Source organism: Sulfurimonas crateris, assembly GCF_005217605.1.
GTDB lineage: Bacteria > Campylobacterota > Campylobacteria > Campylobacterales > Sulfurimonadaceae > Sulfurimonas > Sulfurimonas crateris.
On the sequence record NZ_SZPX01000006.1, the window covers coordinates 172,675 to 225,285 of the forward strand.

Consider the following 52,611-nt stretch of genomic DNA (forward strand, 5'->3'; position numbering starts at 1 on the left):
TGATATGAATTTTAAGAAAGTCCAAAAAGCTAAGTTTTTATCGTTCGTATTTTGCTGGATTTGAACTATAACGTTTCCAAATTTAGATAAGACATCTTCTGAAAAGTGCCAATCACTGAATAAAATATCTAAATCCATATCTCCCGTTGATGCAATACCACATTTATCACATTCACACAATGCACCAAATTTGACATTTCCACAATTAAAACATAATGCTAATGACATACATATTCCCATTTAGTATATTTTTTTGTGTTCACTGTTTTTTCTCCTTTTAAGTTATAGTCAAAGTATATTGATTAAAATAGACATATTTTGACTATTTTAAATTAAATTGGAGGTATTTTTATATTTTTTTGCGAGACATACTCATCAAACCAAGCCTTTATGATGTTTGTATCTTCTCTTGAGAGCTTTTGGTTCTGTTTTGAACTGGCTTGAACTATTTGGTTGTTTTTAACCTCGACTGCCATGTGTAAAACACCATCTTTGAAAAACCCATACACCGTGGTGCGTTTGTTTTTTATGAGTTCTCCATATCCTGAGAGGCAGTTTTGAAGAGCTACTGACCACTCGTAGAGTTCAAGTCCATTTTGTGGGAGTTGCACGCTGTATGGCTCTTTTATGACACACCCTCTTTTTTGTGCTACACTATATTCAAAGCTCACTTCAAACAGTTTTTCATGCACTAACCTTCTATGTATATATGTAATCACATCATGAAACTCCAAACACCTCGGCTTTACTTTTTCGATTTTTTGTATCATTTCATCATCAAATTGACTAAACATCTCTAATGTATCAAAAAATAGATATGCAGCTTTGCAGCTAAAATCATTCATAAGCATCTCTATTTGCTTTTGCGTATAAGTTTGCGATAGATAAGCAAAAAGCTCTTCAATACCCTCATAAGAGCGATTTTCAATCCATTCATCTTCAAATTTGAGTGTCACCATCCTTGTTGCAATATTGACATCAGATATATATTTGCACACGGAGAAAATATAATAAAAATTGTATTTTTTAATTGTACTAATCTGCTCTTTATAGTCTTGAAACACCGCTTTTTGAAGTGACTTCTCTTTTCTGTAGCTTAAAACATATTCAAGTCCTTGCTTGATAGTAAGCGGTTTGTTATCAGGAAGCAAAAGCACCTCTTGCCACGCTATAAAACCATACTCTTTAAGATGTGGATATGCAAGAAAAAATGAGATATCTTTGATGGAGGTGCAATCGTATTTTACAAGTGCCAAATCATCGCATAAAGGGTGCTTTATTAAGAGTTGTAACATCTGCTTTTTAAAAAAAGCGAGTAAGGGGTGTCTGTTTATTACTTCACTTTGAGATGGATCCTTACCATAAAAATAATGATCATCAATTAAAAAGTCCAAATCAAACTCAACCATAGGTTTTTCATTGCTTCGACCGTTTTTATCCACAAATAAAGAGTAAATAGTTTTATCGTAATATTCAACTTTTTCACTTGAGAGATCTATGAAGTTTGGAATCTGAAGGTTGAGCAAAAAAAGCAAATTGTTTTCATCTGTGCTGTGCTCTATCTCTATTTTTAGATTTTCTTGCAGCAGATCATAAAAAGGAATCTTCTCTATAGGGACATACCACGCATGATTGGAAATATAATAGAGTGCATCATAAAAAACATCATTGCCACATTCACTGCATTGGTATTGTTCTAGTTCCTTTTTTGCTTGCTTGATGATTCTCTTTTGCAAACCGCATGAGCAGATATAGAGCTCTATCTCGTAAGGTAACTTCTCATTATTGCAAGAAAAGAGATTGCGAGTGGTGTTGATATCAATGGTAGTTTTCCACGGTATGGCGGTTTTCATCTGCATATGTTGTATCGCTTTTTTTCTAATTTATCGACTAAGTTTTGATATTTTAATAAATATTTTCAAATTTCACTTTTCATACTGTATCAAACTATATAGTCATATTATGTCTAAATATATTTATTGTCAGAATGGTGGTTCTTCAAATTCATCATCAAAAGGGTTATACTCCGGTGTTTGTTCTTTAGATTTTTGTTCTGTGTTTGCTATCGCCAAGCCGCCTTGAGTAAAACGCATCTCTATATCTTTTGTTAGGTGTCCTACCATGATTACTTTGTTGTACATTTTTTTCCTTTTTTTGTTTTTTCTTTGTCATTTTAGTGAAAATGATAGTCAGATTATGTCTATGATTTATTTTTAATTTTATGCGCGCTTAGTTTACAAAAGTATCTTGCAGCCATTTTCTGCAAGCTCTTGAAGCCACTTTTGTTGTAACTCGCTCAATTGTAAATTCGGGTTTTCGCATAGACTCAGCCATCTAAGATTTTTTAATTCTATTATATTTTGCGGTAGCTCAAAGAGCTTATTACCAGATAAATACAAACTTTCTAACATTTGCAATTCGCCCATGTTTAGTGGCAAGTAGCGAAGTTGATTATCTGAGAGTATGAGAGTTTTTAAATTATGTAACTTTGTGATTGACTCAGGTATCTCTCGCAACTTATTTTCACTTATATCAAGCTCTTCAAGATTGACAAATAAAAAAATCTTTTCATCCAAGCTCTGCAAATTTGAGTTTGAGAAATTACATCTATTACTAGTGATAAACTCTAAAAGTTTATGATTGTACAATTCGTGAATCGACATTATACTTCTCCTCTATTTTTGAGGAAATTATAAAAGATTCCATGGTCACATTTTGGCTACTTTAAAAGTTTTTTATCTGTAAGTTCATTTAAAAAACTCACCAGTGCAATAACCATCAAATGTGCATCAAGTTTCTGTTTGCCGGTATCTCTATCTTCTTCATGGACGCCTCGGTTGCCTATGGTTCTAATCGTCTGCACATAGTTTGTAATCGTTTTGTCAAATACTTTTTTCTCATACGAGAGATAGCGGATTTTATCGTTAAAAGAGATAGTTCTTTCGTTTTTTTCATATTGGCTATAAATCTTAGAGGTGATAACCTCGGCAACTTTTCGTATTTTAAAGATTGCGTATTCAGGATCTGAGTTTATAGAGTCTTCTAAGATTTTCATATTCAGTATCGGTACAACATAGTTCGAATAATTGTTTAACGCATCCAATATATCGAGCTGATAACTTTTTTGAACTATTTGTATCTCGTCTCTTTTTTCTTGAACCACCTCTTCGGATATCTGTTTTACTTCAAAGATTTTTTCATATCTTGTTGTACCGTTGATGTCGGTATCTCTTGAAGCTATAAGCTCTGTATCGAAATTTTCATCGAAATAATTGAAAAATAGATCAAGCCTATTGTTAAGTTTATCGTTTCTGTTTGGACTTACACACACGAAAATAGAAGCAGTATTGCTACCTTGAGAGACTTTTTTGAAAAAGTTAGTATCAAGCGAAAAGTTTTCAACATCAAGTATATTTGAAAAAAGATGCAAAGTTTCTAAACCGTTGCTGCAATCTAACATGTCAGCGTCCAAGCAATCAAAATCACTGTTTATAGCACAGATGTTATACTCTTTTTGTTTAAGTACATCAACATGGAGCAAAGCTCTGCTAAGTGCGAGAGAAGATGGCTCTATGAGAGTGATGTTTTCTATGTTTAGCTCTATATTTCGCTCTTTAGCATAGTTTAAAAGTACAATGGTCGCCATACCTTGACCGCATGCCCAATCGACTATATTAAATTTTTCATATCGGAGTTTGTCTATGATGGCATCATACGCACTGTAAAGTTTTGCTTTATGCTTACTGCCAAAAGAGGCGAGATATTTGTAGAGTAAGACTTCATCATCTATGATAGCTTCACCCCTTATAAGTCTGTCATAGAGTTCCTGCTTATCGCCAATACTTTGGATATATTTATATGCGATACTTTTTATCTCATCAAAAGTTGGATTAACGAGACTATAGAGTTTTTGCGAGTATGGGCTATTTTCTTTAGAGACGGTTGATGGTTCAAGTATACAAAGAAGCTTTTTGTGACTGATGGAGTTTAGTATATTTGTTGTAAGAAGATAGCTATCCTCTGGATTTGTCTTGATGATTTGCTCATAAAAGTTTTTTAGCAATACATCTTGGAGAAACCCGTGCTCTGCTTTTTTCTCTAAAAGCATTTTTACAAAAAAACTAAACAACTCTTCATTGCCGACTCTTTGAAACTGAGCTATCGCTAATTGGCAAAAGTACAAAAATGTTTTGATAGCTTTAGTATTGTACTCATCGACTTTTACAGAATTATCCAGTAAACCCAAAATTGCATCATATCTACTGAAGTAATCTTTTGAAATATCATTTACTCTGAGGTAGAGCTTTGCTGCTTCAAGCCTTAGTTTTGTTGCACCATTTGGCAGATAATCAGCTATGATAGTTATAGCACCTATGAGTGAAGTTTGTAAAAACTTTTCAGCAAGGAGTATTAAAAAAGCATTAATAGTTTTGCTGTTATGGTTTTGTATAAGATTGTTATCCAATAAATTATAAAGCATATCTTCTATATCAAACTTTATTTTTTGAATCTCATCATCTGAAATATTTAGTAAGTACTCTTCAAGCTCCAGAAAACATGACTCAAGATAAGCACTAAAATCATCTTGTGTTTGTAAGCTTGCAATATCTTTTGAAAATTTATTAAAATCAAATATCATTTTTTCCTACTTCAAAAAAACTTTTTGTCTCTTTATTTTGAATTTTTCTATCGTGATATATTCCGTATCAAAATATGTCTCTCTTTTAACACCATAGTTTTTATTTTGAGTTATTTTAACAGACTTTGGTTGATTAGGGTATGGAAGATATTCATACTCGTACCCTTTTATTTTGTCTTTAAAACAATAGTCATAAATAGTTTCGATAGTGATATAATCAAGCTTACTCTCAAGTGTAAACTTCATATTAAGCTTGTCTTTTTTAAAAAGTTTTTTGAAATACTTATCTTTTATCTCTACTTTCTCTTCTGATCTTAAAATTGTATATCCAAAATATATACCCAAAATAGCAAGTGATATTTCAGCCACTTCATAAGGTATCAAGCTTTTTATATCTATTTTGAAATTGTCTTTTTTGTTGGAGTCTTTTTGCCTAAAATAGTACACTAGCCCTATAAGATAATGCTCTATATCATTTTTTTCAAGTAAACTTTTGAGTGCTTTTCTTGTGCCTGTAGGGCTTATCATCTCTAAGAAGATACTCTTAAGTTCACTATCTTCAATCTTTTGCGACTCTTTGATGATAAACTCTTTATCTATTTGAGCAGTTGAATATAATAGCTTTTTAAACTCTTCGTTTTGTTTGAGTATATTTAACTCTTCAAATATTTTATCATCTAATGGTTTTTCAAGAAGTTTTGAAAGTGTACTAAAATAGCGTTCTGAGTAGTTGGCTATTTTGCTAACATCATCACAGTAGTAAACTTCACTGTTTTTCATAAAGGCAAACATCCCCATTCTTTTATCAAAAACTCTTATTTGCTCTTCAAAATTATCTATAGCGATATCATCTTGTAGTGGCTTATATTCTCTTTGTTCAAATATAGGCTTTTTATTTTTAAGATACACAGAAAAAAGATTTTTAGGTAAAAAGCCATTTTCTCCATTTTGGATTTGTACATCTATGTGTTTTATAATCTGTTGATTTTGCACATATACTTTTTTGATACGAGTTATAGGAAGAGGAAAATCAAAATAATAAATGCCATCCACTTCTTGAAGTCTCTTTTTCTCTTCATCGGTAAAAATAAGTTCTAAAAGTATTTGATACTCATCTAGCTCTTTTATATATCCATCAGATACAACTAAAAAGTTTGGATTTTTTGATTGGGTATCTATCTCTTTGTTTTCATCAAGATACTTATCTGGTACTATTAGTCCTCGTTGGATATAGTCTTGTAGTTTGATTCTATTTATTTGAAGTAGATACATTTTAACCTCTATTATCAACGAGTTCATAACTATCTTCTTTAAAATGAGTCATTATTTGAGGTATATCGTTTATAGCTAAAAAATAGACTTGATTTTTTGCCCTTGTCGCTCCCACATAATACTCTTCAGCTCTATTCATAGCACCATCAGGAAAATATGGGATGATAACTATGTCAAACTCTATCCCTTTTGCAGATTTAAAAGTAGTGATGATGATATTATTTAGCTCACTCGGTATGACGTCCTGATTTCTATATTTGCTCACTTCATACTCATCTGAAAGATTTTTAGCAAACTCATCTACATGTAACCTTTGTTCAAAAAGTATCCCAATATTATCCGTTGGGTTTTCATCGATGATATCTCTTAGAGATTGATATACTCCATCAAGATTTTTTTCCAGATAAATATATGGCTTATCAGCACCAGAGTTTTTTCTTTTGAGTCTTTCAAGTAAGTTTTCATCATTGGCTCTTGCATTATTTGGCACAAACTGTATAGCAAAGCTGTATATCTCATAAGCACTTCTAAATATATCATCAAGCTCAAACTTCTTTAAACCTGCAAATAGTTTTAAAATCTCATTTTCATTGGTAGCTTCTTCATTATTGTTTATCTGTTGGGCATCATCGGCGCTAATTGACAGGCTTGGTGTGAGTTCTTTGAGTATTTTGTAAGTATTTAGCGACAAGTCTTGCCCCTCATCCACAAGTATCTCATCGTATGTTATCCCTTGGGCTTTAAGATGCTGTACTGTAGATATTATGTTTTCATCTTTTGTCATGATATCAAAGTATCTTCTCTGCCCATTACCTTGAGCATTCCACATCCAATTGTGAATATTATCGACCGGCATTTTAGGGTTGTTTTCAAGTTTCTCTTCTATAGTTTTTCTAAGAAGTTTTCCATAAGTAAAAATTATTCCTTTTTTGCCTTTGCTTGAAGCATATTGAAGTCGTTTGATAGATACTACAGTTTTTCCAGTACCAGGAACTCCACTTAAAAATATCGGCTCTCGTAAATCTATCGCTTGTCTTTGTATTCGTGTCAAGTTACCATCTGTTGGTAACCAAAATTGAAATCTTGGCATTTTTTATTTTCTCCTATCAAATAAATCATCATCATAAATCACATCACAATAGTTTTGATTTAGTAATTTAATCCAATTTTTTTGCTCTTTTGATAAAACTAATTTTAGGTTATTTTTCAAAGATAATGATTTTAAGTTTGTTAAATACTCCACCTCTTCTGGTAATGATATTAAATTTCTATTATTTTCAAAATGAAACACCTTTAGTCTTTTAGGATTTTTAAAGAGATCTGGTAAAGTGCTTAAACCTATATTTTTTATATGTACTTCTTCTAAATTTTCCAAGTTTTGTATGTTTTTTATTACACCATAATCATTTTTTGTGATTTCAGCTCTACTAAATGAGTTATTCGTTAGATTTATTTTTTTTATATTTCTTAATTTAAAAACATCCTCAGTTAATAATATACACTTATAACTCAAGTCTAAATTTTCAGTTTGCAATAATAAATTTCTTTTTCTGTGTATGCCATAGTGTGTCTTATGCAATTTTTTATTATGTTCTAATATTTTTTTGATTATTTTAGATGGAAATTCTAATTCAAAATGGTATGGATTTTTATTTAAATCAATTGATAAAAAAGGCAAATTAATTATAAATGTTACTGCATTTATGATATTTGTTATATTATCGGAAATAGCAGCTTCAATTCTCATCTGAATCATTAACTCATTCTTTGCACTTTCATTTTTTAAGTCACTGTTTATTTTTAATAATATCATTTTATTTATATTCTCGATAACATTATCCATATTAAAATTTATAAGTGCATCAGGAATATTTTTTTCATCCGCCCATTTTAAAAGTCTTTCAATCCATTCATTATCTTTTTTCTCAAGTATTCTATTGGTTATATTTAATAAACTTTTTGACTTACTCAAAGCCACTTTGGCATTCTGATTCGTACTAACTAAACTTTTATCCATCACAAAAATATCCCAAAAGGTATAGCTACCAAATCATCACTAAACTCAACCACCATCTCTCCATTATAAAACACTATACCCAAGCATCTCTTTTCATCATATCTATTTTGTAGGTCTATAATATGCTTGAAGTCCTCTTTTTTTACGCTACTACTTTGTTTTACTTCGATAGCCAATATCTCATTGTTAACCTCTATGATGAAGTCTATCTCTTTTTTATCATTGGTTCTATAGTGAAACATTTGTGCCGATTTTTGTAAATATGAGAGATGTTTTTGAAGTTCACAAAATATATATGTCTCGTAAATTTGTCCGCTATATGTTGAACTTAGAAGTTTTTCTTTTGAATTAATACGAAGCAAACTACAAAGTACCCCAGTATCGTTGAAAAAAACTTTTGGAGACTTTACAAACTGTTTGCCGATATTTACAAAATATGGTTTTAGAAGTGTCGCTTGATAGATACGACTTATGATAGAAAGATAGTTATCTGTAGTGATATCTTTTGTCCCTATATCATTACTTAGGCTTGATTTATTAAGTATCGTTCCACTTCTTGAAGCTAGTACATTTACAAACTTTATAAAACTATCTATATCTCTTATATCAGCTAAATCTCTCGCATCTCTTTCTATATATGTGGCGATATAAGAGGTAAACCATAAATCTTTTGACAATCCCCCAAGCTCTAAAATCTCAGGATACCCACCATCTAAAATATGCTCACATACTTCATCGGTATAATCTTTTTTGGCTAGTTTAAAATCTCTTTTAAGTAATTTTTCTATGACATTTTCATCTGATTTATCATTTTTCTCTTTTGAGCTAAGTGGATGAAGTCGTAATTCACATAGTCTTCCAGCTAAAGTATCTTTGCTCTCTTTATGATCTAATACATTTGAACTGCCTGTAAGTAAAAAATCTCCATTTACTCTTTTTGAGTCTATATGCATTTTTATATATTCTAATAGTGTAGGTACCTTTTGTATCTCATCAAGACATATAGGAAAGTCTAGGTTTTTTAAAAAACCTTTTGGATTTTCCTTTGCATAAAGTCGAAGCTCCCCATCATCAAAGGTAAGATAGTTTTGAAAATTATCAAGTGCAAGAGTTGATTTACCCACTTGTCTAGCACCGTTTAGAAGCACTACAGGAAAAGTATCAAGGGCGATTTTGAGTATAGATTCTAATGTTCTTTTTTTCATTTTATCTCTTTGATAGTATAATTTTTACCATTATACTATATAAAATTATAATTTATATACTTGGCTTTTTGCTAAAATGGTATCGCATCACTATCTATATCTATTGTAGGAGTATTGTATATTGTTTCAGATACTGTAAATACCCTCTCATATTTGTCAAACATACCAATATTGCCATTAAGTATAGACAAATCTTGTACATTCATAAAAATTTTAAAGTTTTCATACACTTCATCTACAAACTCTCTGTTTTCATTTGATACACACAAGACAAAATCTTTATCAAATATATCAAAATCTATCTCTAAAAAGTCTATAGGCATATTGTCATTTGCAAAAAGATGCAAAATAGTGTTATTTTTATTAGATTTTATTGTATCTGAAATATTATTATCATCACTTTTTATAGGAGTAAATTTTATACTCTCTTGTGCTAATGCTTCTACTTGTGCCATGGCACGGCTGAGTGATTTTGTGTCATCATCTATGAGGATTACATCAGATACTTTTATATCTAGTTGTTTTTCTTTGATATAGTCAAGTACTAGCATAGAGGCTATTCCTTGAGAACATCCCCAATCACACAATGTGATGGTTTCACCATTAAGATATTCTATAAATACTTCAAGGGAGCTATAGATAAGTGCTTTATACATCTTCCCGGTTTTACCTAACTGCTTTTGCATCTCATCGGCTTCATTTGCTTTTGAAAGATTTTCGCAATATTTTCTTATCCTTTCAAATTTGATGTTTTCAATAGAGTGGATATGTTTTGCGTATGGGCTATTCTCTTTAGTAATGGTTGCTGATTTTTCTTGTTCTTTTTGATTTTTCTTTTTAACAATCGTTACACCTGTTTTTTTAGATATTTTCTTTTCTTGTGTAGTTTCTATATCTTTCCTACTCAATAAATCTTTATCCATTTCAAAATCACAACCATTTTCTTTAAGTTTTTTTATCCATTGTATTTGTTCATTAGTTAGAATCAACGATTTATTATCACGAAGTTGTAGTTTTTTTAGTTTAAGCTGTGTTATATTTTTTGGTAATTTTATCAGGTTGTTATTTGATAAAGTCAATACCTCTAAAGAACTCATTGAGCTTATCTCTTCAGGTAATTCTACTAAATTATTTTTCCAAAGTTTTAGCTCTGCCAAATTAGATAAACTAGTAATTTCTTTTGGAATATGAGTAAGATTCTTATCGTTCAATCTAAGCCTTTTTATGTTTTCTAATTGATTTTTATGTTCTAGAATCTCATCTATATTGTTCTGTATTGCCCATTGAATCAATACATTATCTTCTATTTTCTCTTTCTCCTCCAAAACCTCTCTAGCTTCCTCTTCTAGCCTCTCTTTCTCTGCTTCCAATCCACCTCTTAACTCTTCAAAATACTCATCCCAATCATCAAGCTCTGCTATAGTTTGGTAGGTCTCATCCTCTTTTATCTCTTCTATTTCATATTTTATAGCTTCGATGTTTTTAAGGTACTCTTTAATTTTTGCTTTTAGGAGTTCTTTATCTTCTATGGTCTCACTCGATACTTCAAAGCTTGTGCCGTTTTGGAGTGAGTGGAGTATCTCTTTTACTTTTGATATATTTTTTTTGCTATAGGCATCATTGAGTTTTTGCATAAGCTCATGAGCTTTTTCTTTAAGCTCATCTGGTACTATATCTGGGTGGCATAGTCTTGCTGCTTGTTTGTAGAGTGATTTTAGCTCTTTTTTCTCTTCTTCATTGAGGGTTAGGGAGTTTTCAATAGACTCTTTTATATGCTCATACTCACTCTCAAACTCTTCATAATGGCTCTTAACCTCTTCATACTCTTGCTCTAAAGTCTCATCTTCTATAAACTCTTTTGCAAGTTCAAGCTCCTCTTTTTGAAGCTCCAGTTCATCTTCTAGCTTTTTAAGCTCTTCCTTGAGTTCGTTGTAAGCTTTGGTAAGTTCTTCATAGTTTTCATCATCTTCATCTATAGTTTCAAGTGCATCTTCTAGTTCTGCTATGGTAGATTTTAGCTCATCTATGGTCTCTTTTGACTCTTGAAAAGTTTGGATATCTTCTTGGTATTTTACTTTTTGTTTTTGCTTTTTGATGGTTTTTTTATAGAGGATCTCTTTTTTGAGCTTGAGTATCTCTTTGACAAGCTCCCCTAAGTGAAGATTGTACTCACGGTTGAACTCTTCTATATCGTTTAGGTATTCTGTCTTTTGTTCTACTAACTCTTGGAGTTTGGATTCTAAGCTTTTTAGCTCTTTTTTTAGGTTTTCTAGTTCTATATCTTTTTGAATTATTGGCTTTTTTGCTAGTTTTATTTTATTTTCTTTAATTAGCGAGTTAAGTTTTGACTTAATTGCATGAAAATATTCTAGATTTCCATTTTTATAGTGCATTAAAAATTCATTTTCTAAAATATTATTTAGTTCCTCATTATTGTTTTTTAAAAATTCAATCTTATTTTTTAAAGCATCCCATGTTAACAGTTTTTCAGAATTTATAGTTTCTTTTGATGAAGTTGATTCAGAACTATAATCTATTGTTTGATGTAATTTTTCTGAAATCTTCATGTATTCTATTTTTGGATTTAACTCATCATCTAGTAAATCAAGCAGTTCTAAAACAATTGGATTAAACTCATCTAAAATATATTGACGAAAAGTATTTAACTCTATAACTAAATTATTCATTTGCTCGATTTTTTGAGTTTTTTCATCTTCTAGTCTATCAAACTCATCTTTTGCTTGTTTGTATTCTGGATGCCTTTTGAATAATTTGTCTTTATATACACTGGCGATTAATGGATTGTTGTATTCATTTATATCATCAACCTTGGTATCAATACTTACTGTTTTTACTGCGTCTTTTGCAGTAGATAGAAAAAAAGATGCTTTTTCAAGAAAGGACTTTTCTTTATAAGACTCTCTAATAAAACTTGAGTTTATTTGTCTTAAAGAGTTAGACTCTCGACTAGGGAATATACTTTCTTTTTTTTTCGTTATAGTATTGTCGCTACACTCAGTATAATGATTAACAATTTTATTAAGAAATGTAAAATATTCCAATGTAATACCAATTGCCGGTGTGTTTATAATATGGAGAGGACTAAGTATCTTGTGTCTAATATATTGAATGTTATTATTGGTTGTTATAATCATATTAATCCTTAAAAATATTTTTTTGTGCTATTTGCTTTACGAAATTTTTATTATTTCTTTAGTTCATTTCCATTTCTTTTATTCAGGGTGTTTTTATTTTTCTTCTCATCATGTATAAAAAATATTAGTACAAGAAAGGCAATAAATCCCGTATGTGGCAATACTGCTATCAAGCACACTGGGTTAAAACATCCACCAAATAAAACTACTTGATTTAAAAATAAAATAATTCCCCAAATAATAAAAAATGATTCTAAATTTTCTTTAATTTTTTGCATTGTTTTTCCTAAAATGGGATTTCATCATCGTCGATGTCTATTTCTGGCATATCTGTATGTGGTGAATTTTTAGCATACGGATTTGCACCACCTATATAATCACTAAGCAATATCTCTTTTTTCTTTGCTTTATAGATAGGATGATTTTGTGGTACAGCTTCAAGCGTATCTTTACTATCATCTACAAAAGAGAAATATTGATAAGCCCCATTAGAGCAGTTATAGTATCCATCTGGTGTCCAAGAGAGCCACTCCCCATCTTCATATGCCGCGTAAGAGCAAAGTAGTTTACCACTGTTTATCTCCCAAAGTTTTATGGTACCATCATAGCTACCGCTTACTATATATTTCCCATCGGGAGTTATAGCTATAGAACTTACGCCAGACTTATGCCCCTCAAATGTTCGTACATCTTTGCCACTGTTTATATTCCATAGCTTGATGGTTTTATCCGCACTTCCACTGATTATATATTTCCCATCGGGAGTTATAGCTATAGAACTTACACTACGACTATGCCCCTCAAATGTTCGTACATCTTCGCCACTGTTTATATTCCACAGCTTAATGGTTTTATCCCAGCTTCCACTTACAATATATTTTCCATCGGGAGTTATTGCCATAGAGCTTACACTACGACTATGCCCAAAAAATGATCGTGCCAGCTTGCCATTGTTTATATCCCACATCCTGATGATTCCATCTGCAACATCATGATATTGATCTGCATAATCATGATAATCAACATCATCTTCTTCTCTATTAAAATAATCATCACTACTTAAAATATAATTTCCATCAGTGGTGATAGCTATAGAACTTACGCCAGACTTATGCGCATTAAATGTTAGTAGCTCTTCGCCACTGTTTATATCCCACAGCTTAATAATTCCATTTGTCAAAGGAACTCCATTGCCACTTGCGATATATTTCCCATTAGGGGCAATAGCTAAAGAGTTTACACTATCACTATGCCCATCAAATGTTCGTAACTCCTTGCCACTACTAATATCCCATAGTTTGATGGTACTACCCCAACCCCCACTTGCTAAATATTTTCCATTAGGTGTTGTGGCTATAGAAAATATTTGACTACCATGTCCCTTAAATGTTCTCAATTCCATACCACTGCTTATCTCACATAGCTTGATGGTACCGTGCAAGCTTGCTCTTACTATATATTTTCCATCATGTGTTATAGTTATACAGCTTACAGAATTACTATAGCCAAGATTTAGAGAAAATCTAAAATTTTCAAAGCTCTCAATTAGCTCTTTACTTGAACGATTTGCTAGTAAACCATTTGTAATATTAAGTAAACTTTTTGACTTGATTAGTGCTAGTTTTGCATTTTGGTTTGTGGTTGTTAGGTTGTTTTTCATTTTATCCATTTCCTTTTTTGTCTAATTCAAGCAATACTCGCCAATCTATACAATTTACCATATTATCAAAAATTTCTCTATCTATATATCTTTTATGTACAGCTGGCAAAGTTGAACAGTAATCAACCATTTCAGTAATTTTCTCAGCAATTTTCCGATTGTCGTACGAAGACTTAATAGTTATTTTGCATAGAGTATCATCTACAGGGATAAATTGTTTAGTTCGTGTTTTTGTTATCCTTTTTTTATTAATTTGATAATAAAAACAGTTAATATAGATGAAATAATCTACATCTTTATAAAATCTTAAATACCCTATTATTTCATTATATTTCCAATCACCACCGAAATCTTTAAACAAATTTTGATTTAAACTTTCTTCATATAGAGGGTCATTGTGAGGTATTTTTCTTTTTTGATAATGTTCATTTAAACTTTTATAATACTCATCTTCTGATACTCTATAAATTGGTAATTCAAATAATGTTTTCCCATCTTTTGTTAAGCCCATTACAGTTCCTTTTGAAAATCAACATCATTTATATATTCAAAAAAATCTGTTAAAGCATCTTCTAAATATTTAAAAACCAACATTGAATTTTTATATTTTTCTATAAATTTATCCACATCAATAAGTGCAACTGTGCCACTATATTCACTCTCTAAAAAACTATATTTTTGCTCTATTTCAATAGGCTTTTTATTTCCGTATCTAAATAATGTAGATTCCTCATCATATTCATCAAAAAAATCAATCAGCTCTTTGAGTTCTTTATAATATTTATCTGTATTATTTGTAATATCTTTTAGTGTTTCTCCTTGATTTTTCAAATCATATTTCTTAGCAATGGTTTGCCAATGCTGATTAAAACAATTATACAATCTGGATAGCTTGTGTCCATGTAGTTTTTCTTCTGTACACATTGAATTTGAATCAGATTTTTCACATAAATACAAGATTGTGCTTTTTAATCCAATTTCAATGGAATGTCTAATGAGATAAATAAAAGGTGCAGATATTTTATCACTTGTTGTGTTTTTATATAAAATATCAGCGGCATTAACATATTCAATCAATATGTGATACAACTCTCTTTTATTTAAAAGTTGAGTTAAATTAATTTTTTTGTTTTTCATTTTACTAAATTGCCTTCATTATTTATTTTATATTGCTTTTAATTATTTCAGACATAAATTCATCACAGTAATCGTTTATGTTTGCCCAATATCCACCACTTGTTTTATTCCCATAAGTTATATCTACTATCTTAATTTGATTTGGTTCTTTAAAGTCTAATACTCTAAATTTCCGTGTTTCATTGTATATAACAATATAGTTTTCAACTTTTTTACATTTGTACATTTAATTTATCCTTTATTTTTTCTCTCAAACCCTACCAAACCAAACACCCATATTTTGTGCAAACATTATTTTTTATCTTCAAGCTGTATATCTAGCTTTCCATCAAATGATGTCATCGCATCTTGAGTTTGTTGTAGGAGTATTTCTAAAAATTTATCATTCATTCTTTATCTTCTTTCTGTTGATTTGTTATATTATAAATCCAACTTTCATGACATAACAATAAGTTGTTTTTTACTGTACTATCAAAGCATATAGATTCTATGTTGTTAAGTTTTACAATATTTGGAGGCAACCTTTTTAATTTTGTATTGGAAACTTCTAAAACTTTTAGATTTATCAAATTATCTATATTTGTAGGCAATTCTTCAAGTGGGTTATGATCCAAATATAAATACTCCAAATTAACAAGCTTTGTAAATTCATCTGGAAGTTTTGATATTTGATTGTCATTTAGCCAAAGCTTTTTTAGATTGGTTAAGCAACCTATCTCTTTTGGTATTTCAGTTAGTTCGTAACCTGATAAATCTAATGCTTCTATTTCTAAGATTTTACTTTTATCTTTTGGAAATCCAAATGATGATTCATCCGAAAGCCTTACTAAGCCATTTTCAGTAGCCCAATCATATAGTTTATCAATCTCTTTTGTATGTTTTTGCATTTATCGTATTTCCTTTATAAATGATACTTCACTTTTTTCCATTTCCAAATCCTACCAAACCAAACACCCATATTTTGTCTAAACTATTCTATTTAATACAAAAACCCAAAAAGCCAAAGTGGGACTTTGTGCTTATGTGTTGTAGTATCTACATCTATAGCCAGATAGCTTTTTTCTATATCTTTGACTTGTGAAAAGCTTTTACCCTTTCCACCCACTTCAAAAATAATTCCATCTACTACAAAATCCCCTATATCACTATAGTAAATCTCTTTAAATGAGTTCACAAAAAAAGTCTCTCTTATGGCCCCTATATCTGTAGCTATTTTTTGGTCACTTGCTAGGGTATAGAGTATATTTGTATTTTGAAAGTAAAGTTTTTCTGGTTTTTTACTTTGTTTAGTACTTTGTTTTTTAAGAGTTCGAAAGATACCTGTCTTATCTAAAATATCAAGATAAGTATAAAGTGTCGGCTCACTCACCCCTAGCTCTTTTGCAAGTGAATCTATCTTTACACTATATGGCACTTTTGCAGATACTACTGCATATATTAGCTTCTTAAATGATATAAGATTTTCAAACTTTATCTTTTGGGTTGAGGGTATATCTTCATAGATGATTTTCTCTATAGAGTTAAAAAGTTTACTAGCAAAACTCTCTTCACTTTTACTGATGGTAAAAAAGGGATAGGCACCGTTTTTTAGATAGTTTTTAAACTCTTTATAGAGATTTGGGTATTTACAAATGAGTTCGTAAGATATTTCATTGTGATTTGATAGTATATCTTCAAAAGAAAATGAAGAGAGTGTAGCATGGTGTTTAATCTCAAAATACTCTTTGAAACTAAGTATCCCAAGCTCCTTAGTGAGTATTCTTCTACTTAAATCATGACTTTGCATCAAAATATTTAACATAGACGAACCACTTATGCGAATAGTCAGATCAGGATAAAAGTCATAAAGGTTTTTGATATGTGCTGCCCACTCTTTAAACATATGCACTTCATCTATTACTACGATTCGCCCACCTAGTTTGTAAAACTCTTCAACAATTTCAACGATACCAAACGCAGCAATGCTTATATCATCAGCACTAAAATACAGGGCTTCATCAAGTGAGTATTGCCCTAAATATTGTAGTAAAAGTGTAGTTTTTCCAACACCCCTTGCACCTATGAGAGCGATGAGTCTTTCATCGCTATTGATAAAATCAAACTCTTTTCTTAGGTAAGTGATGTTTTTGGCTATCGATACTAATTTTCTTTGTTTTTCTTGTAGTTGTTCTATCATAATACACCTTTTAATTTATAAAGTATAGTTTATCATAAATACTATAAAAGCTAAAGTGTACTTTTGTTTTATATTATACTCTCGCTATTTGGATTTTCTAAATACTTTTGGTAGTTTCTCTTTGCTAACTCTTTAGAAGCGTTTGCATAGCAGTAGTTGCACTCATGTGGGCAAGTGTTGTAAGCTCCTATGTCTTTACTCATGATACAGCCACAATCTTCTCTTTGTCCTTTGTCTTTGAGTTTTTTTGTTTTGACAACTTTGCCATCGCTAAAGAGATCCGCAGGTTCTATCTCTACGCCTAAAAACTCCATCAGCTCTTTGTCATGCGAAAAAAGATCTACCATGAGATCATCATCTATACATTTGTTGTGCGATATGCCGTAAGTATCAAGATCTATCTTTTCAGTACATGTTGCAAGCTCTAAACCCCACTTCTTATTAAGTTCGCTGAGGCGTTTGGCAAAGGTGTTCATAAGCGGTTGTGTCCACTCTATGTAGGGAACATGCTCTTTGTTTAGATTAGATTGAACTTTTTTATAGATGGAGATATCTACAAAGCTAAAAACCAACTTGGCGGTGTACTCATGCAGCTCATCGCCGATATATTTCACTCTTCTTAAAAGCTCTTCTATGTCCAACTCTTGCGTAAGTATTAGCGGGTCAAACCGCCAAACAACTCTTTTTTTACCTAGTCTTTGGGATAACTCTTTAAATGTTTTTATTCGACTCTCAACTGAAGATATTTTGCCTTCATAGCCCTCTTTGTCGTAGTCATTGAGTGAAAACTGGAAGTAGTAGTTTGGTATATGTTCGTCTAACCAATCGAGATGTTTCATCATAGCTCGTGGATTTTTACTCCAAAAGACCACACATCTTACATTTTTAAAACTTACATAAAGAGGTTGTCCATTGAAAGGATTTGTCCATTTGAGATATCCATCCTCCCATCTTTTGATAAACCATTCAGCATAAAAAGCGGGAATATCTGTCGCTCTGCTTGCAGAGATGATAACAGGGGTTTGAGCTTCTGCTTTAGTACCATCTTCTAAAATAATTGTTTCTTTTTTCCATTGCATCTGTTTTTGTCCTCTTAATTTATAATAGATATGCTCAAAATCATTTGGTTGCCATACATATTGCCTTGAATTTCTTGTAGTTATTATATCTCAAAGCTTAGACGCATCTTGTCTATTGTTAATAATGCTCAAATTTATCCTTAAAAGCGCACATACTATCTTTTTTTGGCAGAGATTTTTTAATCTGCTCTTTGGAGTTTAATTGTATTTATTAAATATTTTATTTCAATACAAAAACCCAAAAAGCCATAGCGGTATCTTATTGCCGCTTCCTATTTCTATATCATCAGATACGATATAACTCTTTGGCATATCTTTTATCTGGTTATAGCTTTTGGTTTTTCCGCCAACTTCTACTATGTAAGTATCTTCTACACTAAAATCGCCCTTTGATGATAGTGTTATATCTTTTTCATCAAACATACTCATAAAAAAGACCTCTCTAATAGTGCCGATTTCCACTTGATCACAGTAGCTATAGTGTAGATTTGTGTTGGCAAGATAGATTTTATCTGGCTTTACAAAGATAGAATCTCCTTTACTTTTGGCTCTTAAGAGATTTAAAATCTTTCCTCTTTTGAGATATTCTAGGTATTTATAGAGTGTTTGGTAGTCGCTTATGCCTATTTTTGCGGATAACTCTTTTATGTTGACTTTAAAAGGTTTCGATTGGCACACCAAACGAACAAGTTTTTTTAAGTTTATGATTTTGTCGTATTCTATGGGAAAGATGGACGGGATATCTACCTCTATAACAGTGTTTATGGTCTCTTGGAGTTTGAGCAGATAGCTTTGCTCATTTTCAAAATAAAACGGATAGTATCCATATTTTAGGTACTCTTGAAAAAACTCAAAAGGTTTAAAATCATTACCCAGTTCATAAGCTATATCGATATGGTTACTAAATATTTCTTGTGTTGTAAAAGTGGGTAGTTTTATGGACTTTTTAAGCTCTATAAACTCTCTAAAAGATAACCCTTTCATGTGGTAGAGCAATGCTCTTCTGCTTAAGTCTCCTTTTGAGTGGTCAAGCCTTATGGCACTACTACCGCTAAATATTACTTTGAGACTAAGCATGTCATATATCTTTTTTAGCTCTATTTCAAAGTTTTTATATTTGTGAATTTCGTCTATGATGAGAAGTTCTCCGCCCTCTTTGGAAAACTCAAATGCTATATCAAAGAGTGAATCCAAATCTATGGCATCTGCACTAAAATAGAGCTTTTTTGAAAGTGGTAAATCGTTTTCTCTAAGATACTGAAGTAAAAAAGTGGTTTTTCCAACCCCTCTAGCACCTATGATGCCGATGAGTTTTTGGTTGAAATCTACTACGCCGTGTATATATCTTTTGTAGTTTGTATCTAACACTCTTAGATAGCTCTGTTGATACTCTTTAAGATTTTGCAGCATTTTTGTCCTTTTATGGATGGGTATATAAAATTATAGCCAAAAATTATGGTTACAACCACAATCTACTACTTAGTGCATGTCATTAATATTTATTTATAGACTAAATATGTCTAAACAAATCCCTACAATTTCCTCAGTAAAAATAATTAGCGAGGAAATAACGATGCTAGGATTTATCTTTAGAAGCGGGACTTACTACATTTTGTGGCAGAAGTTTAAAAAGCAGATTATCACACTCTTAGTCTCTGTCGGGCTTGTTCTGATAATAATGGGTGTCTATAATGATCTCTTTAGCGTACTTAAAATATCCAACAAAGAGAGCATACTTTATCTGCTATTTTTAAAATGGTTTTTAATCGTGCTAATAGTTGGCGTCAATATCTTGATGCTAAAAAGGCTAAACACCAAAGAGTTTAAAAAGGCTATAAAAATAGAGCAAGAAAAAGAGACTAAAAAAGATAAGCCAATCTTATCTGCTCATGAGAAGCTTGTACAAAAAGAAAAGCTGCTTAATACAACCGACCTTATCTTGGCAAAGTACGCAAAGAAAAAAGATGAAGATGTGGCGAAGTGAAAAAACTTCTTTTTTTACTCTTTACAGTTGTTCTCATTGCAAAAGAGCAGCTTTTTGTACATGTGCCGAGCAGTTTACCTTCTAGTGCTACAAACACATCTTTTGGCAGAGAGCTTTTAGTGCTTATTGATGATGCTAAAGAGGAGATCAGTTTTGCTATCTATGGACTTAGAGAGCAAGATGCGGTTTTAGAGGCGCTTATAAGAGCAAAAAAAAGAGGCGTTACTATAAAAGCGGTTGTCGATAGTGATTCACATGGCAATAACTACTATACAGATACACATACACTCTATAAACATTTTAGCGTTGTGAGTGATGGTAAAAGTTACATTATGCATAACAAATTTTTTATCATCGACAGAAAAACTCTTTGGAGCGGCTCGGCAAACATAAGCGATACGGGTACGGGCGGCTACAACGCAAACAACGCCGTAACAACCGACGATAAAAGAGTTGTATCACTCTATCAAGAGGAGTTTGATGAGATGTTTGATGAAAAAAAGTTCTCCAAAAAAAAGAACAAAAGAGGTTATGAGCGCATAAAAACAGAGGATTCCATAATCTCTGTTTACTTCTCTCCAAAATCAAACACTTACGAAGAGGGGATAAAAGAGCTTATCCGGAACGCCAAAGAGTATATTTTTGTACCGATTTTTTATTTAACACACAAAGAGCTCTCTTATGAACTTATGCGAGCAAAGAAGAGAGGCGTTGATGTAAAAATCATCTTAGATGCAAGTGCCGCAGGCAATAAGTACTCCATGCATAAAAAGCTAAGAGAAGAAGGCGTAGAGGTAAAAGTTGAGAACTTTGGCGGCAAGATGCACTGCAAATCCATGGTTGTAGATGACAGCCACATCATCAGCGGCTCCATGAACTTCACAAAAGCAGGCAATAGCACAAACGATGAAAACACGCTTATCATACAAAATAGCACCTTAGCTATCAAGTATAAAAACTACTTTTTAGAGCTTTGGCAAAAAATACCTGATAAACAATAAGTGTTACTAAATAGACAAAATAAGTCCAACTAAATATCTACAATTACATAAAAAGGAGTTAAACATGCAAGAACTAGTAGAAAAACTCAAAGGTATGAAAAGTGCCACAAAAGCGCAATATGATGTGATGATTGAGAGCCATGCATATAAGGAGGTGATTAAAAACCTTAAAGAGGCAGGACTTGAAAAAGATGATTTATCTGATGAGGAGTTTGATGCACTTTTGAGTGAGCAAAAAAAGAGAGCAAACTCCTTTGCAAAAGGTGCTTTAGGTGCTTCTGGGATATTTCTCTTTTTAGAACTCTTAGGTTAATCATGTCAAAGATAGCACTACTAGATGGACTCTTAAAAGAGTATCGTAAATGGACGCTCAAGCTCAAAAGCGCTTCTCAAAATATTGAAGACAACATTTTGCAAAAAGATATAAACTCTAAACTCGAAGAGAAGGTCGCAAGCATAATTATCTCTTCCGTACTTGTTTATATCGTCATTGGGGTTGTCGGTCTCTTTGGTGTTAGTGTCGGCGGAGTATGGGGTGTAGTTGTTTTTGCTATCGGGTGGCTCCTTTCTAAAGCAATCAACAAAAAAGTGTTTGGAAGTGAGCGCCCTGTAGAGTCACTCAAAGAGGAAGAGAAGCTTCTGCTTGAGAAGTTAGAGCAACTAAACCATAGACATGAAGAGATACGAAGTCACCTACCAGCGATGCCTGTCTTTTTTACGAACTATCCATCACTCAAAAGAGAGTTTGGAGAGATGATCAACAGACTTTTGACATATGATGCTTCAAATTTGGCACTTAAATATAGATACAGACATGCATATCTGGTTAAAAAGTATCAAAATGAAGTCAATACATTTCATAAAATCTACGCAAATAAAAAGGAATCTAGCAAATGATGACCAATGCCATAACTTTAACAATCAGCATAATGATAGTAGCACTTTTTATCCAAAGCATGAAGAACAGAGGAAGAAATTTTAAAAACGAGATAGTAAGCCTTGGGATACTAGGAACTTTTATAGGTATAGCTATCGGTCTTTATCACTTTGATGTAACAAATATAAAAGAGAGTATGCCACAGCTTCTTGAAGGGCTTAAGACGGCATTTGTTACATCTGGGATGGGGATATTTTTCTCCATACTTCTCTCCATCTTTAAGCCACAAGCAACGAAGAAAGAGGAAGTTATTTACGCGCTTGAGGAAGTTGTCAAAGATTTTAACAAAAACCTAACCGAGCAGTTTGGAGACAACTTCAAGCAGTTAAATGATGCGGTAAAAAATATGATTCTCTGGCAGGATAACTATAAGAGTCATATTCAAGAGAGTGAACAAAGCATTAGCCATATTATAAAAGAGCTCAAACAGATATCACTTGCAAAAGAGAGTGAGCAGGCAAATATTCAAAAACTCATAGACAATCTTACCTCTTCAAGCGATAAGGTTAAAGTATCACTTGAAGAGACAACCGACATCGTCAAAGAAAATATGCAGTTACTGTTGCGTGAAGCAAACGGGAGACTCTAAGATGCAAGATAGTGAGAGCAACTGGATCAATATAGCAGATGTTATGTCAGCGCTTATGATGATATTTATGTTTATCTCCATCTCTTTTTTATACCAACTTCTTAGCGAAAAAGAGAACTATAAAATAGAGTTAAACAAAGCGCTCCATAAAGAGTTTGACAAAGATTTAGTGAAATGGCAGGCTCTTATTACAGAAAATAACATTATGCGATTTAACTCACCATTTGAAACAGGCGGCGCACAAGTGCCAGAAGCTTTTTATGAGATACTCCAAGATTTTTTCCCTCGCTATATAAAAGTCTTAAGCAACACTAAGTTTAAGAGCGAAATAGAAGAGATACGGGTCGAGGGACACACCTCTAATGGATGGGGAAGTATCGCTGACGCCAAAGAAGTCTATCTAAAAAACATGCATCTCTCTCAAGAAAGAGCTAGCAATGTACTCTCACTTTGCTATGGTTTGGATGATTTTTTTATTAGAAACAACATCAAGTGGCTCGAAGCAAACTTAAGAGCAAACGGGATGGCTTTTTCAAAACCGCTTTATGTTGATGGGTCTAAAACAGAGGATACTGAACGCTCCAAAAGAGTAGAATTTAAGGTTATTGCTAAAGATAAATAGGCTCATAGACAAGATGCGTCTATAGTTTTTTCTATACTTTTTTTATATTTGATTACCAAGGGGGTAAATATGTAAAAAACACTCTCATGCTATAAAAATAAAATCACAACAAAAGGAAGATACAAAATGAGAAAAATAGTTTTGCCGCTAGCGGCAGCAGCAACACTCTTGATACTGTCTGGTTGTTCATCGCACAATGTAACTATTGCACCGAAGCAGCCAAAAAAATATGAAGTTTTAGGAAAAGCAGAGGGAAGTGCGAGCGGCTCTTTGGGAGTGCTTGGCACAGCGTACTATTTTATCCCGATGGGTTTAAATTCAAGAACTGAAAGGGCATACGACAATGCACTAAAGAGTGTTCCTGGAGCTACAGGGCTTGTTAATGTAACTTATCAAGAAGATTGGCTATGGTGGATCATTGGCACAAGCAAAGATGTGACAATCAAAGGTGATGCGATAAGGGAGATAAAAGAATGAAATACATAAGAAAAATAGTTGCAATTGCTTCTTTAGGGATATTTGGTTTTTTTATCGTAGGGTGTTCCGGCACTCCAATCTATATTGAAACTCCTGATCCAAAAGCATATGAGGGCTCAAAAGACAAAGGTAGAGAGATAAGTGCTTCTGCAAGTGGATTTCAGTTGCTACTTTTTATACCCATTGACATAAATGATCGTCATGAGAAAGCTTACCAACTGCTAAAAGCTCAAGCAGGTAACGGCTACTTGACAGATGTAAAGATTAAAGAGTCCTGGACATACGCATTTGTGGGAACAGTATATAAAACAACACTGACTGCGACGGTCTATCCTAAAGAGTAAAATTTTTAAATCCCAACTTTCTTCTTTTTTATGAGAGTTGGGCGTAACTTCTTGCGGGATTTTTTACTCCCCAAGCCTCAGGACAACCCCATCTGCATCTCTAATACTTCTATACTCCTCAATCATATCTAGCAGCATATTATTCCCAATCTCAACACGGTTCACGCCCATCAAACCATCAAACACTATCCTCTCTTCATACTCTAAAAGTATCAAAGAGGCGATACAAGGCAACTCTTGAACGACCTCGGCAATAGGGTCATAAAGCCCATAAACCAGATATATCTTTTTATTTTGGACATTCCACGCAAGCACTTCGGAGTTGTTGATGCGTTCCATAATGATAAATTGGTCGTAGAGGATATTTTTAAAGTTTTTTATCGTCTTTAGTTCAAGTTCACTTAAAAAGTTTTGCTCTTTAGTTAAGTACTCATCGATAATTTTTGGATGCGAGGCAAAATAGTCTCTAATGTCGGATATCTCGCCACTCTCCATAAGATCTAAATCACAAAAATATGTTCCGTTTTCCATGAGTTGAAAAATGGAGTCTCTTTTGGGGCGTTTTTTATATTTTTTACCGCTGCCACATGGGCATGGGTCGTTTCTCTTTGCCTTTTCAAAGTTCTGCTCTTCTAAATACTCCAGTTTTCTAAGTAAATCAAGTGTTGCGTAAGTCGGTATGGCATGTTGCACAAAATAGTCTAAAAATCCATCGAGTGTTTCGCCATCTTCTGAGAGTATCTTTGTAAACTCTTTTGTGTTGCACAAAGAGAGCATCGATATCACTCCTGCAATATCTTCACTTAGCCCCTCAAACTCTTTATACTCAGCATGTATAGAGTGAATCAGATTTTTAAAGTCATCTACATCATACCCTTTAGCTTCAAAAGAGTTATAAAGAGGAGCAACGATAGAGGGAACATATCTCTCTCTGAGTGACTCATGTGTGAGTTTATCTAAAACTATTTTGCAAAGGTTTTTGCTCAGTGTTTGAATATCTCTGTTTTTAAAGTTGCCCTCCTCAAACTTCATCAGAGTAAAGCTGATATCATTGCTAAAGTTCATTATTTCGTTGATGACTTCTCTGGCTTCATCATCTGAATTAAATACGGCATTTTGAAAAAGAGTGTTAATGACATTGGTTGGTGCAAACCACTCCTCTAGTGCCATAGAGCCTAAAAGTGTAAAAAAGAGCTCAAAGGCTCCCATGGGAGAGTTGATCTTGTTTAGGGTTTTTTCAATACGCTTGAGTGTATGTGCGGTAATTTTTTTGGGTTGTTACATGTTTGAATCTTTTTTAGAGGTTATTATACGAAATTCTACTTTAAAATCTCGTTGATAAAAGAAATCATTAATTATCTTGTAATTAAATAATTAAAAGTGTATTATATTAACTTCATTTATACCCAAGGTAATAAAATGCAAATTATCATATATAATCAAAAAGGCGGCGTTGGCAAATCTATGCTTGCTACGCAGATAGCTCTTCATTTTGACACAACCATCATAGAACTTGACCCATACGGTATGCTCACAAAAACACTTGATGACAGAGTAATAAAAATCGCACTTGATGCACAAGCACCAGAGATTGAAAGTGGGGATGTCGTTTATGACTTTGGAGGGTTCGATGATATTCGTCTTGAGAGTATTGCTAAAAACGCGACTCTTATACTCCTGCCGTTTAATCCCACTATTAACTCTTTAGGAACAACCTTGCAGAGCTACAACCGTGTAAAAAATTTGGAACTTCCCGTTTTGTTTGTAGTAAATGGATATATCAAAGAGAGTGATATCGAGGATGCTGTTAGTTTTTTAGCAGAGCATACGCAAGATGAGATAGACTGTTTTGCTATTCCACATACAAGAGCACTGCAAACTGCCGAAAATGATGGAGTAAGCATTATAGAACTTGCCAAGAGCGGCGGACTCAAACAGCACACCTACAAAAAGATATCCTCTGTAATGCAAGATTTAATGAAAAAAATCGAGGAGTATAACTAATGGCTCGCGCAAAATTTGATAAACTCATTACCGATGAGACAACAACACCGACTAAAACACACCTAGATCTTCAAAAAAAACAGGGTCGCCCAAAGGGGAGCAAAGTAAAAGCAGAACAGTCCACCGCCTCCATAACCATTGCCCTCACTCCTTCTCAAAAAAAAGAGCTTGAAGCATACGCCAAAAGTGAGTTTCGCTCGGCAGGAAGTGTTATAAAGATGCTGCTTATCCAAAAAGATATCATAAAAATGAATGAATGATTCTATTTATTTCTCTTGTATTTAAAGAGAATAATGTAACTATAAGTAGTGCAAAGTAATACTCGCCCTATTATGCTTCATCTCATAACTCACCTGTTGCAGCGACTCTTCATAACCGTAGCCGGCTTGCGCATACTCAAACATCCGTCTTTTTGCAAAGTTCCATCTAAGCCCATGAGAAGCTTCAGGGGTTTCGTTTGAAAGAAGTGCTGCTTGTTTGATATCTTCATAGTAGGCTTGACGGTTGATTTTAAATTTTGGATTTTGTAATAGATAGTTTTGAAGCTCATTGTATGTATTAAGCGATACTAAAACTTCTCCCTCTTTACCACCTTTTTCTTTTGTGAAAATGATGCCCTTTTGAGTGTTGGTAATATTGTCTTGTTTAGTTCCCAAAAGTTGTTCGGTCTTTATAAGTGCCACACCCTCAATTCTGGCTCCACCCTCATGCTGAATTTTTGCTGCAAGTTGATGGAGTGGGTTTTTGAAATTATGGATTAAAAGTTCAGGTTTTCTATAAGCACGGTTATGATAGTTGTTGACAACATATTTTAAATCTCTTGCTTCATCTAAAATGGTTTGTCTGATAGAGAAATCATACTCTTTTTCAACTCCATGAATATTTTTTGCAAAACGCTTGAGTGCGATTTCAAGTTTGCCGAGTGCGGCACTTATCTTTTCTAAGTACTGTTTAGATGGATAGTACTCTATTTTGTAGTCCATGTAAGCTGCTATATGTTCGGCAGATATCTTTTCAAAGTCTTTTATGCTCCAGTGTTCTTGCAAGTAGTTAAAAAAGTTATTCCATATATTTCTATAGCTCTCCATTGTTTTAAAAGAGGCGACCTTTTGAAAATGGGGATTATTAGGATTGATTCTATCCTCTTTTTTTGCTCCGGCTTCAAAGATCTGTTTAGCTAATTGTGCACTTTGATAATAGACGCTTCCTCTAATTTTTTATCCTTTTTTTTTGTTTTAACTTTTGATAGATTTAGCCGCTATCTGAGGCAAAGTTTGTTTAGTCAATCTGCATTTGTTTTATAAAACTTGCATCTGTTTTAGCTCTTTTAGTTACGATGGTACATATACCCTTGGGCATATTGAGCTCCAACGATTAATTTCATGTGTCATAAATTTAATAACAAACTTTAGCATAGAAATTTGTTCGATTAAGGTTTTGACTTTTTCTAAGAGGTGCGAATGTTTTTTACGGTTTCCTTTTTGAAAGAGAGTGATTTTTAAATCTCCAAAAGATGGGAATTAGTGCTGTTTTAATAAAATTTGTAAAAAACACTCAAAAATACAGTTTTGAAACATCCTAAAAAACACTTTTTTTATAGTTCAATCGATGGTTTTTGCTCAAACAGTTATATTGAAGATAACTACTATTTTATATATCAAATATTAGCTATAATATCACTATAGTTTATTTGAGGTTAATATGTTATCTATAAATATAAACACACCCCAATCGGTAATGCAACACTTAGCAGAAAACTTTAAGCAAAAAAGACTTGCGTTAAACCTAACGCAAGAGGGCTTGGCAAGCAAAAGCGGAGTGAGTCTCGGGAGTCTAAAGAGGTTTGAAAACAGCTCACAGATCTCTTTAGAGTCACTCTTAAAACTCTCTGTCGTTTTAGGTTGTCTTGATGATTTTATGAATATCGCAAAAACCAAAGAGAACTCTTTTAGCTCTTTGGATGAGTTGCTTCAAACCAAAAAGAAACCTTTAAAAAAGAGAGGCAAGTTAAAATGAGCATCAAAGTTGTCAATGTTTATTTGCACACACAATCTCAAAAACTCAAAGTCGGGCGACTTGCTTTGAAAGAGAGGCAGATATATTTTGAATATGATGGTAACTTTTTAAAAACAGGAATTGAACTCTCGCCATACAAACTTCCTCTTAGTACAGGTGTAAAAGTGTGTGATGATAGAGTATTTGATGGATTGTTTGGAGTTTTTGCAGATTCATTGCCTGATGGCTGGGGAAAGCTGCTGATTGACAGACATCTTATGAGTCAAGGGGTCAATTTTGCTCAGATTTCACCGCTTGATAGACTTATGATGATAGGTGAATTTGGTACAGGGGCGCTAAGTTATGAGCCGCTTATGGAGGGTGTAAGTGCAAAAGAGACAATAAATTTGGATGAGTTAGCTCTTTCATCACAAGAGATTTTAAAAGGTGTAAGTGCCAAAAATATCGAAACTCTCATAGCAAACAACGGCTCAAGCGCAGGTGCAAGACCAAAAATCATGGTGCAGATAAATAAAGATGCTCAAATACTCCCATCAAATCAACCTCTTGTGGATGGATTTGAGCACTATATGGTCAAATTTGCAGGAAGTACAGATAGCCCACATATTGGGAAATTAGAGTATATCTACTCTCTTATGGCAAAAGATGCGGGTGTAGATATAAGCGAAACGAAACTGCTTCAAGGTAAAGAAAATAGCTATTTCGCCATCAAGAGATTCGATAGAAGCGGTGATAAGAGAGTTCACATCCACTCATTAGCAGGGTTAGTTCATAGCGATTTTAGATTGCCAAGTATTGACTATGACGACATTTTAAAACTTACTCTTAATCTTACAAAAGATATGAGCGAGGTGTTAAAGGTGTATAGATTAGCGGTATTTAATCTGCTCACACATAACCGTGATGATCATGCCAAAAACTTCTCTTATCTTTTAGATGAAAACAATAATTGGATATTTGCACCTGCGTATGATTTGACATTCTCTTTTGGTCCAGGCGGTGAACATAGCACAACGTATCTTGGAGAAGGCAAGAATCCAGGCAAAAAATATCTTGAAGAGCTTGCAAAAAAGCATGGAGTTAAAGAGTATAAAAGTATCATCGATGCAATGCGCAGTGCTGTGTCAAACTTTAAAAAATATGCGACTGATGTGCAATTACCGCAAAAATATAGTGATGAGATTTGTGGTCAGTTTGTAGAGGTTTAAAATCCTCTACAAACTCTATCAAACACCAAAATCTTTTAGTGCATAAAGAGATTTTCGAGAAGGCGTTATCGTGCTAAAGCTAGGCAATAACTTTTGCTCATGATAGTGATGTTCAACATAAGGGTACTCTTGCGCAAAGCGTTTTGCGCTCTCAAAATAAAAGTTGATAAAAGAGAACTCTTCATCATACTCTTTTATTTTTTTAATCATTTGAAACACATATTCTCTCTGCCATGTTTCGTTTTTCATAAAAGATTGTGCTACCAAGGTGCATTGTTCAACTTCATCTTTAGTTTCGTTAGTCAAATACTGCCACTGTCTCATCTTTTGCATATAGACAAAAGCCGTTGCTAAAAGAAGCGCTTGCATTGTATGTTTACCATATTTGCTTTGAGTGTCTTGAAAAAGACTCAACAATGTCCTAAAAATCAGCTCTTTTATGGAGTATACCAAATAAGCACTCCCTTTCTCACCACTGTTTCTTATCTTGAGTTTAAACTCTTGCGTACGATTACTTTTGATAAAGTCATCATTTTTATCCAAAAAAAGCAAAATATGAACAAAAGTCGTGTGAAACGGCTCCTCGATCATCGCGTACGCAACGATAATATTTTTATATAGCTCAAGAGACTCTTTTGAGTGAAATATATAAATAGGGTAAAAATAGTATTTCATGGGACTTTTATCACCAACTAAAACATAGTGTTTGTGAGGCGGAGAAGCCGCCTTGCTAGTACAAGTTTTTATAGGTGCATCCCTCTTTTTAATTGACTCAGTATCTATTTTTCTGTATTTCAAAAAGAGGTAAACAAGGAGTGCAACAAAGATAAAAATATATAAGACCATAACTATTTTCCAAGCTTTAATAAGTTGCTTTGATATAGCATATCCGTCCAACTCTCTAGCGTCTGAGTGTTTTCATACTCTAGGATCCTTGCAAACGAATATCCCTGCATCGCCATATTCCAGATATCAACAATAGCTTTTGCTTCGGATTTTGAGATATAGATTTTTTTACCATCGTCCAAAGAAAGCTCCAAGCTAATCACCTTTTTACCGTTTAACTCTCTTTGTACAACTTTAAAAAATGTGTTTTGCTCATCGCCTTTGTCAAACAGTTTTAACTCCTCTTTCAACAAAATCGTGTCTGCAAAATTATCTGTAATAACCTCATTGCCTACTATAAAAAGGACATTTCTCATATATTTTTTAGTGTTTTTGACATCAATCTCAAAGCCTCTTAGTATGCCTATTTCCATATGATTGTTAAGTGCCACAACAGTAGGCTCCGGCATATTTGTATCATCTCTTTTGATTAATTCATCCATATTAATTTTCTCCTTTAGCTTCATTTTTTATGGTTTCTAGCTCACTCCAGAATTTATAAAGCGTGGAGTGTGCGACCTCTAATTTGTGGTACTTTTTGAGGTACTGTGCAATTTGTCTAAAACTAAGATCTTGTTCTAACTTTAAAGTACGAATAACAGCCCAGTATCCGAACAGTTTGTCTCTTTTTGCTTTTTGCCTGACGCTTTTATTTTTTAGCTTGATTACATTAAGATTTACGGTATCAAGCTCTTTTAAAACATCATCAATCGCCAAAATCAAGCTAACTAACGTTAGTATTGCATTTTCAACATTGCTATAAGAACTCCTGAGCTTGTGAAAAATTGGCTTTTGTCGCTCAAGAATTTTTAGTTTTGTACTCGTGTCCACTCGTGCAAAAAGTCTAAGTTTTTGGTTTTGAACTTCTCTATTCATCTTTGTAAATTGTTCTATCAAAGACTCACTCATCCTGCACCTCAATTTCACACAATTTATCTTGATTTTCAAACATCCACTTCCAAGCTTTTTTGGCTTCATCAGGTGACAAATCTTGCATAGAATGTGTATTAAACAGATAGCCTTGTGTAGTGACTTTTATCCCTGTGCTGGTTTTAAAATCCAAAGCACCGTAACATACAATTTGATCTTTGTACGCATTCACTATAAAATTTTTGAAAAACTGAAAATCATGCAACCAGAGAGATTTATTCTCTTTTACTTTAGTCTCTTGTTGTCTATTATGTGCAACATGTGTCTCAGAACCGTTTAACATGTCTTGAACTGAGTGTAATTGACTCAATTCTAAAAGTTGTTGTTCCTGCTTTAATTTTCTTTTTTTTGCAGATATTTGCCCAGCAATCTGATTCTTCTTCTGTTTTTCAATATAAGGTACCATTAAACCATTTAATAATGGGGATACAAACATTTCTCCATCATCAGTTGTAAAAAGTTCAAAAAAACCATAACTTGTAATGACAGTTTGCAATATTGGTAAACTTATTTCAAACTCTGATGCCAACAGATCCAAATCTTTCATTGCTCGCTTCATTCTTCTTTCATTTCTTAGGTTGGCAGGATGTGGAAACCAATGTTTGTGTTTCAAATTATTGTTCATAACCTACTACCTCGTGCTCTTCGAACCACTGATCAATTTTCAATCGATCATATCTAACAAATTTCCGTCCAATTTTGCTATATGGTATTCTTTTTTCACTTCTCATTTTTTTCTGCGTTTCAACACAAATAGCAAATTCCTCTTCAAATTCAACAGGTGTTAACCATCGCTTTTGGTTCTCTTTCATCTTGTTTGTCCTTTAAGTGTTTTAAGGCGCCTTTGAATTATCAATTGATGTCGTTATTGTACCGTTCAGAGATTTTGGAGGGAATGCAGGGACGGTCAAAGTTGACTATGCTATACTTGACATTATTATTAAATTGTGCTAGAGAGTTACTTGCAAATTCAACTAAGCAGCTAGGTCAATGTCTATTTAGCCATTAGCTGTAATTTTGCAGTTCCTTTTACAAGGTGTACTTTTGTGCTAACATATCACTGCAAAAAATATTAGATTAGCTTCTCTGATTTAATAACAAAAAGTTTTTAGAAGGGTCAAAAGTGATAAATATTTTTGATAATTTTACAGAATTAGAAGCAAACGATAATACTGAAATACTGAATAAATTAGGTATCTTACAATTTACGCCTGAAACATTAGAAACAATGATTCATGTAAATGGATTATCGAGCTATGAATTACAAATACTAGATTACTTTATAGAAAAAACCCTTAAACTTTTTCCTCAATTGTTTCCTTGTATAATACTAGAGCAATCTCAATCCCAATATAATCTAACAAAGAGAAGAAACAAACATAATCATAGGATGCAAAAAAGAGCGGAGAACAAAATCACACAACGAAGACCTGCAAATGAGATTTTTAATTCTTATAATGAAAAAGAGTATTTATCATCTTGTGAGGAGGATAAATTTTTAGACCTTATTGACAAAGATTTTACTTTTAAAGATATTGAGAATGAGATATTAAAAATAGTTCAAGAAAAATTTCATCAACAATTTTTAAATGATGAACTTGCAAAGCTATCAAAAATTATCACCGCAGAAATATATCTTAGAACATTAATGCCAGAAGAATACATCAATACTGAAGATTTTAAACGATTTAAAGATGCTTACAATACTGCTATCAATCAACATACTATACAAATTATTGAAAAAGTAGAATTAATGCAGGATAAAGGAAGCAGCACAAAAGAATTATGTGAGCTACTTCAAAAAGAACTTCTTAAATAGCATGAGCATACTGAACTTTTAAGTATACTCATCTGATATTATTAATCACTTATTTTCATTAAGGCTTACTAATCTGGATAAACATCAAATCGAAATATAAATCATTCATATTTTACATTTGTTTAAACAAATTATTCTTATCTATGATGGGTCTTGCTTAAGATTCCCATCTTTTATACATTTACGTGCTTGACAGACTATATTGTTCGTAATTAACGAATGTTGAAACCTTTATTATTTATCATGATGCACCTCCTTTAATCATTAGTATTGCATCTGAAAATCTATCTAAAGATTTTGCAAGTTTTAGTAGAACTTTTCGGTCTACTTCTGAAAACTCTTTTTGTTCTAACAACAAATCAGTTTTGGCTCTTATTCTCGCCAAGATATTGTCGACTCTTTGAAACATATTGTCTAAATTCAACATGTTGTTAAAGTAACAATTTGTTCTGTTTACAAATCAGCAAAAATTTGTCTTACCAATAAAGCAATTAGGTAAGTAGCGCACTTTTTATTTTAGTTCTATGCAAACTCTTATACATATTTACTGTGAACTTTATAATTTTAGTTTGCTCGGAAACATGCATTGCAAGAGACCAACACTCAACTAATTAAAGCTTGTGTTTCCGTTTCATTTGTGTGTTTTATAACCTAACTTTTACTTCTTTTTTTTCTTTCCATGTATGCCAATTCTTTTGGCTTATTCATGAAATGAACATAATTATATAGTTTTTTTATTAAAAATGTCAATAAAGGGCAATTATTTTTTTTCAAAAGTGGGACTTAAAGTGGGACAAGTACAAAACTTAAACAATTTTTCTACTTTTTAAATTTCTTTGAAAGTTCGTTGTTGAGGGAGTTTTTTAATGGTGCGCCCGACACGATTTGAACGTGTGACCGCTGGTACCGCAAACCAGTGCTCTATCCAGCTGAGCTACGAGCGCACACCATCTCTATTAAAGAGACCGAAATTATATCACTCTTAGCTTATATAATAATAAATTTTGTCTTAAAATTCTAATTTTTTTGTGATCTCTTCTATCCTCTGCTCTTGGAGAAAAAGTTCGTGGTTTTTACGAACATAAGCCTGAAGCAATGTCTTTAGGTCGTTGTTGCCCTCTACATTGAAATCTTTTCTCATCTGCTCTTGCAAAAAAATGGCAAAACTCTCTTCAACATCAACATCAAAACGACGTCCGCCAATATTTAAACCAAGCTTTTTACTCATATTTTTAAACCATTATACTTTCTAATTTTTCTACTATAGCCTCTATCTCCAGCTCTTTTTGAGCATTCTGTTCTATCAATCTTGCTATCTCTTGATTTTTTATCTCACTCTCGGCTTTTAATTTTACAAGTTCGAGTCTAAGCGCCTCGTTCTCCTCTTTAAGAGAGTTGTGCTTCTCGACAATAGATGAGATCTTTTCGCTTAATTTTGCCAAGGTAGTTTGGTTTTGCATAAAACAGTCCTATAAATCGTTATCTGAACATAATTCTATCATAATTTAGTGTAGGAGATTAACCTTTTCTTCCCATTTGCGTTAGTTTTTTTTTAAATTTTTTTATAAATTTTCTGCCGCTTAGCGCGGCAAACTTTTCTAAAGAAACTTTGTTTTGTCCCACAGCGGCTAGCGTAACTAAATGGGCTCTGCTCATTTAGTGTTCAAACTAATAAAAACTAAACCTTTAACTTGTTACAATTGGGGCCAAAAGCTCAGTTGATTATAAACGAGCTGCGAAAAACAAAGGAAAATTAATGAAAAGAGTTGTTATTAAAGTCGGTACTGCTGTCCTGACGGAGAATAATCATATTGCGAAGGAGCGTATGTTAAACCTGGTTACACTTATTGTTATGCTTAAAAAGAAGTATGACGTAATATTAGTAACATCGGGGGCAGTCGCTGCGGGATATTCTATTTTAAAACTTGACAAAAGAAAACAGATCGGCAAAAAAGCACTAGCGGCTGCGGGACAGCCTATTTTAATGACCGCATACAAAAAGAAATTTGATATTTATGATATTACAACGGCGCAAATTTTACTTACAGAAGATGATTTTGACTCACGAAAACGTACTAAAATGTTTCAAGAGATCATAGATGCGCATCTGGAGAACGATATTTTACCTATAGTAAATGAAAACGATATTACATCTACACCTGAGCAGCTTTTTGGAGACAATGACCAGCTCTCTGCAAATGTAGCTTATGCCGTAGAAGCAGATTTGCTGGTCATACTTAGCGATATTAACGGCTATTACACTAAAAATCCTCAAGAGTACAAAGACGCAAAACTCTATAAAACCGTAAATGAACTTCCAAAAGAGGCTCTAGCAGACACCTCGACTGCGAACAACGAATTTGCGACAGGCGGGATCGTGACAAAACTAAAAGCTGCTGATTTTTTAATAAAGCGCGGAAAAAGAATGCTTCTGTGCAACGGGTTTGATCTGAGTGCCGCAAAATCTTTTCTGCTTGAGGATAATCATACTCTTGGAACTCTCTTTGAGCCAAAAGTCAAAAGCGAGAAGTAAACATCTATTTATCGGTAGCTTTTTTATATGCTACCGAAGTATCTTTTTATTCATAATCGTCTGAATATTTGTTTCTATGTGAGAATTTCTCTACGTGTTCATACTCGTCATCTTCATCGTCCCATGAACTCTCAAGCTCGTTTTCGATAATTCTCTCATACCCCATTTTATTGAGCTCATCATCGATCTGCTCTACATCTATGCCGTTTTTTCTGCTAAAGTCCAAAATGTAATCAACATCCTTTCTCATTACACCGTTTAACTCTAACATAAACTCTAAATCTTTAAAAGTCATATTTGCCCTCTTAACAAATACAGTTCATACCCCCTCAAGGGCTTAATCTCTTCTAGCATAAAGCCACTACTACCCATAACTAAACTTTTATTTTATGCAAAATTATACTCTCAAATGAGTTTTTTTTTGCTAAAAGTAACTTTAAGAAAGCCTCTTTTTTTTAATGCTCTTGACGCTCATATATGATATAATCTGCTTAAAACATCGGATTGATTTAATGACAGAAAAAAAGATTATCGGTACTAGAGAGCTTATCTCGATCCCTGATCTGGATCTTTATGATCTTGATGTAAAGATCGACACCGGTGCCGACTCAAATGCCCTTCACTGCGATGATATATCCGTAGATGAAGATAACATCGTCCACTTTAGGCTGCTTGATGAAGTACATCCCGCATATAGTGACAAAAAGATGGCGGTTCCTCTGTATGCAATGAAAAAAGTGCGCAGTTCAAACGGAGAACTTCAACACAGGCCATCCATAAAAGTAAATGTCGAGTTCTTCGGCAAAACCTACAAAACAGTTATATCTCTTACTAACCGTTCGGATATGAAGTACCCTATGTTGATCGGCAAAAAGTTTTTGGCAAACAAATTTTTAGTTGATGTTTCAAAAGAGTATCTAACAAAAAAAATATAAATCAGGAAAAAATATGAGAGTCTATATATTATCAAGAAACAAAGAGCTCTACTCTACAAAAAGATTAGTTGAAGCAGCGCAGGCAAAAGGGTGGGAAGTCAGGGTCATAGACTACTTAAAGTGCAGTATCGAAATAGCAAAGGGCGAGCTAAAAGTGAACTATCAGGGCAAAGAGCTTCCTGCACCCGATGCTATTATTCCAAGGATCGGAGCAAGTAGAACTTTTTACGGAACTGCAATGGTGAGACACTTTGAGATGATGTCCGCTTTTTCGACATCAGGAAACTTAGCTATTGCAAGAAGCAGAGATAAGCTAAGAAGTCTTCAGATCTTATCAAAAAACGGCGTAGATATGCCAAAGACCGTTTTTGCTTCAAACAAATCAAGCGCTAAAGATGTCATAGAGCTAAGCGGAGGAGCGCCGCTTATACTAAAAATATTAGAGGGCACTCAGGGTGTAGGAGTTGTTTTGGTAGATAGCGAAAAGGCGGCAAAATCGGTTCTGGACGCATTTTACGGGATGGATGTAAACCTTCTTGTTCAAGAGTATATTGAGGAAGCCGGCGGAGCCGACATCAGAGTTTTGGTCGTAGGCGGAAAAGTTGTCGGAGCAATGAAAAGACAGGGAGCAGAAGGTGACTTTCGCTCAAACCTGCATCAGGGCGGAAGCGCAACTGCACACAAGCTCTCAAGAAAAGAGAAAGCAACAGCACTTGCAGCTGCAAAAGCGATGGGTCTTGGAGTCTGCGGAGTCGATATGATCCCATCATCAAGAGGTCCGCTTGTAATGGAAGTAAACTCTTCACCCGGACTTGAGGGAATTGAGAAATCCACACAGATAGATATAGCCGGAAAGATCATGGAGTATATTGAGAAAAACGTAACTCCAAAAAATGGGGCAAGTTCAAAAAAAAGAAAACTAAAAAAAGATAGTATCGGAGCTTAACATATGCCTAGTGCAAATTTTTTTCTAGGTTCGCAGGAGATACCAAAAGGTGCAAACCTAACCGTAAATATTGAACTCCCAAAACTCTACAACACACCGACTCAGCTTCCGATCCACGTAATAAGAGGAAAAAAAGATGGTCCTACTATTTTTATAAGCGCGGCGATTCACGGAGATGAGCTAAACGGCATAGAGATAATAAGACGGCTTAGAAAACTAAGCATTTTAAAAAAGATAAAAGGCACACTGTTGCTTGTTCCTATTGTAAATGTTTATGGAATTATGACGCTCTCAAGATATCTGCCTGACAGAAGAGACTTAAACAGAAGTTTCCCCGGGAGTCTAAAGGGCTCTCTGGCAAGCAGAGTGGCAAAAATATTTTTTGACGAGGTCGTAAGAAAGTGCGACCTCGGCATAGACCTTCACACCGCCTCGATCCACAAATCAAATCTTCCCCAAGTTAGAACGAACATAGACAACGAGTACGCTTTTTCTTTGGCAAAAGTATTTGGAGCTCCCGTTGTTCTTCACTCAGAGCTTCGAGACGGCTCTTTGAGGGCAGTTGCTCAAGAGGAGGGGATACCTATACTTCTTTATGAAGCGGGCGAGGCTCTGAGGTTTGATGAAACCTCGATAAGAATAGGAGTTCACGGAATAGTCAGCGTACTTAGAGAAAACGGTATGCTGCCAAAAGCAACAAAGAAAAGAAGCATGAAGAATCCTATAATCACAAGAAACAGCCAGTGGATACGCTCAAGCGAGAGCGGAATGCTTAGAACCATAAAGGCTCTAGGAGATACGGTGCGAAAAGATGAGATCATCGCCTTTATTGATGAACCGCTTGGAGATAACAGTTTTGAGCTAAGCGCGCCGTATGACGGTGTTATTATCGGTAAATCTGAAATACCGCTTGTGCAAGAGGGAGATGCCATCTTTCATATAGCAAAACTTAGAAATCTTGAAGTGGCAGAGAACAAGATCGAGCGTTTCAATGAGAACGTAACCGAACTGAGCGAATTTTTTGAACTCAACAACGAGGATATAATAGAGTAATCATGGAACTATTTTACGATATATTAAAACAACTTATCCGCATACCAAGCGTCGTTGGAGAGGAACACCCGTTCTTTATGTTTATAAAAAGAGAGCTTGAAGAGCTGGGCGTAAAGGTCGAGTATTACGACGGTGTACTTATCGCAAAGGGAAGTGACCCGCAGAGTGGCTACATCTCTGCTCACGCCGACAGACACGGTCTTATCTGCACTGGGCATAACGAATTTCAGTATGCTGCATTTATTGCAAAAAACAAGGCGGACTTGACGGGTGATTCAAGCTCTGAGCAGCTTCTTCACAACTTTACTGCAAGATTTGTCGATGAAAAAGTTCAGGCGTACGAACCTTGGTCTGGAACCTACTTGGGGCTTGGCTCCATCAAGGATGCTTTTTTATGCCAAAGAAGAAAGAACATTATCTTTAAAATAGAGGGTTTTGACTATCTTTTTCCAGGAACACCGATAGCTTTTACCGATAAACTTGAGATAAAAGATGACCTCATCTCGGCACAGCTTGACAATGTCGTAAGTATAGCCATCATTATATATATGTATGCCGTCGGTTATAAAGGGACAGCTTTTTTTACCGCTTCTGAGGAGGCTGGAAGAAGCTGGAGATTTTTGCTGGAGTGGTTTAGACGTTTTGATATAAAAACAGATGAGCTGCTTGTCCTTGACACAAGCCCATACCCTACTCTCGATGAGATCAGAAATATAGATATAGTTATGAGAAACAGAGATTCAAATGCCGTATTTAGATCGCCTTTAAAAAATAGGATAAAGCAGATAGCTATAAAGAACAAGATACGATATGATTTTAAAGACAGCTACCTAAAAGCTAAAATGGCTAAGAACGGCACTATCAGCTCTCTTGGAACTACAGAGCTTGGAAGACTTATTCACGCAACAAAAGGGGAGATTCAGGGAACTACCCTGCAGATCCCGACAATAGGCTACCACACAGTCCATGAGACTACTACTAAAACTGCCGTTGAGAGCATGATAAAGGTTTTAAAAAATCTGTATATAACTTAAGATATAAAAGGAAAACAGTGAGCAATGTACATAATCTGGTAGATAACCTTCATATAGAAGACTTGCAAAACGAAACGCATCCATCTATTTTTGATGAAAATGATGGTTATGAGATGTTAATCCTCAGGCTCCCTGTTCTTTTAGATGAGATGAAAGTTACCTCTACGGGTTTTATTATAACACCTGAGAATAGCTATCTATATATGAGAGACAAAAAAGAGCTCAAGCCCTTGGGAAGCCGCTTTGAAGCCCCTTATGAGATTCTAGACGGTATAGTCGATGAGCTTTTAAAAGCTTTTGATAGTTACCGCGATCTTATAGAGGATATAGAGGAGAGTCTCTACCTAAACAAAGCTACAAACTCTTTTATGAACAGATGGCTAAAACTTAAACGCAATATCGTGCGAATCGAGAGAATACTTACACATGCATCTTCGACCATGGATGAGACGATTGCATATTATAAAAAGTGTGATGATTTTCCGCTGAACCACTACCTAGATCTTCATGAGCACCTTGAGAGAACATTGCGCTCTGCTTCACTACAGCTCTCAAAACTTGACTATATCTACAAGTTTTACACAACTCAGACAAACGAGAGAATAAACCGCTCGATCTTTGCACTTACCATTATCTCTGCAATATTCTTGCCTCTAAATCTGATAGTAGGCTTTTTTGGGATGAATACCAGCGGCTTGCCTTTTTCAGATGGATTATCGGGAACAAACAGCGTTTTAATACTAATGGTCTCCTTGTCGGTTATAGCTTTTTTGGCTATCTATTTTATGAAAAGAAAAATCTAGGGGGTTTTGAAGAGTGTCACTAAAACAGGCCAAAAGACCTATTTTAGAAGGAGAAATAAAATTTTAGATATTAATAAATATCTGAGCTTGGATGGTTAGGCTTACTAATGGGAGTTTTAGCCTCTTTTGTATCGTAGTGGACTACGTTGTCTGCTTGAAGAGCACCTAATGTCAATGCGATTAATAAAATGATGTTTTTCATTTTGGTTTCCTTTGGTAAGAACGCGTTACGCTCTAAATTTTTAAATCAGAGTAATTTTATCCGATTTAACTTTTATGTTTCTTATCACTTTTTAACTACATAACAGTTTTAAGATTTTTTTAATTTTTTTGAAATATTCCTAATCACAATTTACTCTAACTCAGATACAATTCTAAAATTATAAATTACATAACAAAACCTCTTTTAAACATAGGTTTGCAAAGTAGCCAAATGCACCAGATAAGCAACCACATATTTTGCGACGACTTCATCGCAGAACTAAAACTTGAAATGCGTCTGTTAGCAAATCCATACTATGACTATCCATATCTTATTATTAAAAATTTCTTCTCAAAAGCGATCTGCCATGAGATCTCGGAGTACGCCTATAACACCTCAGAGGGAGAAAAAGCAAAGGTAAAGACAAGAGTTTTGGGCAGTGTAGTAGATCCAAGCGTGGATGAGAGCATCAGAAAGACTCTCATTCATAAACTATCTGAACTTCATCAGGGGCTCTATGAAGAGAACTTTAAAATATATCAGCCCCAAATTGAGCGCTTCTTCAGCGTAGCACTCACTACATCTACAACTCTTCAGGCGCTCGAATACACAAAAGGGTCATTTTATATAAAACATTCGGATGATTCAAACGAGCTGGTAGATGCCCATGGCAGAACGGTAGGCTTTGTTCAGGTGGCACCACAACGCAAGATCACCACAGTTCTATTTACAACCCCGCATAAAAACCATAGCCGTGAGGAGTACAGTTTTAGCGGCGGAGAACTGGTTTTTAATTATCTCTTCGATGCAGAAGGCAAGCAGATAAAACTCTACCCGGAGGCGGGAGATATGATAGTTTTTCCAAGCAACCCCATATATAGCCATGAAGTACTGCCCATAAAAGACGGCTACAGGCTGACTCTAGTTCAGTGGCATAACGCCATTGTCAACTAAACTACATTGAGAGTTTGAGATAACCCCAAATCCGCTATAATTTCACATGTCAAAATTTAAAGTTTATTCAGATTATTCGCCTGCAGGCGACCAGCCTACAGCCATTAAAACCCTAAGCGATTCTATTTTAAAAGGGAACCGTTACCAAGCCCTAGAGGGCGTGACCGGAAGCGGAAAGACCTACACAATGGCAAGTGTTATAGAAAAAGTGCAGATGCCGACCATCATAATGACGCACAACAAAACTCTTGCTGCTCAGCTCTACTCTGAGTTTAGACAATTTTTTCCAAACAACCATGTAGAGTATTTTGTCTCCTACTACGACTACTATCAGCCCGAGGCTTACATCCCGCGTCAAGACCTCTTTATTGAAAAAGACAGCGCCATAAACGATGAGCTTGAGCGTCTTCGCCTCTCCTCAACCGCAAATCTTCTCAGCTATGATGACGTTATCGTCGTGGCTTCCGTCTCTGCAAACTACGGTTTGGGAGACCCTGAAGAGTATGAAAATATGGTGCAGTCCATTGCCATAGGCGACACAATTGCACAAAAAAAGCTTCTTCTTCGCCTTGTCGAAATGGGCTATAGTCGAAACGATACCTACTTCGACAGCGGGCATATACGCGTAAACGGCGAGACTCTAGATGTTTTTCCGCCCTACTTTGAACAAGAGGCTATCCGCATAGAGTTTTTTGGTGACGAGATAGAGGCAATCTATACCTTTGATGTAATAGATAACAAAAAGCTTGAAGAGCATAAACAGTTTACCATCTACGCAACCTCGCAGTTTAGTGTTAGCCAAGAGAAAATGGCAGTTGCGATAAAGCGCATAGAAGAGGAGCTTGACGAGAGGCTTGCTTACTTTCAAAAAGAGGGCAAACTAGTTGAGTATCAGCGCCTAAAACAGAGGGTAGAGTTTGATCTTGAGATGCTGCAAACGACGGGAATGTGTAAAGGTGTAGAGAACTACTCACGACTGCTCACAAACAAAAAACCCGGAGAAGCACCCTACACTCTGCTTGATTACTTTGCTCTGCACCATAAAGAGTATCTCGTAATAGTTGATGAGTCACACGTCTCACTTCCACAATACCGAGGAATGTACGCAGGGGACAGAGCAAGAAAAGAGGTTCTTGTAGATTACGGTTTTCGTCTGCCAAGTGCGCTTGACAATAGACCATTGATGCTGGATGAGTATATACACAAAGCTCCTCACTACCTTTTTGTCTCTGCAACGCCCTCCTTGTACGAGCTTGAGATGTCAAGCACTATAGCAAAACAGATCATCCGTCCAACTGGACTTCTTGACCCCGTTTTGGAGATAAAACCATCTACAAATCAGGTGGAAGATATACATGATGAGATAAAAAAGGTCACAGTGAAAAATGAGCGTGTTTTAATAACCGTTCTTACAAAAAAGATGGCAGAGGCACTTACGAAATATCTCGCAGATCTTGGAATAAAAGTGCAATATATGCACTCAGATATTGATACGATTGAGAGGAATCAGATAATCCGCTCACTGCGTCTTGGCGAATTTGACGTTCTCATAGGGATCAACCTTCTGCGTGAAGGGCTTGACTTGCCAGAAGTGAGTCTTGTAGCAATATTGGATGCCGACAAAGAGGGGTTTTTAAGAAGCGAGACATCACTTATCCAGACGATCGGAAGAGGTGCTAGAAATGCAAACGGCAGAGTTATTCTGTATGCAAATAAAATCACTTCCTCTATGCAAAAAGCTATTGACATCACTAATGCCAGAAGAGAGATGCAGGAGAAGTACAACAAAGAGCATAATATTACGCCGACAACTACCATCCGCAAACTTGATGAAAATCTCAAAGTAGAAGATTACGGCGGTATTTACCAAAAGCATAAAAAAATGGATAAAATTCCTCCTGCAGAGAGAAAAGCGATGGTAAAAGAGCTATCACTAAAGATGAAAGAAGCAGCTCGTGAGCTAAACTTTGAAGAGGCTGCACGACTTCGTGACGAGATAACAAAAATTAAAAAACTATAGGACAAAAACTGATGGAAGATACATTTAGCAATCTTGCTACTTACGGATATATAGGACTTTTCCTCTACTCTCTTGGCGGAGGGTTTGTAGCGATCATTGCAGCAGGGGTCCTCTCTTTTATGGGCAAAATGGACTTGACGACATCTATTCTTATCGCTTTTGTTGCAAACGCACTTGGCGACTTTTTACTATTTTATATGGCAAGATACCAAAAAACAATGATGATGGACGGTCTAAAAAAACATAGAAGAAAACTTGCCCTTGCACACATCATGATGAAGAAAAACGGCTCATGGATAATACTTTTTCAAAAATTTGTGTATGGGATAAAGACACTTATTCCAATAGCGATCGGTCTAACCAAATATGACTTTAAAAAATTTGCCATTCTTAATGTTTTAAGTGCAGGAGTTTGGGCACTTGCTTTTGGGCTTGGAAGTTACTATTCTGGAAGTTTCTTGATGAATATAGCCGAGACAATAAGTCAAAAGCCTTGGATCGCGCCTATTGTTTTAGTTGTGCTTGGTGGGGCTTTATGGTTATATATGACTCACGCGACGAAAAGAAAGGTCAAATAGAGAGTTTTTTAACTCTCTATCTTTGGTCCTGCTGCAGAGTAGTCAAATTCGCTGTCCTCACTCTGATACTTTTTAAAGTTCTCTATAAACATCTCAGCCAATGTATCTCTAGTTTTGTCAAACTCCTCTTTATTAGCCCATGCATTACGAGGGTTGAGGATCTCAGGATTTATCTCTCCTAGAGTCTTTGGAACATGAAGACCAAACGTTCTTGTTACATCAAACTCACTGCTTTTTATGCTTCCGTCTAGTATCGCGTTTATACAAGCACGAGTGTCTTTGATGCTCATTCTGTGACCAACACCGTAAGCACCGCCTGTCCAGCCTGTATTTACAAGATATACGTTTACGCCGTGTTTATCGATCTTCTCACCTAAAAGCTTGGCATACACCGTAGGGTGAAGCGGCAAGAAAGCCTCTCCAAAACATGCGCTGAATGTTGCTACAGGCTCTGTTATACCGCGCTCTGTTCCTGCAACTTTTGCAGTATATCCGCTTAAGAAGTAGTACATTGCTTGTTCACGAGTAAGTTTTGATACCGGAGGAAGAACGCCAAAAGCGTCCGCAGTTAAGAAGATTATGTTTTCAGGGTGACCCGCGCCCAAAGATGGTTCGTGGTTGTCTATATGCTCTATCGGGTAAGAGACTCTGGTGTTCTCTGTTTTACTTGAGTCTTCGTAATCGACCTCGCCGTCACCATACATGACGACATTTTCAAGCAGAGCACCAGGCCTAATGGCGTTATAGATCTCAGGCTCGCTCTTGCCGTCAAGGTTTATGACCTTGGCGTAACAGCCTCCCTCAAAGTTAAATACACCTTCATCATCCCATCCATGTTCATCATCGCCGATAAGTCTTCTGTGCGGATCTGTTGAGAGAGTAGTCTTTCCTGTACCGCTAAGTCCGAAGAAAAGTGCAGTATCACCGCGCTCTCCGACATTTGCAGAACAGTGCATAGAGAGCTTGCCCTCTAGTGGCAGCCAGTAGTTCATCATAGAGAAGATGCCCTTTTTCAGCTCGCCGCCGTACCATGTACCGCCGATAATAGCCAGATTGTTCTCAATATCAAAAAGGACAAAAACCTCAGAGTTAAGCCCATGCTCCATCCATTTATCATTAACGGCTTTGCAAGCGTTTAGTACCGTAAACTCAGGCTTGAAGTTCTCTAATTCTTCCTCATTAGGGCGGATAAACATATTTTTAACAAAGTGAGACTGCCATGCTATCTCTGTTACAAAACGTATTGATTTTTTTGAAGCTTCGCTTGAACCGCTGAAAACATCAGTTATATAAAGATCTTTTCCAGAGAGTTGCTCTCTTGAGAGATCCAAAAGTTCATTGAATATCTCTTCGCTGATCTTTTGATTTACATCGCCCCAAGCGATATATTGATTTGACGGATAACGATCTACAAAATATTTGTCTTTTGGACTGCGACCGGTAAAAATTCCCGTGTCCACAGCTGTTGCACCTTTTTTTGTTACAACACACTCATCATTTTCAATCTCATGTCGAATTAGTTCATCATAACTTAGATTATGATAAATCTTACCAACACTTTTTAAGCCTATCTCTTCTAACTCGGTTAAGTTCATAACTTGCCTTATGGTACTTTTTAATTATGGGTGGAATTATACACTTAATAAACATAAATTAAAAGTAAATATCGAGCATCAATTCTATTTTTTAATAACTTTTCCAATAGGTTAATTGCAGAAAATTTACTTTAAGAATTTTTTGGTAAAATTTCGCTCTTGCTCGCATAACTCAGTTGGTAGAGTGTTACCTCGACAAGGTAAAAGTCACTGGTTCGAGTCCAGTTGTGAGCACCACTATTTATTACTACTAATTACTTATTTTAGGCACTTTCAGCTTCCCCTATGTTTTACTTGTTACAATTTCCATATATCCATTTACTACTAAATACTGATAAAATGTTGCGGTAAATGTTGCGGTAAGATTTTAAACAAGGTAGAAATAAAAATGTCTGATTTGATAAAAACAAAATTTGCAGGTATTTACTATAAAGAAGAGCCTAAAACAAAGGTTAAAACCTACATTGCCAGAATAAATATAAGAGGTCTTATTAACACGGAACAGATAGTCGGGTACTCTAATGATACAATAAGAACAAACCCCTCTATAGCCTTTCAAAAGAGAAATGAACTCATACAAAAAATAAAAGCCGGAGACTCTATAAGAGCAGAGGATAATCCGACACTTGACTCATATTTTAATGAGTATATGGATTTTAAAGAGAGCGGCAATTTGTTATCCGCTAAAAAAATAACTGTCTATAAATCATTTTACCGCAACCATATACCGCAACATTTGAAGTCAAAAAAGCTCAAGCAGATTACAAAAGACGATTTTCAAAAGGTAATAAATATTATGGTTAAGAATGGATCTAAACCAAGTTTTATAGAAACCGTAAAAACTTGTTTCTCTCCAATCTTCAATGATGCAATAGAAAAGAGCATTATTGCTAAAAATGTAATTAAAGGTTTGAAGTTCCCGGACTACGACCCAAACAAATATTTTAACTTACCTGACAATAAAGTAAAAGCTCTTTTTGAAGCAATTATGAATATTGCAAATAATAAATATAGAGTTATGTTTATGTTTTTACTCAGAGGCAGAAGAGCCGGAGAAGTTTTAAGTATGCAATGGTCTGATTTAAACTTTGAAAATAAAACTTATAATATTCGAGACTCTCAATCTAAAGTAAGAAAAAATCTTACTTTTTCTCTTGATGATGAGCTTTTGGCACATTTTGAATACTTAGATAAAAAAGAGAGCGGCTTTATCTTTATAAATCCAAAAACAGATAGACCATATTTTACATTTCCAGTTCGAGTATGGAACCGCATTAGAAAAGATGTAGGAATAGAAGAGATGACTATACATGATTTTAGACATTTGCTAGGATTTACGCTTGTGAATAATAATGTGCCGTTAGAGCATATCTCTAAAGCTCTGGGACACTCTAAAATCACAACTACACAAAGATATAGCAATCAAAAAGAACTAATGGCTAAACAAGCTGTAGATGTATTTTTGGGGATTATTCAAAAAAATAGTTAATTACTCTTTATTTATATCGCCTAAATAAGCCGGCTTAGGATACATAGTCATTACTGCTTCATGCAAGCTCTTTTTTGTCTCTTCTCGACGTTCTTCTTCTGTCATATCATGATAACTTTTTTCTTTTTTTGCAGTATTGCTCTTTTGCTGTTGCTTTTCATCTGAATTAACTGTTTTTATCAATGGCTTTATCGAGATAATTTTTTCAGGATCAGACTGTAATTTGGTTTTGTTTCTTTTGAGCCATTTGCTCAAATTTGAATCAGTAATACCTGTTTTATTTTTTGATACACTTCTAAGATACTCTATAACCTGCTTTTGAGAATACTCTTTCTCCAGCAGTGTAAAAATAGTATCCCTATGTTTTTCAAATACGCTTTTTCTCTTATTTGGCTCGTTATTCGTTAAAAATTCCTCCAAAGACATATTTGACTCCATTTGAATAATTTTGACTAATTATAGCATTTATTTTCCTTATTTTGAATGTTATTTACCTTAGTTGAATATATATGAAATAAATTGAATAATAATTGAAACAAACTTGAATATTAATAATCAGGTATGGGCATAAAAAAATTATGATATAATTTTCTATACTTTTTGCTATATGCTCAACTGTCGTCGAGCTTGAAAGAGATGATAATGAAAGAGAATTTTAGAGTTGATTTGCATATCCTAGACCATGCGGATACAATCAAGAATGACATAAAAGAGTACAACTCTACTATTCACAAGCATCATTTTAAGTGTAGCATTGATACATCTCAACTTATTGTAAAAGGCCATAACACTAAAGACAAGATCAATAAAGTCATGAGAGATCTGCTGGATGAGATTACAAATACAGAATATGAATTTAGAGTAAAAACAAGAACATATACGGATAGGCACGGCAATAAAAAAGAGTACTACTCTACAAAGAGATTCAATTTAAAAGATGATGTGCTTGCAGCATATCATAACCGGTCGTTTAATTCTGATGCAGAGTTTGATAACATAGAGCCTCATTTTCATTTTCTTTTTTCAAACAGAGAGATGGGCAGAAGCTTTTATCATCTTAAAAAACATTTACAAGAGAAAGCCGGCAAGTATGGTTTGGTTTTTCATTTTGCAGAAGATAAAGAACACGGAACAAATAGATATAAAGGTCTTATGCAAAAATGCAGTAATTTTTCCTGGTGGACCCAGAAAATGAATGATAAAGTGTTTTCTAACTATGTCAACCGCAAAAGCGAAGATATGACAAATAATTTAGATCTTTTGCTGGAGTATACACAAAAGACTGGAAATCTACAGTTTTATATCAAAGTTATGAACAATTTAAAAAAGAGGCTTCTTGAGAATGATTTATCGTTTGAGTATAGAGGCAATGATATATCAAAGCTCTATCCGATACCGTTAAATGAGCAGATGAGCGAAACATTAGAGGCAATAGCTAGAAAAGACAAGAGAGCACTTGAGAGACTTAATGATAGAGATAACTTTTTATCAAGAGATTATATAAAGTACTGCAACGGTTTTCAATCAACTATTATAGGGGAACTTGCAGCAAGAGGCTACAATCTTGAAGTAATGGAGTTTGATTATTCCGGCATGCAGGCAAAAAAGAAGAGTAAAAAAGAGAGACCGTTTGAAACGTTTAATGAAGCCGTAAAAAAGGACTTGCAAGAAGCTTTAAAGTATGCAAGAAATGAACGTGAGCTCAAACTGTTTTTACAAAAAAGCGGCTATGACGGTATCGGTTTTAAAAGTAAAAATATCAACGGAAAACGGCAAAACATAGGTCTTAAATTTAATTTTAAAGGCAAGGAGTATAGTGTATATTATAACCAGATAGACACTACGTGGAGTGAGATCACAAGGCAGCTTATGGATTCAAACAAGCAGCATTTGCCCGAAGAAGCGCTTGCAAGTAATTTAGCAAATCTGAAATTCTTTGATTCTTACCAAAACAAGATATTTAAACAGATATACGACATAGATGCGGACATGGACCTATCTAAGTACTTTATTAAAAAAGAGAGCGACCATATTGTTATCAGTTCAAAAGATTCCAAAATTATAGACAGTGCACAAAGAATAGAAGCAGAATATAGCGATGATGAAGAGATTAAGCTTATTGCACAAATGCTTATTAATAAAGGATGGACTGATTTTGAGAAGCTTGAATTTAACGATAGCGATGAGGATTTTATATTAAAATTGAAAAATGAGATGGAAGGTTATAATTATTAACGGTCTCTAATTATTGCTTTTTTATTATTTTTGATGTATAGTATTTGTAATGTTTGAAACACTCAAACATTGCCTAAAAAACGACAAATTGGAATAGGCACTGATAATTATGAATAGTCGAAATTCAACTAAATAAATGTTGAATAAGACTATTCATAAAATTTAAATTTTAAAAATAAAAAAGTAGGATTGGGTTGTGACTATAGAGTCAATATTAAATAGTACTGAAAAAATTAAATCAAATAAATATGCCACACCTATAAGCGTACCAACACATTTGGAGTATCCAAAATTACAACATATTGATTTTCAATTAATAAAGGAAGCTGCTTCTAAACTCTTAGAAAAACAAAAACAAGAAATTGAAGAATCAAATCAAAAAAAAGATCCTAATTGGAAGACAAAATTAATATTTAAAATAATAATAAAGCACATACTTATACTTTTTTTTATGATCTATTTATTTGCATCTACTTCACGAGATGCAGAGCTTTTTTTGTCAGTTGTTAGTTTTTTTTTAATTCTATATGCTTTATATGATATTTCTTATGCATTAGGTACATTAGGTAAAGAAAAGTCGCCTTATTCACTAGAAGAATTGGAGATAAAAATATATAAAAATTTTCTTCATATAACATCAATAAATCAACTAGGAAATGATATAAAATTTGAAACTTTAGGGGTGGTAGAAAATCATTCAAGTGAGTCAAGTAATCGAGAACAAATATACATTCAAGCCTATAAAATGGGTGCTGATGCTATTGTTGGATTTAAAACTGATCATTCCGCATCAACAACTGTATCACATAGTAGAACCACTAACCGTATAGCTTCAGAAGTAAACCACTACTACCATGGTCAAGGAACCGCGATTAAACTTATTTAGAAACAACTGCATACAAAAAGCAGATTGCTTCTTAGGCTTGATCTGTTTATAATACTTAAGCATATCTTTTTATGCACATTTATACTGGCACTTAAAACAAAATTTCCTTTGCCACTATCAAAACAGCTGTAACAGATAGAACCGCAATCGTGGCGTTAAGCACCGAAAACGGTTTTTTGTAAGTATCTTTTTTTGAATATTGTTCAAGTTCAAATTTCTCCAGTGCCGTTGATATTTTCGCATCTATCTCAAGCTGCGTATTTGCGCTTGAAGTTCTATACATTATGTCAGTAATTTCAAGCACAAGTTCATTAACATTGCCTACGGTCTGTATCATATTTTCGATTCTTTGCTCATAACTGTTCAATCTATCTTCCGTCTGTTTTATAAACTTTACAAGAATTGCCTCTTGCAGCTTTTCATATTTTGCATTGTCTTCAGTATGTGTGGGTGTCTGACTCATCATATATCTCCTTTTGTGTATGTTTTTGTTCGTTTTTTGCAGATATTCCAAAACTCGCATCTAACATTTGACTGATTTTTTCATTACTTAATATGTCAAGCACATTGTTTTTGGCCAAAAAGTCGTCAAGCTCATGTTCTGTAGCCTTTTGAATTATTTCTACTCTATCAACTACTGCACTTAAAAGATTGTCTCCTTCTATTTTTTTCTTAAGATCATCTGCAAGTCTTCTCTCCAGTTCTTGAGTGTGCATCTTTTTTATTTCTTGAGCTATTAACATAAGAAAATAGAATGGATTGAGGGCAGCAACATCGTTACAGGCATTTATTTTTAAAGGCTCTTGGCGGCTTTCTCGCTCCTGTCTTAGTATTTGCAAGTTTGCATTAATAGTCTCTTGCTCACTTTGAAGCATGTTTTTTATGCGACTAAGTTTTGCCATATCTGTATTTTTTATTTTTCTCGTTTTCATCTTTCTGTCTCCTCTTCTACAGCATCAAATTCATTAATTAGCTCCACGCTTTTAGTTACTGCTTCTATACTGGTTGTCTGTTCCAGTATGAAATTAATCTCTTCATAACAACCGACAATTTCTTTTGAAATCATTATTGATTTTTTTAGTTCTTCCTCTCTTTTAAGCGCCTCTTGCTTAGAAATATTAGAGTCGGCCATAACAGTGATATTAAAGTCGAGAGCGAGCGCTTCGTCCATAGCTTCTACCGATTTATGAACTGTCGCATTTAGCTCCCACATCATAGCTTGAACTATAGCACATCCGCAGCAGACGGCTTTCAGAGAATTTGGAACAAACAATAGAGACAATAATATGGCAAGGGAGCTCAAGCTTGTCTTTTTCATTTTTTTTGTCTCCTTAATAGTGAAAATGAGGATCAGGTGTAGCAGTCACATCCTGAAACTTTTTTTGAGATTCGTATTTAATATGACTAAGTCCTGCTATCTCTCTTTTAATGTTTGCAAGTTTTTCATAATCCACTAAAAGAGTCTCATACTCTTTTATGAGTTCTTGAGCCTTCTCATGTGCAAGCTGCATCATCTTGACATCTTGCCGGTGTTGTGCGTCATCCATCTGTTTTCTGATCTCTGCCTGACGAAGAGACAAGCGATACTCTTCTCTGTATACCCTACTCTCCAGCCCTACGGTTTTTAATTCTGCCGCCACGCTCATAATGGAAGATTTTTTAAATGTTTGATGAGCGTCCAACTGCTTATGAACGCGCTCAGCTGTTTTATTACCGGTTAAAAAATTAAAAAATTTACCGAACATGTATATCCTTCGTATAATATATTTATCAACCAAATAGTTAAAATATGGTTGTGTGTTCTTAAAGACTCATAGTTTTCACAAAAGCTAATAATAAACAGGTTTCTTTCCTTTTTGGACTTAAGTACCAGCACATAAAACGTCTTGTGTTAGCTTTATAAAATCATCTATAGGATGCTAAGGGGAGATTAACACTCTTTACCTTTTATAACACGAAGCTATGAGATCTACAAACTAACTACAAGAGGTGTATTATGTATTACGTTGGGATTGATGTTGCGAAAGAGAAACATTATGTTTGTATCTTAGATGATACTAATGAGTTTGCTGTTAAACCGTTTTGGATATATTCAGATATTTTAGGTCTTAGAGAACTACTCAAACGATTAGCTGAGTTATCTTTAGATAGTGATGATTTTATCATAGGAGTAGAATCTACGGGTGCATTTA

At 34.3% G+C, this 52,611-nt stretch carries 62 protein-coding genes and 2 tRNA genes (1 of these 64 only partly in view); 27 read left to right on the forward strand and 37 right to left on the reverse strand.

Translation table 11 applies throughout. The annotated features are described in order from the left end of the window. The 19 genes from FCU45_RS08735 to FCU45_RS08825 form a co-directional block, all read right to left on the reverse strand. Positions 1-228: the 5' portion of a hypothetical protein gene (locus FCU45_RS08735; RefSeq protein ID WP_137014363.1), read on the reverse strand. It extends 105 nt beyond the left edge of the window; 228 of the gene's 333 nt are visible here — the first part of the coding sequence; the start codon lies at positions 226-228; its stop codon lies beyond the left edge, outside the window. Between the two features lie 104 nt (positions 229-332). Continuing rightward, positions 333-1,853, reverse strand: coding sequence for a PcfJ domain-containing protein (locus FCU45_RS08740; protein WP_170175849.1), 1,521 nt, complete (start codon positions 1,851-1,853; stop codon positions 333-335). A gap of 129 nt (positions 1,854-1,982) precedes the next feature. Further along, positions 1,983-2,141, reverse strand: a complete 159-nt coding sequence (locus FCU45_RS08745; RefSeq protein ID WP_137014367.1) for a single-stranded DNA-binding protein — start codon at positions 2,139-2,141, stop codon at positions 1,983-1,985. A gap of 93 nt (positions 2,142-2,234) precedes the next feature. Beyond that, positions 2,235-2,663: a leucine-rich repeat domain-containing protein gene (locus FCU45_RS08750; protein ID WP_137014369.1), complete on the reverse strand. Its 429-nt coding sequence runs from the start codon at positions 2,661-2,663 to the stop codon at positions 2,235-2,237. A gap of 56 nt (positions 2,664-2,719) precedes the next feature. Next, complete coding sequence (locus FCU45_RS08755; RefSeq protein WP_137014371.1) at positions 2,720-4,639, reverse strand: DUF4145 domain-containing protein; 1,920 nt, start codon at positions 4,637-4,639, stop codon at positions 2,720-2,722. Positions 4,640-4,645: 6 nt separating this feature from the next. After that, positions 4,646-5,938 (reverse strand): hypothetical protein, encoded by a 1,293-nt coding sequence (locus tag FCU45_RS08760; RefSeq protein ID WP_137014373.1) that lies wholly within the window; start codon positions 5,936-5,938, stop codon positions 4,646-4,648. Next, positions 5,913-7,001: an ATP-binding domain-containing protein gene (locus FCU45_RS08765; protein WP_137014374.1), complete on the reverse strand. Its 1,089-nt coding sequence runs from the start codon at positions 6,999-7,001 to the stop codon at positions 5,913-5,915. The genes FCU45_RS08760 and FCU45_RS08765 overlap by 26 nt, the downstream gene beginning before the upstream one ends. 3 nt (positions 7,002-7,004) lie before the next feature. Further along, on the reverse strand, positions 7,005-7,928 hold the full coding sequence (locus tag FCU45_RS08770) for a leucine-rich repeat domain-containing protein (protein WP_137014376.1): 924 nt from the start codon (positions 7,926-7,928) through the stop codon (positions 7,005-7,007). Continuing rightward, positions 7,928-9,133 (reverse strand): ATP-binding protein, encoded by a 1,206-nt coding sequence (locus FCU45_RS08775; protein WP_137014378.1) that lies wholly within the window; start codon positions 9,131-9,133, stop codon positions 7,928-7,930. The genes FCU45_RS08770 and FCU45_RS08775 overlap by 1 nt, the downstream gene beginning before the upstream one ends. Positions 9,134-9,204: 71 nt before the next feature. Next, on the reverse strand, positions 9,205-12,288 hold the full coding sequence (locus FCU45_RS08780) for a hypothetical protein (RefSeq protein ID WP_137014380.1): 3,084 nt from the start codon (positions 12,286-12,288) through the stop codon (positions 9,205-9,207). A 50-nt stretch (positions 12,289-12,338) separates the two neighbouring features. Beyond that, positions 12,339-12,566 (reverse strand): hypothetical protein, encoded by a 228-nt coding sequence (locus FCU45_RS08785; RefSeq protein ID WP_137014382.1) that lies wholly within the window; start codon positions 12,564-12,566, stop codon positions 12,339-12,341. Between the two features lie 8 nt (positions 12,567-12,574). Beyond that, entirely contained in the window at positions 12,575-13,948 is a 1,374-nt protein-coding gene (locus tag FCU45_RS08790) for a WD40 repeat domain-containing protein (protein ID WP_170175850.1), read from the reverse strand. Between the two features lies 1 nt (position 13,949). Continuing rightward, complete coding sequence (locus tag FCU45_RS08795; protein ID WP_137014386.1) at positions 13,950-14,459, reverse strand: hypothetical protein; 510 nt, start codon at positions 14,457-14,459, stop codon at positions 13,950-13,952. Further along, positions 14,459-15,085, reverse strand: a complete 627-nt coding sequence (locus tag FCU45_RS08800; RefSeq protein ID WP_137014388.1) for a hypothetical protein — start codon at positions 15,083-15,085, stop codon at positions 14,459-14,461. The genes FCU45_RS08795 and FCU45_RS08800 overlap by 1 nt, the downstream gene beginning before the upstream one ends. Positions 15,086-15,107: 22 nt before the next feature. Beyond that, positions 15,108-15,311: a hypothetical protein gene (locus FCU45_RS08805; RefSeq protein ID WP_137014390.1), complete on the reverse strand. Its 204-nt coding sequence runs from the start codon at positions 15,309-15,311 to the stop codon at positions 15,108-15,110. A 160-nt stretch (positions 15,312-15,471) separates the two neighbouring features. Beyond that, positions 15,472-15,972, reverse strand: coding sequence for a leucine-rich repeat domain-containing protein (locus tag FCU45_RS08810; protein WP_137014392.1), 501 nt, complete (start codon positions 15,970-15,972; stop codon positions 15,472-15,474). Positions 15,973-16,064: 92 nt separating this feature from the next. Further along, positions 16,065-17,261, reverse strand: coding sequence for an ATP-binding protein (locus tag FCU45_RS08815; protein WP_137014394.1), 1,197 nt, complete (start codon positions 17,259-17,261; stop codon positions 16,065-16,067). 68 nt (positions 17,262-17,329) lie between these two features. After that, entirely contained in the window at positions 17,330-18,340 is a 1,011-nt protein-coding gene (locus tag FCU45_RS08820) for a DUF1848 domain-containing protein (protein WP_137014396.1), read from the reverse strand. 225 nt (positions 18,341-18,565) lie between these two features. After that, positions 18,566-19,750, reverse strand: coding sequence for an ATP-binding protein (locus FCU45_RS08825; RefSeq protein WP_137014398.1), 1,185 nt, complete (start codon positions 19,748-19,750; stop codon positions 18,566-18,568). A 163-nt stretch (positions 19,751-19,913) separates the two neighbouring features. Between FCU45_RS08825 and FCU45_RS08830 the strand changes: the two genes are divergently transcribed. The 8 genes from FCU45_RS08830 to FCU45_RS08865 all read left to right on the forward strand — a co-directional run bounded on the left by FCU45_RS08830 (position 19,914) and on the right by FCU45_RS08865 (position 24,294). Next, the gene (locus tag FCU45_RS08830) at positions 19,914-20,324 is read left to right on the forward strand and encodes a hypothetical protein (protein WP_137014400.1); all 411 of its coding nucleotides are present in this window, start codon (positions 19,914-19,916) and stop codon (positions 20,322-20,324) included. Continuing rightward, positions 20,321-21,325, forward strand: coding sequence for a phospholipase D-like domain-containing protein (locus tag FCU45_RS08835; protein WP_137014402.1), 1,005 nt, complete (start codon positions 20,321-20,323; stop codon positions 21,323-21,325). The genes FCU45_RS08830 and FCU45_RS08835 overlap by 4 nt, the downstream gene beginning before the upstream one ends. Before the next feature lie 64 nt (positions 21,326-21,389). Continuing rightward, positions 21,390-21,638: a hypothetical protein gene (locus FCU45_RS08840; protein WP_137014404.1), complete on the forward strand. Its 249-nt coding sequence runs from the start codon at positions 21,390-21,392 to the stop codon at positions 21,636-21,638. 2 nt (positions 21,639-21,640) lie between these two features. Continuing rightward, positions 21,641-22,222 (forward strand): hypothetical protein, encoded by a 582-nt coding sequence (locus tag FCU45_RS08845; protein ID WP_137014406.1) that lies wholly within the window; start codon positions 21,641-21,643, stop codon positions 22,220-22,222. Next, entirely contained in the window at positions 22,219-22,851 is a 633-nt protein-coding gene (locus FCU45_RS08850) for a MotA/TolQ/ExbB proton channel family protein (protein ID WP_137014408.1), read from the forward strand. Before FCU45_RS08845 ends, FCU45_RS08850 begins: the two co-directional genes overlap by 4 nt. A 1-nt stretch (position 22,852) precedes the next feature. Continuing rightward, positions 22,853-23,473, forward strand: a complete 621-nt coding sequence (locus tag FCU45_RS08855) for an OmpA family protein (protein WP_137014409.1) — start codon at positions 22,853-22,855, stop codon at positions 23,471-23,473. A gap of 126 nt (positions 23,474-23,599) precedes the next feature. Then, entirely contained in the window at positions 23,600-23,950 is a 351-nt protein-coding gene (locus tag FCU45_RS08860) for a hypothetical protein (RefSeq protein ID WP_137014410.1), read from the forward strand. After that, complete coding sequence (locus tag FCU45_RS08865; RefSeq protein ID WP_137014412.1) at positions 23,947-24,294, forward strand: hypothetical protein; 348 nt, start codon at positions 23,947-23,949, stop codon at positions 24,292-24,294. The genes FCU45_RS08860 and FCU45_RS08865 overlap by 4 nt, the downstream gene beginning before the upstream one ends. A gap of 63 nt (positions 24,295-24,357) precedes the next feature. On the opposite strand, the gene FCU45_RS08870 is transcribed toward FCU45_RS08865, so the two are convergent. Further along, positions 24,358-25,503: an SEC-C metal-binding domain-containing protein gene (locus FCU45_RS08870; RefSeq protein ID WP_137014414.1), complete on the reverse strand. Its 1,146-nt coding sequence runs from the start codon at positions 25,501-25,503 to the stop codon at positions 24,358-24,360. Positions 25,504-25,713: 210 nt separating this feature from the next. On the opposite strand from FCU45_RS08870, the gene FCU45_RS08875 reads away from it, so the two are divergent. Then, positions 25,714-26,298, forward strand: a complete 585-nt coding sequence (locus FCU45_RS08875; protein ID WP_137014416.1) for a ParA family protein — start codon at positions 25,714-25,716, stop codon at positions 26,296-26,298. Further along, entirely contained in the window at positions 26,298-26,558 is a 261-nt protein-coding gene (locus FCU45_RS08880; protein ID WP_137014418.1) for a hypothetical protein, read from the forward strand. Before FCU45_RS08875 ends, FCU45_RS08880 begins: the two co-directional genes overlap by 1 nt. A 39-nt stretch (positions 26,559-26,597) precedes the next feature. Here FCU45_RS08880 and FCU45_RS08885 read toward each other — a convergent pair whose 3' ends face one another. Next, on the reverse strand, positions 26,598-27,386 hold the full coding sequence (locus FCU45_RS08885; protein WP_246032280.1) for a hypothetical protein: 789 nt from the start codon (positions 27,384-27,386) through the stop codon (positions 26,598-26,600). 649 nt (positions 27,387-28,035) lie between these two features. Here FCU45_RS08885 and FCU45_RS08890 point away from each other — a divergent pair. Next, complete coding sequence (locus tag FCU45_RS08890) at positions 28,036-28,314, forward strand: helix-turn-helix domain-containing protein (RefSeq protein ID WP_246032281.1); 279 nt, start codon at positions 28,036-28,038, stop codon at positions 28,312-28,314. After that, positions 28,311-29,522, forward strand: a complete 1,212-nt coding sequence (locus tag FCU45_RS08895; RefSeq protein WP_137014424.1) for a type II toxin-antitoxin system HipA family toxin — start codon at positions 28,311-28,313, stop codon at positions 29,520-29,522. Before FCU45_RS08890 ends, FCU45_RS08895 begins: the two co-directional genes overlap by 4 nt. 18 nt (positions 29,523-29,540) lie before the next feature. On the opposite strand, the gene FCU45_RS08900 is transcribed toward FCU45_RS08895, so the two are convergent. From FCU45_RS08900 to FCU45_RS08920, 5 genes are read right to left on the reverse strand one after another with little or no spacing between them, the layout of a single operon-like run. Next, positions 29,541-30,368, reverse strand: coding sequence for a hypothetical protein (locus FCU45_RS08900; RefSeq protein ID WP_137014426.1), 828 nt, complete (start codon positions 30,366-30,368; stop codon positions 29,541-29,543). A 2-nt stretch (positions 30,369-30,370) separates the two neighbouring features. Beyond that, positions 30,371-30,850, reverse strand: coding sequence for a hypothetical protein (locus tag FCU45_RS08905; protein ID WP_137014428.1), 480 nt, complete (start codon positions 30,848-30,850; stop codon positions 30,371-30,373). 1 nt (position 30,851) lies between these two features. After that, positions 30,852-31,316, reverse strand: a complete 465-nt coding sequence (locus FCU45_RS08910; protein WP_137014430.1) for a hypothetical protein — start codon at positions 31,314-31,316, stop codon at positions 30,852-30,854. After that, positions 31,309-31,962, reverse strand: coding sequence for a hypothetical protein (locus tag FCU45_RS08915; protein WP_137014432.1), 654 nt, complete (start codon positions 31,960-31,962; stop codon positions 31,309-31,311). Before FCU45_RS08915 ends, FCU45_RS08910 begins: the two co-directional genes overlap by 8 nt. Further along, positions 31,952-32,149 (reverse strand): helix-turn-helix transcriptional regulator, encoded by a 198-nt coding sequence (locus tag FCU45_RS08920; RefSeq protein WP_137014434.1) that lies wholly within the window; start codon positions 32,147-32,149, stop codon positions 31,952-31,954. Before FCU45_RS08920 ends, FCU45_RS08915 begins: the two co-directional genes overlap by 11 nt. A gap of 311 nt (positions 32,150-32,460) precedes the next feature. Between FCU45_RS08920 and FCU45_RS08925 the strand changes: the two genes are divergently transcribed. After that, complete coding sequence (locus FCU45_RS08925) at positions 32,461-33,156, forward strand: hypothetical protein (RefSeq protein ID WP_137014436.1); 696 nt, start codon at positions 32,461-32,463, stop codon at positions 33,154-33,156. Positions 33,157-34,023: 867 nt separating this feature from the next. On the opposite strand, the gene FCU45_RS08930 is transcribed toward FCU45_RS08925, so the two are convergent. From FCU45_RS08930 to FCU45_RS08940, 3 genes are all read right to left on the reverse strand, one after another. Next, positions 34,024-34,100 (reverse strand) — tRNA-Arg (locus FCU45_RS08930). A gap of 65 nt (positions 34,101-34,165) precedes the next feature. Further along, positions 34,166-34,384 (reverse strand): hypothetical protein, encoded by a 219-nt coding sequence (locus tag FCU45_RS08935; protein WP_137014438.1) that lies wholly within the window; start codon positions 34,382-34,384, stop codon positions 34,166-34,168. 4 nt (positions 34,385-34,388) lie between these two features. Beyond that, positions 34,389-34,616: a hypothetical protein gene (locus tag FCU45_RS08940; RefSeq protein WP_137014440.1), complete on the reverse strand. Its 228-nt coding sequence runs from the start codon at positions 34,614-34,616 to the stop codon at positions 34,389-34,391. 296 nt (positions 34,617-34,912) lie between these two features. Between FCU45_RS08940 and proB the strand changes: the two genes are divergently transcribed. Continuing rightward, positions 34,913-35,689, forward strand: a complete 777-nt coding sequence (gene proB / locus FCU45_RS08945) for a glutamate 5-kinase (RefSeq protein ID WP_137014442.1) — start codon at positions 34,913-34,915, stop codon at positions 35,687-35,689. Between the two features lie 46 nt (positions 35,690-35,735). Here proB and FCU45_RS08950 read toward each other — a convergent pair whose 3' ends face one another. Next, positions 35,736-35,984, reverse strand: a complete 249-nt coding sequence (locus FCU45_RS08950; protein ID WP_137014444.1) for a hypothetical protein — start codon at positions 35,982-35,984, stop codon at positions 35,736-35,738. A 217-nt stretch (positions 35,985-36,201) separates the two neighbouring features. Here FCU45_RS08950 and FCU45_RS08955 point away from each other — a divergent pair, with 217 nt between their 5' ends. The 5 genes from FCU45_RS08955 to FCU45_RS08975 are packed head-to-tail and all read left to right on the forward strand — an operon-like array spanning position 36,202 to position 40,460. Next, positions 36,202-36,624, forward strand: coding sequence for an ATP-dependent zinc protease family protein (locus FCU45_RS08955; RefSeq protein ID WP_137014446.1), 423 nt, complete (start codon positions 36,202-36,204; stop codon positions 36,622-36,624). A 13-nt stretch (positions 36,625-36,637) separates the two neighbouring features. Continuing rightward, positions 36,638-37,570: a 30S ribosomal protein S6--L-glutamate ligase gene (rimK, locus tag FCU45_RS08960; protein ID WP_137014448.1), complete on the forward strand. Its 933-nt coding sequence runs from the start codon at positions 36,638-36,640 to the stop codon at positions 37,568-37,570. Between the two features lie 3 nt (positions 37,571-37,573). Next, positions 37,574-38,623: a succinylglutamate desuccinylase/aspartoacylase family protein gene (locus FCU45_RS08965; RefSeq protein WP_188109230.1), complete on the forward strand. Its 1,050-nt coding sequence runs from the start codon at positions 37,574-37,576 to the stop codon at positions 38,621-38,623. Between the two features lie 2 nt (positions 38,624-38,625). Beyond that, positions 38,626-39,657, forward strand: coding sequence for a peptidase M42 (locus tag FCU45_RS08970; RefSeq protein WP_137014450.1), 1,032 nt, complete (start codon positions 38,626-38,628; stop codon positions 39,655-39,657). A gap of 17 nt (positions 39,658-39,674) precedes the next feature. After that, on the forward strand, positions 39,675-40,460 hold the full coding sequence (locus FCU45_RS08975) for a CorA family divalent cation transporter (RefSeq protein WP_137014452.1): 786 nt from the start codon (positions 39,675-39,677) through the stop codon (positions 40,458-40,460). Positions 40,461-40,530: 70 nt separating this feature from the next. Here the strand turns inward: FCU45_RS08975 and FCU45_RS11835 are convergent, their stop codons facing one another. Then, on the reverse strand, positions 40,531-40,662 hold the full coding sequence (locus FCU45_RS11835) for a hypothetical protein (protein ID WP_281276916.1): 132 nt from the start codon (positions 40,660-40,662) through the stop codon (positions 40,531-40,533). Between the two features lie 231 nt (positions 40,663-40,893). On the opposite strand from FCU45_RS11835, the gene FCU45_RS08980 reads away from it, so the two are divergent. Genes FCU45_RS08980 through FCU45_RS08990 form a run of 3 tightly spaced genes read left to right on the forward strand, consistent with a single transcriptional unit; the run spans position 40,894 to position 44,214 of the window. Next, complete coding sequence (locus FCU45_RS08980; protein WP_137014454.1) at positions 40,894-41,616, forward strand: 2OG-Fe(II) oxygenase; 723 nt, start codon at positions 40,894-40,896, stop codon at positions 41,614-41,616. Between the two features lie 46 nt (positions 41,617-41,662). Then, positions 41,663-43,636, forward strand: coding sequence for an excinuclease ABC subunit UvrB (gene uvrB, locus FCU45_RS08985; protein ID WP_137014456.1), 1,974 nt, complete (start codon positions 41,663-41,665; stop codon positions 43,634-43,636). A gap of 11 nt (positions 43,637-43,647) precedes the next feature. Further along, positions 43,648-44,214 carry a DedA family protein gene (locus FCU45_RS08990; protein WP_137014458.1) on the forward strand — a complete coding sequence of 189 codons (567 nt, stop codon included), beginning with the start codon at positions 43,648-43,650 and terminating at the stop codon, positions 44,212-44,214. Between the two features lie 8 nt (positions 44,215-44,222). On the opposite strand, the gene pckA is transcribed toward FCU45_RS08990, so the two are convergent. Further along, the gene (gene pckA / locus FCU45_RS08995) at positions 44,223-45,809 is read right to left on the reverse strand and encodes a phosphoenolpyruvate carboxykinase (ATP) (protein WP_137014460.1); all 1,587 of its coding nucleotides are present in this window, start codon (positions 45,807-45,809) and stop codon (positions 44,223-44,225) included. Between the two features lie 161 nt (positions 45,810-45,970). Here pckA and FCU45_RS09000 point away from each other — a divergent pair. Next, a tRNA-Val gene (locus FCU45_RS09000) sits at positions 45,971-46,046 on the forward strand. A 151-nt stretch (positions 46,047-46,197) separates the two neighbouring features. Further along, on the forward strand, positions 46,198-47,298 hold the full coding sequence (locus FCU45_RS09005) for a tyrosine-type recombinase/integrase (protein ID WP_137014462.1): 1,101 nt from the start codon (positions 46,198-46,200) through the stop codon (positions 47,296-47,298). Here FCU45_RS09005 and FCU45_RS09010 read toward each other — a convergent pair whose 3' ends face one another. Then, positions 47,299-47,724, reverse strand: coding sequence for a hypothetical protein (locus FCU45_RS09010; protein ID WP_137014464.1), 426 nt, complete (start codon positions 47,722-47,724; stop codon positions 47,299-47,301). It lies immediately after the preceding gene. A gap of 216 nt (positions 47,725-47,940) precedes the next feature. On the opposite strand from FCU45_RS09010, the gene FCU45_RS09015 reads away from it, so the two are divergent. Both FCU45_RS09015 and FCU45_RS09020 read left to right on the forward strand, forming a co-directional pair. Further along, on the forward strand, positions 47,941-49,533 hold the full coding sequence (locus FCU45_RS09015; RefSeq protein WP_137014466.1) for a hypothetical protein: 1,593 nt from the start codon (positions 47,941-47,943) through the stop codon (positions 49,531-49,533). Between the two features lie 196 nt (positions 49,534-49,729). Continuing rightward, positions 49,730-50,419 carry a hypothetical protein gene (locus FCU45_RS09020; protein ID WP_137014468.1) on the forward strand — a complete coding sequence of 230 codons (690 nt, stop codon included), beginning with the start codon at positions 49,730-49,732 and terminating at the stop codon, positions 50,417-50,419. 91 nt (positions 50,420-50,510) lie between these two features. Here FCU45_RS09020 and FCU45_RS09025 read toward each other — a convergent pair whose 3' ends face one another. The 4 genes from FCU45_RS09025 to FCU45_RS09040 are packed head-to-tail and all read right to left on the reverse strand — an operon-like array spanning position 50,511 to position 52,164. Next, positions 50,511-50,885: a hypothetical protein gene (locus tag FCU45_RS09025; RefSeq protein WP_137014470.1), complete on the reverse strand. Its 375-nt coding sequence runs from the start codon at positions 50,883-50,885 to the stop codon at positions 50,511-50,513. Next, positions 50,857-51,351 (reverse strand): hypothetical protein, encoded by a 495-nt coding sequence (locus FCU45_RS09030; RefSeq protein WP_137014472.1) that lies wholly within the window; start codon positions 51,349-51,351, stop codon positions 50,857-50,859. The genes FCU45_RS09025 and FCU45_RS09030 overlap by 29 nt, the downstream gene beginning before the upstream one ends. Further along, the gene (locus FCU45_RS09035; RefSeq protein WP_137014474.1) at positions 51,348-51,737 is read right to left on the reverse strand and encodes a hypothetical protein; all 390 of its coding nucleotides are present in this window, start codon (positions 51,735-51,737) and stop codon (positions 51,348-51,350) included. The genes FCU45_RS09030 and FCU45_RS09035 overlap by 4 nt, the downstream gene beginning before the upstream one ends. Before the next feature lie 13 nt (positions 51,738-51,750). Continuing rightward, positions 51,751-52,164, reverse strand: a complete 414-nt coding sequence (locus FCU45_RS09040; protein WP_137014475.1) for a hypothetical protein — start codon at positions 52,162-52,164, stop codon at positions 51,751-51,753. A 251-nt stretch (positions 52,165-52,415) separates the two neighbouring features. On the opposite strand from FCU45_RS09040, the gene FCU45_RS09045 reads away from it, so the two are divergent. After that, the coding region (locus FCU45_RS09045; protein ID WP_137013084.1) for an IS110 family transposase at positions 52,416-52,611 on the forward strand (196 nt) is incomplete at its 3' end.

What these genes read in the sequence shown, in the direction of transcription:
- FCU45_RS08980 (WP_137014454.1), top strand. Translation starts at nt 40,894, where the DNA reads ATGCACCAGATAAGCAACCACATATTTTGCGACGACTTCATCGCAGAA.
- pckA (WP_137014460.1), bottom strand. Translation starts at nt 45,809, where the DNA reads ATGAACTTAACCGAGTTAGAAGAGATAGGCTTAAAAAGTGTTGGTAAG.
- FCU45_RS08920 (WP_137014434.1), bottom strand. Translation starts at nt 32,149, where the DNA reads ATGAAAGAGAACCAAAAGCGATGGTTAACACCTGTTGAATTTGAAGAG.
- FCU45_RS08755 (WP_137014371.1), bottom strand. Translation starts at nt 4,639, where the DNA reads ATGATATTTGATTTTAATAAATTTTCAAAAGATATTGCAAGCTTACAA.
- FCU45_RS09035 (WP_137014474.1), bottom strand. Translation starts at nt 51,737, where the DNA reads ATGAAAAAGACAAGCTTGAGCTCCCTTGCCATATTATTGTCTCTATTG.
- FCU45_RS08825 (WP_137014398.1), bottom strand. Translation starts at nt 19,750, where the DNA reads ATGCTGCAAAATCTTAAAGAGTATCAACAGAGCTATCTAAGAGTGTTA.
- uvrB (WP_137014456.1), top strand. Translation starts at nt 41,663, where the DNA reads ATGTCAAAATTTAAAGTTTATTCAGATTATTCGCCTGCAGGCGACCAG.
- FCU45_RS08855 (WP_137014409.1), top strand. Translation starts at nt 22,853, where the DNA reads ATGCAAGATAGTGAGAGCAACTGGATCAATATAGCAGATGTTATGTCA.
- FCU45_RS08765 (WP_137014374.1), bottom strand. Translation starts at nt 7,001, where the DNA reads ATGCCAAGATTTCAATTTTGGTTACCAACAGATGGTAACTTGACACGA.
- FCU45_RS08865 (WP_137014412.1), top strand. Translation starts at nt 23,947, where the DNA reads ATGAAATACATAAGAAAAATAGTTGCAATTGCTTCTTTAGGGATATTT.
- FCU45_RS08955 (WP_137014446.1), top strand. Translation starts at nt 36,202, where the DNA reads ATGACAGAAAAAAAGATTATCGGTACTAGAGAGCTTATCTCGATCCCT.
- FCU45_RS08870 (WP_137014414.1), bottom strand. Translation starts at nt 25,503, where the DNA reads ATGGGAGCCTTTGAGCTCTTTTTTACACTTTTAGGCTCTATGGCACTA.
- FCU45_RS08810 (WP_137014392.1), bottom strand. Translation starts at nt 15,972, where the DNA reads ATGCAAAAACATACAAAAGAGATTGATAAACTATATGATTGGGCTACT.
- FCU45_RS09030 (WP_137014472.1), bottom strand. Translation starts at nt 51,351, where the DNA reads ATGAAAACGAGAAAAATAAAAAATACAGATATGGCAAAACTTAGTCGC.
- FCU45_RS09040 (WP_137014475.1), bottom strand. Translation starts at nt 52,164, where the DNA reads ATGTTCGGTAAATTTTTTAATTTTTTAACCGGTAATAAAACAGCTGAG.
- rimK (WP_137014448.1), top strand. Translation starts at nt 36,638, where the DNA reads ATGAGAGTCTATATATTATCAAGAAACAAAGAGCTCTACTCTACAAAA.
- FCU45_RS08845 (WP_137014406.1), top strand. Translation starts at nt 21,641, where the DNA reads ATGTCAAAGATAGCACTACTAGATGGACTCTTAAAAGAGTATCGTAAA.
- FCU45_RS08775 (WP_137014378.1), bottom strand. Translation starts at nt 9,133, where the DNA reads ATGAAAAAAAGAACATTAGAATCTATACTCAAAATCGCCCTTGATACT.
- FCU45_RS08965 (WP_188109230.1), top strand. Translation starts at nt 37,574, where the DNA reads ATGCCTAGTGCAAATTTTTTTCTAGGTTCGCAGGAGATACCAAAAGGT.
- FCU45_RS08780 (WP_137014380.1), bottom strand. Translation starts at nt 12,288, where the DNA reads ATGATTATAACAACCAATAATAACATTCAATATATTAGACACAAGATA.
- FCU45_RS08940 (WP_137014440.1), bottom strand. Translation starts at nt 34,616, where the DNA reads ATGCAAAACCAAACTACCTTGGCAAAATTAAGCGAAAAGATCTCATCT.
- FCU45_RS08850 (WP_137014408.1), top strand. Translation starts at nt 22,219, where the DNA reads ATGATGACCAATGCCATAACTTTAACAATCAGCATAATGATAGTAGCA.
- FCU45_RS08795 (WP_137014386.1), bottom strand. Translation starts at nt 14,459, where the DNA reads ATGGGCTTAACAAAAGATGGGAAAACATTATTTGAATTACCAATTTAT.
- FCU45_RS08890 (WP_246032281.1), top strand. Translation starts at nt 28,036, where the DNA reads ATGCAACACTTAGCAGAAAACTTTAAGCAAAAAAGACTTGCGTTAAAC.
- FCU45_RS08910 (WP_137014430.1), bottom strand. Translation starts at nt 31,316, where the DNA reads ATGAGTGAGTCTTTGATAGAACAATTTACAAAGATGAATAGAGAAGTT.
- FCU45_RS08880 (WP_137014418.1), top strand. Translation starts at nt 26,298, where the DNA reads ATGGCTCGCGCAAAATTTGATAAACTCATTACCGATGAGACAACAACA.
- FCU45_RS08840 (WP_137014404.1), top strand. Translation starts at nt 21,390, where the DNA reads ATGCAAGAACTAGTAGAAAAACTCAAAGGTATGAAAAGTGCCACAAAA.
- FCU45_RS08905 (WP_137014428.1), bottom strand. Translation starts at nt 30,850, where the DNA reads ATGGATGAATTAATCAAAAGAGATGATACAAATATGCCGGAGCCTACT.
- FCU45_RS08875 (WP_137014416.1), top strand. Translation starts at nt 25,714, where the DNA reads ATGCAAATTATCATATATAATCAAAAAGGCGGCGTTGGCAAATCTATG.
- FCU45_RS08935 (WP_137014438.1), bottom strand. Translation starts at nt 34,384, where the DNA reads ATGAGTAAAAAGCTTGGTTTAAATATTGGCGGACGTCGTTTTGATGTT.
- FCU45_RS08900 (WP_137014426.1), bottom strand. Translation starts at nt 30,368, where the DNA reads ATGGTCTTATATATTTTTATCTTTGTTGCACTCCTTGTTTACCTCTTT.
- FCU45_RS08740 (WP_170175849.1), bottom strand. Translation starts at nt 1,853, where the DNA reads ATGAAAACCGCCATACCGTGGAAAACTACCATTGATATCAACACCACT.
- FCU45_RS08770 (WP_137014376.1), bottom strand. Translation starts at nt 7,928, where the DNA reads ATGGATAAAAGTTTAGTTAGTACGAATCAGAATGCCAAAGTGGCTTTG.
- FCU45_RS08750 (WP_137014369.1), bottom strand. Translation starts at nt 2,663, where the DNA reads ATGTCGATTCACGAATTGTACAATCATAAACTTTTAGAGTTTATCACT.
- proB (WP_137014442.1), top strand. Translation starts at nt 34,913, where the DNA reads ATGAAAAGAGTTGTTATTAAAGTCGGTACTGCTGTCCTGACGGAGAAT.
- FCU45_RS11835 (WP_281276916.1), bottom strand. Translation starts at nt 40,662, where the DNA reads ATGAAAAACATCATTTTATTAATCGCATTGACATTAGGTGCTCTTCAA.
- FCU45_RS08970 (WP_137014450.1), top strand. Translation starts at nt 38,626, where the DNA reads ATGGAACTATTTTACGATATATTAAAACAACTTATCCGCATACCAAGC.
- FCU45_RS08805 (WP_137014390.1), bottom strand. Translation starts at nt 15,311, where the DNA reads ATGTACAAATGTAAAAAAGTTGAAAACTATATTGTTATATACAATGAA.
- FCU45_RS08785 (WP_137014382.1), bottom strand. Translation starts at nt 12,566, where the DNA reads ATGCAAAAAATTAAAGAAAATTTAGAATCATTTTTTATTATTTGGGGA.
- FCU45_RS08815 (WP_137014394.1), bottom strand. Translation starts at nt 17,261, where the DNA reads ATGATAGAACAACTACAAGAAAAACAAAGAAAATTAGTATCGATAGCC.
- FCU45_RS08820 (WP_137014396.1), bottom strand. Translation starts at nt 18,340, where the DNA reads ATGCAATGGAAAAAAGAAACAATTATTTTAGAAGATGGTACTAAAGCA.
- FCU45_RS09010 (WP_137014464.1), bottom strand. Translation starts at nt 47,724, where the DNA reads ATGTCTTTGGAGGAATTTTTAACGAATAACGAGCCAAATAAGAGAAAA.
- FCU45_RS09005 (WP_137014462.1), top strand. Translation starts at nt 46,198, where the DNA reads ATGTCTGATTTGATAAAAACAAAATTTGCAGGTATTTACTATAAAGAA.
- FCU45_RS08860 (WP_137014410.1), top strand. Translation starts at nt 23,600, where the DNA reads ATGAGAAAAATAGTTTTGCCGCTAGCGGCAGCAGCAACACTCTTGATA.
- FCU45_RS09015 (WP_137014466.1), top strand. Translation starts at nt 47,941, where the DNA reads ATGAAAGAGAATTTTAGAGTTGATTTGCATATCCTAGACCATGCGGAT.
- FCU45_RS08790 (WP_170175850.1), bottom strand. Translation starts at nt 13,948, where the DNA reads ATGAAAAACAACCTAACAACCACAAACCAAAATGCAAAACTAGCACTA.
- FCU45_RS08950 (WP_137014444.1), bottom strand. Translation starts at nt 35,984, where the DNA reads ATGACTTTTAAAGATTTAGAGTTTATGTTAGAGTTAAACGGTGTAATG.
- FCU45_RS08830 (WP_137014400.1), top strand. Translation starts at nt 19,914, where the DNA reads ATGCTAGGATTTATCTTTAGAAGCGGGACTTACTACATTTTGTGGCAG.
- FCU45_RS09025 (WP_137014470.1), bottom strand. Translation starts at nt 50,885, where the DNA reads ATGATGAGTCAGACACCCACACATACTGAAGACAATGCAAAATATGAA.
- FCU45_RS08990 (WP_137014458.1), top strand. Translation starts at nt 43,648, where the DNA reads ATGGAAGATACATTTAGCAATCTTGCTACTTACGGATATATAGGACTT.
- FCU45_RS08800 (WP_137014388.1), bottom strand. Translation starts at nt 15,085, where the DNA reads ATGAAAAACAAAAAAATTAATTTAACTCAACTTTTAAATAAAAGAGAG.
- FCU45_RS08745 (WP_137014367.1), bottom strand. Translation starts at nt 2,141, where the DNA reads ATGTACAACAAAGTAATCATGGTAGGACACCTAACAAAAGATATAGAG.
- FCU45_RS08915 (WP_137014432.1), bottom strand. Translation starts at nt 31,962, where the DNA reads ATGAACAATAATTTGAAACACAAACATTGGTTTCCACATCCTGCCAAC.
- FCU45_RS08760 (WP_137014373.1), bottom strand. Translation starts at nt 5,938, where the DNA reads ATGAACTCGTTGATAATAGAGGTTAAAATGTATCTACTTCAAATAAAT.
- FCU45_RS08885 (WP_246032280.1), bottom strand. Translation starts at nt 27,386, where the DNA reads ATGGAGAGCTATAGAAATATATGGAATAACTTTTTTAACTACTTGCAA.
- FCU45_RS08895 (WP_137014424.1), top strand. Translation starts at nt 28,311, where the DNA reads ATGAGCATCAAAGTTGTCAATGTTTATTTGCACACACAATCTCAAAAA.